This window comes from Paenibacillus lentus (assembly GCF_042714055.1).
Classification (GTDB): Bacteria; Bacillota; Bacilli; order Paenibacillales; family Paenibacillaceae; genus Fontibacillus; species Fontibacillus lentus_A.
Window position 1 is genome coordinate 115,343 of sequence record NZ_JBHGVC010000011.1, and the last position, 50,971, is coordinate 166,313.

Annotated in this window: 40 protein-coding genes and 3 pseudogenes (1 of these 43 only partly in view); 10 read left to right on the forward strand and 33 right to left on the reverse strand. The window is 47.2% G+C overall.

The window, feature by feature from the left end; all coding sequences use genetic code 11:
* From ACE3MQ_RS21395 to ACE3MQ_RS21440, 10 genes are all read right to left on the reverse strand, one after another.
* A protein-coding gene (locus tag ACE3MQ_RS21395) for a helix-turn-helix transcriptional regulator (RefSeq protein ID WP_379396485.1) crosses the window boundary here: on the reverse strand, nucleotides 1-156 show its start. It extends 2,091 nt beyond the left edge of the window; only the first 156 of its 2,247 coding nucleotides appear in the window; it begins with the start codon at nucleotides 154-156; the stop codon falls past the left edge of the window.
* Between the two features lie 58 nt (nucleotides 157-214).
* Nucleotides 215-1,078, reverse strand: a complete 864-nt coding sequence (locus tag ACE3MQ_RS21400; RefSeq protein ID WP_379396487.1) for a carbohydrate ABC transporter permease — start codon at nucleotides 1,076-1,078, stop codon at nucleotides 215-217.
* Entirely contained in the window at nucleotides 1,072-1,974 is a 903-nt protein-coding gene (locus ACE3MQ_RS21405; protein ID WP_379396582.1) for an ABC transporter permease, read from the reverse strand. Before ACE3MQ_RS21405 ends, ACE3MQ_RS21400 begins: the two co-directional genes overlap by 7 nt.
* A gap of 160 nt (nucleotides 1,975-2,134) precedes the next feature.
* Complete coding sequence (locus tag ACE3MQ_RS21410; protein WP_379396489.1) at nucleotides 2,135-3,751, reverse strand: extracellular solute-binding protein; 1,617 nt, start codon at nucleotides 3,749-3,751, stop codon at nucleotides 2,135-2,137.
* A 310-nt stretch (nucleotides 3,752-4,061) separates the two neighbouring features.
* Nucleotides 4,062-4,964 carry a Gfo/Idh/MocA family protein gene (locus tag ACE3MQ_RS21415; protein ID WP_379396491.1) on the reverse strand — a complete coding sequence of 301 codons (903 nt, stop codon included), beginning with the start codon at nucleotides 4,962-4,964 and terminating at the stop codon, nucleotides 4,062-4,064.
* Nucleotides 4,965-4,971: 7 nt separating this feature from the next.
* A complete protein-coding gene (gene sdaAA / locus ACE3MQ_RS21420) occupies nucleotides 4,972-5,856 on the reverse strand; it encodes an L-serine ammonia-lyase, iron-sulfur-dependent, subunit alpha (RefSeq protein ID WP_379396493.1) in 885 nt (294 codons plus the stop codon).
* Nucleotides 5,853-6,536, reverse strand: a complete 684-nt coding sequence (gene sdaAB, locus ACE3MQ_RS21425) for an L-serine ammonia-lyase, iron-sulfur-dependent subunit beta (protein ID WP_379396495.1) — start codon at nucleotides 6,534-6,536, stop codon at nucleotides 5,853-5,855. Before sdaAB ends, sdaAA begins: the two co-directional genes overlap by 4 nt.
* 20 nt (nucleotides 6,537-6,556) lie before the next feature.
* Nucleotides 6,557-7,624: a dihydrodipicolinate synthase family protein gene (locus tag ACE3MQ_RS21430; RefSeq protein ID WP_379396497.1), complete on the reverse strand. Its 1,068-nt coding sequence runs from the start codon at nucleotides 7,622-7,624 to the stop codon at nucleotides 6,557-6,559.
* Entirely contained in the window at nucleotides 7,625-8,641 is a 1,017-nt protein-coding gene (locus ACE3MQ_RS21435; RefSeq protein WP_379396499.1) for an NAD-dependent epimerase/dehydratase family protein, read from the reverse strand. It abuts the gene before it with no gap.
* A 96-nt stretch (nucleotides 8,642-8,737) separates the two neighbouring features.
* Nucleotides 8,738-10,057: a hypothetical protein gene (locus ACE3MQ_RS21440; RefSeq protein WP_379396507.1), complete on the reverse strand. Its 1,320-nt coding sequence runs from the start codon at nucleotides 10,055-10,057 to the stop codon at nucleotides 8,738-8,740.
* A 516-nt stretch (nucleotides 10,058-10,573) separates the two neighbouring features.
* On the opposite strand from ACE3MQ_RS21440, the gene ACE3MQ_RS21445 reads away from it, so the two are divergent.
* Nucleotides 10,574-11,158 (forward strand): DoxX family membrane protein, encoded by a 585-nt coding sequence (locus ACE3MQ_RS21445; protein WP_379396510.1) that lies wholly within the window; start codon nucleotides 10,574-10,576, stop codon nucleotides 11,156-11,158.
* A gap of 190 nt (nucleotides 11,159-11,348) precedes the next feature.
* Here the strand turns inward: ACE3MQ_RS21445 and ACE3MQ_RS21450 are convergent, their stop codons facing one another.
* Nucleotides 11,349-12,104, reverse strand: coding sequence for an exodeoxyribonuclease III (locus tag ACE3MQ_RS21450; RefSeq protein ID WP_379396512.1), 756 nt, complete (start codon nucleotides 12,102-12,104; stop codon nucleotides 11,349-11,351).
* A gap of 205 nt (nucleotides 12,105-12,309) precedes the next feature.
* Between ACE3MQ_RS21450 and ACE3MQ_RS21455 the strand changes: the two genes are divergently transcribed.
* The gene (locus tag ACE3MQ_RS21455) at nucleotides 12,310-13,047 is read left to right on the forward strand and encodes a LuxR C-terminal-related transcriptional regulator (protein WP_379396514.1); all 738 of its coding nucleotides are present in this window, start codon (nucleotides 12,310-12,312) and stop codon (nucleotides 13,045-13,047) included.
* Between the two features lie 274 nt (nucleotides 13,048-13,321).
* Here the strand turns inward: ACE3MQ_RS21455 and ACE3MQ_RS21460 are convergent, their stop codons facing one another.
* From ACE3MQ_RS21460 to pgmB, 8 genes are all read right to left on the reverse strand, one after another.
* Entirely contained in the window at nucleotides 13,322-14,695 is a 1,374-nt protein-coding gene (locus tag ACE3MQ_RS21460; protein ID WP_379396516.1) for an amino acid permease, read from the reverse strand.
* 96 nt (nucleotides 14,696-14,791) lie between these two features.
* A complete protein-coding gene (locus tag ACE3MQ_RS21465; protein WP_379396518.1) occupies nucleotides 14,792-16,033 on the reverse strand; it encodes a purple acid phosphatase family protein in 1,242 nt (413 codons plus the stop codon).
* A 172-nt stretch (nucleotides 16,034-16,205) separates the two neighbouring features.
* Complete coding sequence (locus ACE3MQ_RS21470) at nucleotides 16,206-17,654, reverse strand: ABC transporter substrate-binding protein (RefSeq protein ID WP_379396520.1); 1,449 nt, start codon at nucleotides 17,652-17,654, stop codon at nucleotides 16,206-16,208.
* Nucleotides 17,655-17,770: 116 nt separating this feature from the next.
* Nucleotides 17,771-18,637, reverse strand: coding sequence for a carbohydrate ABC transporter permease (locus ACE3MQ_RS21475; RefSeq protein WP_379396522.1), 867 nt, complete (start codon nucleotides 18,635-18,637; stop codon nucleotides 17,771-17,773).
* Between the two features lies 1 nt (nucleotide 18,638).
* Complete coding sequence (locus tag ACE3MQ_RS21480) at nucleotides 18,639-19,628, reverse strand: carbohydrate ABC transporter permease (protein ID WP_379396524.1); 990 nt, start codon at nucleotides 19,626-19,628, stop codon at nucleotides 18,639-18,641.
* A gap of 107 nt (nucleotides 19,629-19,735) precedes the next feature.
* Nucleotides 19,736-21,070 (reverse strand): response regulator, encoded by a 1,335-nt coding sequence (locus ACE3MQ_RS21485; protein WP_379396526.1) that lies wholly within the window; start codon nucleotides 21,068-21,070, stop codon nucleotides 19,736-19,738.
* A gap of 2 nt (nucleotides 21,071-21,072) precedes the next feature.
* Complete coding sequence (locus ACE3MQ_RS21490; protein WP_379396584.1) at nucleotides 21,073-22,851, reverse strand: sensor histidine kinase; 1,779 nt, start codon at nucleotides 22,849-22,851, stop codon at nucleotides 21,073-21,075.
* 408 nt (nucleotides 22,852-23,259) lie between these two features.
* Nucleotides 23,260-23,892 carry a beta-phosphoglucomutase gene (gene pgmB / locus ACE3MQ_RS21495; RefSeq protein ID WP_379396528.1) on the reverse strand — a complete coding sequence of 211 codons (633 nt, stop codon included), beginning with the start codon at nucleotides 23,890-23,892 and terminating at the stop codon, nucleotides 23,260-23,262.
* Between the two features lie 344 nt (nucleotides 23,893-24,236).
* Here pgmB and ACE3MQ_RS21500 point away from each other — a divergent pair, with 344 nt between their 5' ends.
* On the forward strand, nucleotides 24,237-24,506 hold the full coding sequence (locus ACE3MQ_RS21500) for a hypothetical protein (protein ID WP_379396530.1): 270 nt from the start codon (nucleotides 24,237-24,239) through the stop codon (nucleotides 24,504-24,506).
* Between the two features lie 11 nt (nucleotides 24,507-24,517).
* Here the strand turns inward: ACE3MQ_RS21500 and ACE3MQ_RS21505 are convergent, their stop codons facing one another.
* The 4 genes from ACE3MQ_RS21505 to ACE3MQ_RS21520 all read right to left on the reverse strand — a co-directional run bounded on the left by ACE3MQ_RS21505 (nucleotide 24,518) and on the right by ACE3MQ_RS21520 (nucleotide 30,874).
* Entirely contained in the window at nucleotides 24,518-26,941 is a 2,424-nt protein-coding gene (locus ACE3MQ_RS21505; RefSeq protein ID WP_379396532.1) for a glycoside hydrolase family 65 protein, read from the reverse strand.
* Between the two features lie 3 nt (nucleotides 26,942-26,944).
* Nucleotides 26,945-29,275, reverse strand: a complete 2,331-nt coding sequence (locus ACE3MQ_RS21510) for a glycoside hydrolase family 65 protein (RefSeq protein WP_379396535.1) — start codon at nucleotides 29,273-29,275, stop codon at nucleotides 26,945-26,947.
* Between the two features lie 141 nt (nucleotides 29,276-29,416).
* Nucleotides 29,417-30,043: a LysE family transporter gene (locus tag ACE3MQ_RS21515; RefSeq protein WP_379396537.1), complete on the reverse strand. Its 627-nt coding sequence runs from the start codon at nucleotides 30,041-30,043 to the stop codon at nucleotides 29,417-29,419.
* A gap of 84 nt (nucleotides 30,044-30,127) precedes the next feature.
* Entirely contained in the window at nucleotides 30,128-30,874 is a 747-nt protein-coding gene (locus ACE3MQ_RS21520) for a YqcI/YcgG family protein (protein ID WP_379396539.1), read from the reverse strand.
* A 159-nt stretch (nucleotides 30,875-31,033) separates the two neighbouring features.
* On the opposite strand from ACE3MQ_RS21520, the gene ACE3MQ_RS21525 reads away from it, so the two are divergent.
* The 6 genes from ACE3MQ_RS21525 to ACE3MQ_RS21550 all read left to right on the forward strand — a co-directional run bounded on the left by ACE3MQ_RS21525 (nucleotide 31,034) and on the right by ACE3MQ_RS21550 (nucleotide 36,795).
* Nucleotides 31,034-31,480 (forward strand): OsmC family protein, encoded by a 447-nt coding sequence (locus tag ACE3MQ_RS21525; RefSeq protein WP_379396542.1) that lies wholly within the window; start codon nucleotides 31,034-31,036, stop codon nucleotides 31,478-31,480.
* Between the two features lie 335 nt (nucleotides 31,481-31,815).
* On the forward strand, nucleotides 31,816-31,971 hold the full coding sequence (locus ACE3MQ_RS21530; RefSeq protein WP_379396544.1) for a DUF1540 domain-containing protein: 156 nt from the start codon (nucleotides 31,816-31,818) through the stop codon (nucleotides 31,969-31,971).
* A gap of 97 nt (nucleotides 31,972-32,068) precedes the next feature.
* Nucleotides 32,069-32,632 (forward strand): HXXEE domain-containing protein, encoded by a 564-nt coding sequence (locus ACE3MQ_RS21535; protein ID WP_379396546.1) that lies wholly within the window; start codon nucleotides 32,069-32,071, stop codon nucleotides 32,630-32,632.
* A 685-nt stretch (nucleotides 32,633-33,317) separates the two neighbouring features.
* Nucleotides 33,318-34,031 (forward strand): polyphosphate polymerase domain-containing protein, encoded by a 714-nt coding sequence (locus ACE3MQ_RS21540; protein WP_379396548.1) that lies wholly within the window; start codon nucleotides 33,318-33,320, stop codon nucleotides 34,029-34,031.
* Between the two features lie 5 nt (nucleotides 34,032-34,036).
* Nucleotides 34,037-34,738, forward strand: a complete 702-nt coding sequence (locus ACE3MQ_RS21545) for a DUF4956 domain-containing protein (protein WP_379396550.1) — start codon at nucleotides 34,037-34,039, stop codon at nucleotides 34,736-34,738.
* A complete protein-coding gene (locus ACE3MQ_RS21550; RefSeq protein ID WP_379396552.1) occupies nucleotides 34,735-36,795 on the forward strand; it encodes a CotH kinase family protein in 2,061 nt (686 codons plus the stop codon). The genes ACE3MQ_RS21545 and ACE3MQ_RS21550 overlap by 4 nt, the downstream gene beginning before the upstream one ends.
* A gap of 933 nt (nucleotides 36,796-37,728) precedes the next feature.
* Here ACE3MQ_RS21550 and ACE3MQ_RS27425 read toward each other — a convergent pair.
* Nucleotides 37,729-38,328, reverse strand: a pseudogene (locus tag ACE3MQ_RS27425) (carbohydrate binding domain-containing protein); the annotation flags it as partial.
* Between the two features lie 27 nt (nucleotides 38,329-38,355).
* Nucleotides 38,356-40,863, reverse strand: a pseudogene (locus ACE3MQ_RS21555) (alpha-amylase family glycosyl hydrolase); the annotation flags it as partial.
* A 530-nt stretch (nucleotides 40,864-41,393) separates the two neighbouring features.
* Between ACE3MQ_RS21555 and ACE3MQ_RS21560 the strand changes: the two are divergent.
* Nucleotides 41,394-41,648 (forward strand): GlsB/YeaQ/YmgE family stress response membrane protein, encoded by a 255-nt coding sequence (locus ACE3MQ_RS21560; protein ID WP_379396556.1) that lies wholly within the window; start codon nucleotides 41,394-41,396, stop codon nucleotides 41,646-41,648.
* A gap of 72 nt (nucleotides 41,649-41,720) precedes the next feature.
* Here ACE3MQ_RS21560 and ACE3MQ_RS21565 read toward each other — a convergent pair whose 3' ends face one another.
* From ACE3MQ_RS21565 to ACE3MQ_RS21600, 8 genes and pseudogenes are all read right to left on the reverse strand, one after another.
* Entirely contained in the window at nucleotides 41,721-43,310 is a 1,590-nt protein-coding gene (locus ACE3MQ_RS21565; RefSeq protein ID WP_379396558.1) for a response regulator transcription factor, read from the reverse strand.
* Nucleotides 43,267-44,688, reverse strand: a complete 1,422-nt coding sequence (locus tag ACE3MQ_RS21570) for an ABC transporter substrate-binding protein (protein ID WP_379396560.1) — start codon at nucleotides 44,686-44,688, stop codon at nucleotides 43,267-43,269. Before ACE3MQ_RS21570 ends, ACE3MQ_RS21565 begins: the two co-directional genes overlap by 44 nt.
* 31 nt (nucleotides 44,689-44,719) lie before the next feature.
* Nucleotides 44,720-46,441 carry a cache domain-containing sensor histidine kinase gene (locus tag ACE3MQ_RS21575; RefSeq protein ID WP_379396562.1) on the reverse strand — a complete coding sequence of 574 codons (1,722 nt, stop codon included), beginning with the start codon at nucleotides 46,439-46,441 and terminating at the stop codon, nucleotides 44,720-44,722.
* A gap of 112 nt (nucleotides 46,442-46,553) precedes the next feature.
* On the reverse strand, nucleotides 46,554-47,423 hold the full coding sequence (locus ACE3MQ_RS21580) for a carbohydrate ABC transporter permease (RefSeq protein ID WP_379396564.1): 870 nt from the start codon (nucleotides 47,421-47,423) through the stop codon (nucleotides 46,554-46,556).
* Nucleotides 47,420-48,376, reverse strand: coding sequence for a carbohydrate ABC transporter permease (locus ACE3MQ_RS21585; protein ID WP_379396566.1), 957 nt, complete (start codon nucleotides 48,374-48,376; stop codon nucleotides 47,420-47,422). The genes ACE3MQ_RS21580 and ACE3MQ_RS21585 overlap by 4 nt, the downstream gene beginning before the upstream one ends.
* Before the next feature lie 101 nt (nucleotides 48,377-48,477).
* Nucleotides 48,478-49,824, reverse strand: coding sequence for an extracellular solute-binding protein (locus ACE3MQ_RS21590; RefSeq protein WP_379396568.1), 1,347 nt, complete (start codon nucleotides 49,822-49,824; stop codon nucleotides 48,478-48,480).
* Nucleotides 49,825-50,024: 200 nt separating this feature from the next.
* Nucleotides 50,025-50,138 (reverse strand): annotated as a pseudogene (locus tag ACE3MQ_RS21595) (DNA-binding response regulator); the annotation flags it as partial.
* A 59-nt stretch (nucleotides 50,139-50,197) separates the two neighbouring features.
* Entirely contained in the window at nucleotides 50,198-50,395 is a 198-nt protein-coding gene (locus ACE3MQ_RS21600; protein WP_379396570.1) for a DUF4177 domain-containing protein, read from the reverse strand.
* Nucleotides 50,396-50,971: the final 576 nt, after the last annotated feature.

Consider the following 50,971-nt stretch of genomic DNA (forward strand, 5'->3'; position numbering starts at 1 on the left):
CTTTATTGCTAGAGTGTTGTTTTGTGCGACTTTATCATAAATATCAGAAATTGAATTTTTGTATACGAAATAATTGGATACGAACATTATGCCGACGACTAAGAGCAACGAACAAAAGATTTGAATGATGCCCAAATTTGTGATGTAACGCTTCAAGTAGTAGCCATCCCTTCCGTCATGTTTCTTTGTCCAATTAAGTATACACCAATAAATCTCAACCCTTCTCGGAACCTAGCATTACACCTTGTGCAAAGTATTTTTGAACAAATGGATAGATCATTAACACAGGGATCATCGACAGCACAATTGTGGCATTCTTCTTCGACTGAGGCGCTAAGGCTGCCGCATCGACAAGTCCTGTACCACTACCATCATTAAAAATAAGCATATCTCTTAATACGACCTGAAGCGGGTACAAACTTTGTTCATTCAAATAAATCAATGGGAGGAAGAAGCTGTTCCAGTGTCCCATGAAATAAAAGAGCCCAATCGATGCAAGCGCCGGTTTAGAGAGCGGAATCAAGATATTAAACAATATCCGATACTCGGAAGCACCATCAATAAGTGCCGCTTCACGGACTTGCGCAGACATATTCTCATAGAAGCTTTTCAGAATAATTAATTCCATTGTCCAAATCGCATTAGGGATAACCAATGCCCATACCGAATCTGTCAATCCAAGCGTATTAACGATGATGTAGTTTGGAATGATACCTGGATTCAAGAACATCGTTAGCACGATACCAAACATCCAATATTTACGCCAAATGAAGTCGGGGCGGGACAGTGGATAAGCTGCTATAGAAGTAACTAACAAGTTAATGAAGGTTCCGAGCCCCGTATAAAATATTGTGTTTAAATAGGCTCTCGGTATCCGCGTGTCTTTTAGAACCTCCATATAAGCATCTAAGTTAATACCTTTGGGAAATAAGGTGACATGGCCCTGAACAACGGAAGCTGTGTCGCTTAGAGAAATTGCAAGAATATAGAGAATGGGGTAGACCGTAGCAATTCCAATGCAGCATAGGATCAGCCCATTGATTAATCCAAATAGGGAAAATTTTGATTCTCCTACCATAGCCCTTTACCTCCAGCCTTTCTGCTTATGAAGTTTGCCGACAGTAGCATGATCATTGCGACCAATGCTTCAAACATGCCAACAGCTGCAGCATAGCTGTAATTCGCCTCAACTAAGCCTTTTCTGTATACATAAGTGGAAAATACGTCAGCCACTTCGTACGTAGTCGGAGTGTAGAGAAGCAATACCTTCTCATATCCAATTCGAATCATATTGCCCGTTTTCATAATGAAAAGAATAAGAATCGTTGGCATTAGGCTTGGTATCGTAATATGCCACATGCTTCTCAGCCTGCTGCTTCCATCGACCCTTGCCGCTTCATATAGCGTCGGACTAATACCGGCGATCGCAGCTAGGTAAATAATTGCTTCGTAACCCATAAGGGCCCAAATATCGGATGCAACATAAATGGTACGGAACCATTCCGGCATAATCAAAAAGTATATCTTTTCAAATCCAAGCGCTGCAATCAGCTTGTTAATCAAGCCGCTGCTTGGTGATAGAAAGTCTATAACCATACTACTTATAATTACAACAGACAAGAATGATGGTAGATAAGTAAATGTCTGAATTGATTTTTTTAACCATTTCACTCTGAGTTCATTTAGCGAAATTGCTAATAGAATCGGAATTGGAAAACCGAATATCAAAGCGAAAAAACCGAGTGCTAGTGTATTTTTGAATAACAGCAAAAAATCATTACTCGAGAAAAACCTTACGAAGTGCTTAAGACCGACCCATTTACTGCCCATAATTCCTTCGAATACACTGTAATCTTTGAATGCAATAATCAAGCCGTACAATGGTCCATATCGGAAAATAATATAAAATATAAGACAAGGCAGAAATAGGAGCAATAACTGTCTATCTCGTTTCATATGCTTCAGCGTCCGCATGAACGATGCGGTAATCCGTGATAATAAGGATGGCTTATTCAGTGTAAGTCCCTTATCCGTGCTAGGGTTTGGCACGTCTCTTCTCCTCCCGGGTGACGATAAATGGCACTCGGAACATAAATTTCCTCCGTGCCATTCATCGTCCTAATCTTTCTATATATTATTTATTTGCTTCAAAACGTTTTTGAGCTTGGTTGAATACTTCTGCGTATTTACTTGCTCCATTCTTCTCAGCTGTTACTAGCCAATCAGCCCATTCCTTATCTCCATAGTTCTTATTAAGGATATATTTTGAATTGAATTCATTCATCGATTTTTCAATCGATGTTTGCAATTCTGCAATAAGGGCAATCTCATCTTCTGTAAGATTCAATACAGGATCTAGAGGTTCAAATTTATTTGCTGATACCATTTTGTCTTGAGCCTCTTGCTCTTTCTCTGTGTAGTTGTAGTATACAGAGCGTCTATCTGGGTTAAGATACATGCCTTCAATCCACATGCCATAATGCTCTTCTAGTACTTTAATTTCTATGTTAGGCAAGTCGGCTAGCTCCGGGTATACTGGCTTCCCGTTCTCATCAAAGTTAAAGTTCACACCTTCTACACCAAGCGTGATAAGCTCGGAACCCGATGGGCTCGTCAGATAATCTAACAATTTCAATGCAGCTTCTTTATTCTCGTTATTAGCAACGGTGATTCCAAAGTCTGCATTGATTAAAGGCAATGTACGGATATTTCCCGTAGGCCCAATTGGGTTAGCATAACGCAGATCATACTCAGGGTATTGCGAGCTTACTTGGTTGTAGAATAGATCAAGACGTCCAATCCAGTCCCACGTTACGAACGACTTATCTGTAGTCATCTTAGCAGTCCAGGAATCCGTGGTATCTGTCAAGAATTCTTGATCAAGCAAGCCTTCGTTATACAGCTTTTTCAAGAAGTCAAGCATCTCTTTATGCTCTGGCTGAACTCCTGCAAATTTCCAAGTTTTATCGGATTCGGAATAGATAGCAGGGTAGCTCGCTCCTCCAATACCCCAGCCATAGGAAAGATCTTTAAAGATCGTCTCTTTTGTTTTGGATGCCATTGGATATGAATCTGGATAAATTTCTTTTAATTTTTTCAGTGCTTGATAGAACTCTTCCGTGTTTGTCCACTCAGGAATGTTGTGCTTATCGAAAATATCTTTTCTGTACATCATGCCATGGTTAACATCACGATTCATGTTGTAAACCGGCCATGTATAAATGTTGTTATTCTCGTCACCATAGGAATTAGCAACCCAAGGATTTTCATCGACATATAGTCTTTTGAAATTTGGAAGCATATCAACATAATCGTTGATTGCGACTACTGCTTTTTGTTGACCGATTCTCTTCAGCTCATCTCGTTTAAGCCCGTGAAAAATATCTGGAAGCTTACCTGATGCAACAATTAAACGAAGCTTATCCTGGAAAGTAGCCGGGGAGTAATGTTGGAAATCTACTGTAATTCCTGTACGTTTCTCGATTTCCTTAGCAACTAGCTTGTCGTTAAGCGGAGTTTCACTTACAACCATCCAAGTCAACTTTGTTGGTTTATCTACCAGTGGAAGCTTCAACCCGCCAGTATCACCATATTCATTAGTGATATCTTCAACCACCGTATTGGATGGGGCATTTGTTCCTCCACCATTTGAGTTTGTTTCTTTTCCCCCTGCATTTTTTGAACCGCATCCTGCCAAAAGTGTACCGACTAGCACTAGGATGAGTGTCATACTAAGAAGCCTTTTTGACATTGTTATACCTCCCCTTTGAAATAGAAAAAGCAAAGCATTTGTTGTGACCGAAGTGTTCCTTCGGGTAATTCACATTGTAGATCGGTTCAAATATTCCGTAAATAAAGCGTTTTCATTTGCTGTGTCTTTTCGACATCCATCATGGTGGAAAGTTAGAAAAAACCTTATATATCAACGTTTTTTTGATGTGGAATTTGCTAAACAGGTGGAAAATGCTATATAAAAAATTTTGTTTTTTTCTATTCTCGACATATCGCCACTTTTAGGATCCCAAACGACCGGTTTTAAATCAGCTGTATATGGTAGGTTCTTACAGCAATACTGACTGCCCTAACCTTTTACTTTCCTCGGCTGCCTCTATAAAGCGAATGATCTCTAAAGTCTCTTTCCAATCTAATGGAGATTTATGACTATCGAATAGAATCATAATTTGCTCAAGTAAGCTAGCGTAAAAAGGCTTTGCGCTAGAATCAACCTCGATCAACGAGGTTTGGCCTGCTCGGCTAATCGTTGCGACGAATGGACTTTCTGGCAAACGGTTGAGCTTAACTGTTCCCGTACGCCCACCTTTCCAATGAGCAGCTATTAAATCATGCTCTTCTGTAGACGTAACGCTAACTTCCAGGCAACCTGTACCCATAATTGCATAAAGAAGCTCTATCGAATGAATTCCATACCAATAATAGTAGGATTGGGTCGGCTCCACAGCCAAAGGGCCGCCAACAACGGCCCGAATCACGGTCGCCGGGTTCTCGCGTACCAAATCATCTGTTATTTGCTGTGCATATCTTAAAGCCGAGCAGCTCATAATCGGAAGCTGATATTGCTGCGCGATCCGAAATATCTCTTTAGCATTCATCGTGTCTAAAGCTAAAGGTTTGTCAATAAAGACCGGCTTGCCGTATGGAGCTATTCGCCTAAATTGGTCAAGATGTACCCGGCCATCCGCAGATGTAAGCAAAATTGCATCACAGCTCGCAGCAACCTCTTCAGGAGAACTCAATCTACGAACCCCGAATTCAAGCTCCAGCTTTGCCATAAAACCTTCTACTCGATCCGCACTAAGCGGAAAATCTTCAGAACCGCCTAAAAAAGCTGCAACAACCTTCCCTCCCGATACATGATTCGCATCGGATGAGTCGTTGAGCAGCCTAGTAAATGCAACAGAGTGGGAGGAATCCGTACCAATAAGACCTATTTTCAAATAATCCACTTGCCTATCAACTCTCCTCTTTTTCATAAAGCTCTTTCATAATTTTTCTGCCCGTAGGAGTTTGAGCAAGTCCGCCCATCGCCGTCTCCCGATGCTTCTCAGGCATTGCACTGCCAACCTCAAGCATAACGTCGATTACTTCATCCGATGGAATAACACTCTTGACACCGGCAAGAGCCATATCTGCAGCCGCCATTGCCGTAACGGCACCAAAACCATTACGAACGATGCAGGGAACTTCCACCAATCCCCCGACCGGATCGCATATAAGGCCAAGCGAGTTTTTCAACGCTAATCCTACCGAATGAACAGCCTGCTCCGGTGTACCACCGCGAAGTTCCACCAATGCTCCAGCTGCCATGCCAATCGCAGAGCCTATCTCTGCTTGACACCCGCCTTCGGCACCTGACACGAATGAGTTATTCGCGATAACATAGCCGATTGCTCCCGCACTAAAGAGGCCATGCACCATATGCTCATCGCTCCAGCCAAATCTCTCCTGCGAGCTAACGAACACACCTGGTATAATGCCGCAGGAGCCTGCCGTCGGAGTAGCGATAATTCGCCCCATTGATGCATTGATCTCAGAGACCGCTAAAGCATACGCCATCGCGCTGCAAGCCTCCGTCCCTAAAGAAACGACCCCGTTGTGCATATAAGTTCGAACTCGCTTGGCGTCTCCGCCCGTTAATCCACTACGGGGTTTCAATTCGCTGTCTATTCCTTTGTAAACCGCTTCTTTCATAATGTCATAATACGCGGCCATTTGCTCCAACACTAGCTCAGTGCTCTTCCCCGTCTCTACCGCCTGCTCCGTAATCATCAGCTTCCCTATCGTAACGGATTCTTTAACGCATAATTGTATCAATTGCTCTAAATTAGAGAACCTCATAATATATCCCCTTTGGAAGTGAGATTAATAACGCGAACCATGTAAACATCAGGTATTTCAGCGATCTGGTCGATAAACTCGGTACGCAATACCTCATCACTTTCAATAACGGTTATAGCATCCCCACTTCTGGACTTTCGATCAACCTCCATGTAGCCAATATTGGCATCAGCATGCTTGAAGATATCTGTCATTTCAGCTAAGATCCCCCGGCGATCCGCATGAAAGATTAATAGGGTTGGGTAGATTGTCGTAAACTTAACATCGAAATCATCAATACCTACGATTTCAATATTGCCGCCACCGATGGAACACCCTGTCACAATTACCTTCTGCTCCCCTCTGCGAAGAATAAACCTTGCCGTATTGGGGTGCATACCCGCCTTCTGAGCTGTTCGAAGCTGCACTTCCATCCCAGCATCCTTTGCCTTTTCAAAAGCATCTCTGATACGCATATCATCAGTATCGTAATTTAGCAGACCTGCGATAATAGCAAGATCCGTACCGTGGCCGCGATAGGTTGTAGCGAAAGATCCATAGAAAAGGATTTCGGCATGCTCCGGCAATCCTCCGAGCACATGTCTGGCCGTTCTTCCCAACCGAACTGCTCCGGCGGTATGAGAGCTGGAGGGCCCCACCATGCTCGGACCGATAATAGAAAATACATCCTTAAACCGCATGTTTGAGTCCTCCTGTTTTATTAGTTGTCAAGCCACTCTGCAAGATGTGCGGACACAAACTCATCATCGTGTAGTTGTGGATAATCCCGATATACACGATCAATCTCCTCCATTTGTCCCGGAGACAACGTTTCATTTGGATTCAAACACCATGTGCCTTGCAGCAAGCCTTGGCGACGCAGTACTTCATGTATACCTGGTATACAGCCTTTAAAATGATGTGCGGGGTCAAAAAATGCAGCATTCGCATCTGTTACTTGTACGTTTCTCATTAACCATTCTTTTGACAGCTCTCCATGCTTTCGGGCAATCTTAATTTCCTCCAACAAATCTACGGCCTTTTTCGTCCAAACCGCCCAATGACCTAGTAATCCTCCGACAACGGTCTTCTCGATCGTTTCACCAGCGACTTCAAAGCGATAAGTGGTCAATAAATCATTGATTATATTATCATCATTGCCCGTATATATTGCGATTTCATCTCGTCTGCTGGAATAACACACAGCACGTACAACATCAATCGTCTGGTAGCGATTGAAAGGAGCAACTTTGACAGCGATTACATTGGGGATTTCTGCAAATTTGCACCAAAAGTCAAAACTGAAGATCTGACCACCTACCGATGGCTGTAAGTAAAAACCGATAACGGGCATAATAGCCGCTACCTGCTTTGTTCTCTCCAGGATGTCTTCCTCACTCCAGTCCGTAAGCCCTCCCATACTCAAAAGTGCTGCATCATAACCTAGTGATTGTGCAAATCGTGTTTCATTAATTGCTTGTTCTGTAGGCCCACAAATCCCTGCCACCTTAATAAAGGGACGTTGTATATTCGCCTTCGCGATTTCTTCCGCGGCCATTCGCAGAACAGTCTCAAATAAATTGTAGGGTTCATCGCGAATTTCAAATTGTGTCGAATGGACACCGATGGCGATTCCACCTGCTCCTGAAGCAGCATAGTATCGAGTTAACGCACGTTGATGTCGTTCATCCAGCTGTCGATTCTCATCCAAAGCTAGAGGATGTGCTGGTATAACAAGCCCTTCATGTAGCGCTTTCAACAATTCGGCGGAAAGTGTGGCAGCAGTCATTTAATATTTCCCCTTTCTTTCTTGGAAATGGGTCGGTTTATTCCATGTTGCTCCGTCAGCTTGAATCCATTCAACCAGCCAATCAATCATTTGAAGTAATGACACAGATGGGTATCCAAAGCGCTGATGTGACTTCGATGCGTTATTCAACAGCGCAATCTCTGATTCTGTACCTTCAAACAGGGCCTCTTTACCCATACGCTTCGCAAATTCTTCAGCAGCCCAACGAATAGACATCGTTTCTGGCCCGGTAATATTCATAACAGTTGGTGGATTCGAACACTCTGTTAAGCAACGCAACGCCATCTCATTGGCATCTCCCTGCCAAATCACATTGGCGTGCCCCATAGTCAAGTCAATCACTCGTTGTTCATTCACAGCCTTTGCGATTTCCAATAGCACACCATAACGCATATCAATCGCATAATTCAAACGATAGAACAGCATTGGCGTTCCGTTTTTATGGGAATGATATTCAAAAATACGCTCGCGACCTAAAGTTGATTGTGCGTATTCTCCTAACGGCTCAGGCGATACCGACTCATTTGCCCCACCACTCCCAATAGGCATGAAGGGATAAATATTACCCGATGAAAATACAACAATTCGGGAATCCTTAAATTTCTCCGCTACTCTGCCTGGCAAATAAGTATTCATCCCCCATGTAAAATGCTCTCTGCCCGTTGTTCCAAATTTATTACCAGCCATATAAATGATATTGTCTGCATGAGGCAATTGATTAAGCTCATCATCATTCAATAAGTTACAGGAAATCGTCTCAACCCCTGCCGCCTCTAGCTCGCGTCTTGCTGCTTCGTCTGAAAAACGTGATACACCGATAACACGCTTGTTTAATCCGCCCTCACGGATCGCATTTTTAGCCAGCCTAGCCAAGCTTGGCCCCATCTTTCCGCCTACTCCAAGAATCATGATATCTCCGTCTACTGAAGAAAAATCCCTTACTAAGTCCTCAGAGGGCTCAGCTAATTTCGCTTCCAGTTCCTCAAGTGTTTTCATGCGATTTTCCCCTTTCTAGTATGAATCTAACCCCATCATACCTATAAAAGTGATATAAAGACAAATCTTTAAATCGTCTTTAAATCGATAAATAAATTAATTTATCGTTTTATCTTTCAAAAAAGAAAATCGGTAAATTTGCCGTGGCCTTCCTTTCGGAACCTTCTCCACACCCGAAATATCAACGAGTCCATTATCGATCCAGAGTAACAGCAACCGATGAGCACTACGTACCGTAATATCAAGCAAAGCAGCAAGCTCATGAACCATATATTCATATTTGCCGTACTTCGCTGTGTAAGATAGCAATTTGCTTAAATAAGCGCTTGTCATACCAGCTTCTTCTGCTCTTTTGATAAGTTCCGCATGCGTTGGCGACAATACGTTTTGGATGGGATCTGCCATTTCGAGAGGGCCGATCAGCGTCTGATCCTCACGAATAATAAAGCAGATATTTCCCCCAGCTTCAATCGATTTGCGAAGGGCGATCCTGGCATTTGTCCCCGCTTCATTAGCCGAGGTTCCAAACCCTACTCCCAAGCTTAATGTAATCCCTAATGAATGGTTGGCGTCTTTGGCTAATGGAATCGTTTTGTAGCCACCCGTTTCCCTCTCAAAAATCCCCCTAGTGGTAAAGAATAAATATTCATCTCCACCTAGCGGTGTCAAGTAGCCATCAAGCGATTCAACATAGTCCAAGACCATACGATGAATATCCAGCTTTAGCTTTTGAACCTCATGCTCATTATTCCGTTTCATCACCAACTTGCCGAAATCATCGACCTTAATCATCCCAACGACAATTTGCGATTCTTTATTGCGGCGAGATTCCGTTGATAGAAGCGCACGCTCCAACGTCACGCTCATGTCCTGATCCGAAGGAATTAGCCATTCGTTCGCAGCCTGAAGATCAGACAACTTCCGTGCTACGGATTCCACCCCTGTAATAGCGAATGAGCATGCACCTGTGCTCAACAGGTTATGATGAAATGCAAACAGCTTGTCCGGTGAGGCATGAGCAGGACCGCTATAAACAACCACCTTCGTCTGCTCGATCCCAAGGTCTTTGAGCGCACCCATAACCATGGATTTCGTAAGCGAATCTACAGATATGCCGCCGCTGAGGTGACCTGTCTGTAATGCACGAAATAATGTTTTGTACAGCCCTGCTCCCGTTAGTGGTACATAATGCACCGGAACCGTTACATTGATGTTTTCTTTAACTTTACGATGCGAGTGCGCACCGAATAATAGAAGCGCCTCTACTTCCAGCATCAACGTTTCAACGGCAGACGGGACTTGCTCCTCATCATTAACTATCCGTACAATCGGAGTAAATGTAGGAAATGCCTTTATAACCTTCAGTAGCTTATCTACGACATACTGCATGCCAACGATTCCAATCTTAATTTGCATATGCACGGGTCATTCCTTTCAATATTTCGCAAGCCTCTTTGTGACGACTTTTGCTTTAAACAAGATCTTGTTCCCGATAGTTAGTTCATGCTTGAAAACTCCAATTAAATTGGCCATATTATCCTTTTTCCTCATACTAGTACATACTTCATCTCGTGTAACACGCAGAACTATCTTATCATTTTTTGCAAGTAAATTCGTAACTTTAACGCTCACTCCCGAAATAATCTATCCTGAGATAGGTATTATCCTTATAACATTATCATTCGTATAATCATTCGTATATTCCGCGATAATCATTTGATTGAATTCGGAAGCACTCTGATTCGTTCCACCGATGAGACGATTATTACATAATCCAATGTAAGTGACTTAACCTACCATTCCAGACGAGCTTGTCAGTGCTTTGAGATTAATAAAAAACGAAATATCCAACTTTATCCTTTGCTATCTATATAAAATGTTATACGATTAAAAAATAATTTGCTAAAATTTGAATCAATAGGAGATGATGCAATGACGATTAAAGATGAGTTGCGAGGGAAAAACATCATTATTCCTGACAATCCGGTATCGAATTTTTTGTTTAATAACACGAGATCGGCCCTTTTGTGGTTAGTTATTCGACTGTATTTGGGTTATGCCTGGTTAACCGCGGGATGGCACAAGGTAACTAGCGATCAGTGGGTTGGGAGCAATGCAGGTGCAGGCCTGACGGGGTTTGTAAAAGGGGCGCTTGGCAAAGCCGCAGAAGGAAAGGACGTAACAGGCTGGTATGCTTCATTTCTGGAAAATATGGTTCTGCCCAATGCCACGCTGTTCTCCTATTTCGTTGCTTTCGGTGAACTGCTCGTGGGCCTCGGCCTGATCCTTGGCTTACTGACGGGGATCGCAGCCTTTTTCGGCGCCTTCATGAATGCAAGCTTCCTGTTCGCCGGAACCTTGAGCACGAATCCGCTGCTGTTTATACTCGCAACCTGGATTGTGCTGGCCTGGAAGGTGGCCGGCTGGTATGGATTGGACAGATGGGCGCTTCCGCTTCTAGGAACGCCATGGAGTAATCGCAAACGGAATAAGGGCGACCAATCGACTGCCACTTAAATCAGGAAGGGTCGAAGGCAAATCTGCCTTTATAGGGAATCTACAATCAAGTTTGCAGGCCGCAACAGGTTGCCGATCGGTGACCTATTGCGGCTATTTTTATACGACGAACTCTTGCTCATTCCTCCAGAACTTTTCTATTTCCGAGTATTAACTAGCCGCCGCCACAAGCTTGATGATTTAGCAAAAATTAATCCGCCATCTCCAGCGTGACAGGACAATGGTCGCTGCCCATTACATGGCAATCGATCTGCGCGTCTACCAGCTTCTCGCTTAGCCGAGCGGAAGTCAGGAAATAATCGATCCTCCAGCCGATGTTCCGCTCCCTTACTTTCGGCATATACGACCACCAGCTGTAGACATTATCCCGGTCAGGATAAAAATAACGGAACGTATCTACGAACCCGGCCTCGAGCAGCTGCGTCATTTTTTCCCGTTCCTCCAGCGTAAAGCCGGAATTGCCGACGTTCGATTTGGCATTTTTGATATCAATTTCCTGATGCGCGACATTCATATCCCCGGTTACGATAACGGGTTTATGGCGATCCAGCTCTACCAGGTAACGACGAAACCGCTCCTCCCACTCCAGCCTGTAAGCCAGCCTGGATAAGTCTCGCTTCGCATTCGGCGTATACACATTTACCAGATAGAACGCCTCGAACTCCAGCGTAAGAATCCGCCCTTCCGGCTCCGATTCCTCTTCTATGCCATATCGCACGGAAAGCGGCTTGATTCTCGTAAACACAGCGGTTCCGGAATAGCCCTTCTTCTCCGCATAATTCCAATACTGCTCATACTCCTCACCCAGATCGAGGTCAATTTGTCCCGCCTGAAGCTTGGTTTCTTGAACGCAAAATATATCCGCATCCGCCGCTCGGAAATAATCATAAAATCCTTTATTGACACACGCTCTAAGTCCGTTGACATTCCATGACACCAGTTTCATATCTCTGTCTCCCTTGCCTATCACCATGGATAATAATCTAGTATAAATGATCTTTAGTCCTCTTTGCTGCAACCATAATTCCTCTTTATTTTGAAGCTTTAACTCCGATTTTACAATCTTTATTCAAAATTTACGTTGGCCGACCCGATAAATAGGAAGAGAACTGCTTTTTTCGAAATGAACGGTAGTAAGGGGGTCTCAATTCATGTCAGAAAAAATAGATGTATCACATCAGCCGTCCTCAACATCAACCGCCGCCTTTACATCCAAATCGGATTTTGAGCGTATCTTGCAAAACAATAAATCTCTTACGGCCATATTTCAGGACTGCATTGCCAACATTAAGGAGCATTTATCAGGCACTTACTTGTTTCTGCTAACCGATGCCGAAGGCGTACTGCTGGCTATGGACTATTGCCAAAACCTGCAGGAGATCGTACGCCAATCCGAAATTCGCGTTGGGATGTATTTTACGGAGGAGAGCTGTGGCGTAAATGCAATATCCGAGGCGATGGCCCGCCGCAGTCCAATTTATTTGCCGCCTGAAGAGCACGAAAGTCCCTTCTTCAAAAACTGGCACTGCTTCTCCACGCCGCTGACCCTTGGTTCGCGAACGATAGGCTACCTCGACGTCTCCACCATTAACGCAAATATGAAAAGCGAGCTGATCGCCATCGCCAAGCTGCTTCCGGGCAACATGCTGAGTCATCTGCAAAATTTCCCCGAGCCGCCGTTGGTGGAGGAACGGCCTATTCAACTGACGGAGCGCCAGCTGCATGTGCTGAGGTTGATCTCCCAAGGCCAGACGGTCAAGTCCATTGCCCTTAAATTAAATATTAAAGAATGCACCGTGAACCATCATAAAAAAATCATCTTCGAGAAGTTCGGTGTTCAATCCAGCACAGAAGCAGTATCGGTTGCCAGTCGGCTGTCCTACTTATAGACGTTAATCTTATCTATCCCTATACATTCTTATAGGTGAAGTATGCAATTACGTATGCTAAGATTTTCTTAGATACCTGAAGCAAAACAATACCCTAAATCTCGAAAAATCATAGTCCTGACCCATTATAGGGAAATGGTGTGAAATGGACGGCACAATGATCGGCTCAATCGGGTTCGCTGATCATTGTGCTGCCATAACGCATCTTGGGACGCATACCCAAAAGAGGAGGCAGCGATGGACGCTGCCTCCTCTTTTGTATACTCCCGGGGGACTATGTTAGCTCTCCCTCCTGCCTCGGGCGCCGTACCTTACTTCTATTCCTGCTTCTGTTCTTGCTCCAAATCCGTTTCATCAACAACGTTATTCCTCCGATCAATAAGACGAAACCCAAACTAATCCATAAGCCCGGGCGGCTCGTGTGATGGAACACGGTTCCGCTTACCGCCAAAGCAATGATCGCAGTGCTTATCCAACGCTTCGTCCGGCCCCAGCCGTTTAACTGCAGCAGCCTGCCTGACGTGAAGAGAATGAACATCCAATTGTACATCAGCATCAAACCGGCTGCAGTCGTCACATACTCATACATTTTCTCCGGCATGAAGAGAGCTAACAGAATGGAGCCGGTCAGAGCAAGGGCCGTAACTCCAATCGCGAAGTAAGGAGTTTCTCTCTTCCCGCGGCTCACCTTAGCGAACAGCGGAGGGGCATCTTTATTTTTGGCTAACGTTACAAGTATAGTAATGACAGCAAACAGTGAGGCAATCATCGTTGAGAACCCGGCAATAATGAAAGCCCCATTAAAAAGATGCGGCACAAAGCTCAAACCATAGCCTTTCAGCGAAGCGACAAACGGACTTTCTTTAGAACCCATGGTGTTCCAGGGAACCAGGCTCAGCGCCAGCACCAGGGAGGCCATATAAAGAATCGCCAAGGTTCCGATCATCCAGCGTCCCGCCTTGGGAGCCTCCTTGGGATCTTTTAGACGTATCGCCAGAAGTCCCATCACCTCGATGCCGCCAAAGGCGTAGAACGCATAAATGAGACTGGACCATCCGCCTAATGCCCCTGTCGGGAACACAGGCATCGGCCAATTGGGGGCGTGCTTGCCCCCGCCGAGCCAGCCCAGAATAGCAGCGCCGGCAATCGCCAGAAAGGCGATGATCGCAGCCAGCTTCATGACCGCAAACAAATGCTCTGCCCTTTCGAACCCTTTTGTCCCCAAAATGATGATGACCAGGCCGAGTACTGCATAAACCAAAGCGAACATCCACATCGGCAGTCCTGGGAACCATAGGCGGGTAAATAGGGAAAGAGCTGCCATTTGACTTCCCATAATTAAGATCTCCGAAGAAAAATACACCCAACCGCTGCTGAAGCCAGCCCAGCGCCCAAAGCCTTTTCGCGCATAAACGCAAAATGAACCTTCCTGAGGGTCTTGCGAGCTCATGCGGGCGAGTACGTCAAATACGACAAATGTTCCGATCGCAGCCAGTACAAACGCTGGAATAATCGCCGGCCCGCCGATCTGTATGCCGACGCCTGTCCCAAGAAAATAGCCCGTGCCGATAGTGCAGGCTACCCCCATTAACGACAACTGCCACCATTGCAGCGGTTTATCCTTTGCTCCTTTGCTTGTCTGGTTCAACGCATAGACTCCCTTATCGATGTATTTGCACCAATCATGGGTTATTGTGCTGACAAGGGGACGTAAATATTCCGAATATTCCGGGGATTATCATTGCTAATTATGCTGTGCCAATACGATTTCATCCAGCAGCTTCCCATCCACGTCATAAGCCTGATAGGTCAGTGTGTTTCCGTTAATCGTAACCCCAGCAAACATTTGCTTCCCATTTTGAAAATGTACGGCATGATAGAACCGCTCCCTCTTCTTCTCATTAAATTTCTGTCCAGCCGTATTTATAGTGACATACACTGTCCCTTCACCGGGCGCGACGACTTCCCCGCCACGAACCGGATAAGAACGCGAATATTCGTGATTATGTCCCTGCAGCACCAGATCGACGCCGAACTCATCGAACACCTCGGCCCATTCCTGCACTTTGCTATAGCTATTGCCGCCGTACACCGGACGATGGATCGCTGCGATTTTCCATGGCTTGTCCGTGCTTTGCAAATCCTGGCGAAGCCACTCGGTCTGACCGCCAATGTTGGATTCCGTATTTAAAATGATGAAATGCGCATCTCCATAATCAAACGAGTAAGAGGTGCCGGGAAGAGATCTTTTCGCCCCGTTATCCGGTAAATTGAAATGGCTGGTATATCGCTCAGCCTTTCCGTCTATTTCGTCATGATTGCCTGTAACCGGCATAAGCGGAATGCTAGGCAGCCACTTTGACGCCTTGCCGAAGAAATGATCCCACGCTGACTCATCCTCTGGATTTTCCGTCAAATCCCCGTTATGAATGATAAACCGGGCTCCCGAAAAAGCCTCAAAGGCCTTGTCCAGCGTTTTGCCCCACAGCTCGAAATCCGCTTCCGTCTCCCCTTGCGAGTCTGCAACATTTATAAATGTGAACGCATCCTCAGTCTCCCGCTCCGTCGTAAACACGGCCGGCTCGCTCCAGCCCTTTGTTTGCCCGTTTCCCACCCGGTAAATGTACGTAGTACCCGGTTCCAGGCCAGTGACCTCAACTTGATGAGCGGTATTCTTCTGCCCTGCGCCGATATCGACAATGGTGGATTCCGCCCGATAAGTCAACACATCGCTTTCCTCCAGCATTCGAGCATCGATACCCTGAGTTATCTGCAGCTTCCCTTCCGAGGAATCCGCCTCTCCGGTATACCATGTAAACGCCCTGGTAGTACGAGCATCTCCTTTGATCGTAGCAACCAATGATTTGGGTTTGCCGGGCAGATCAGCAGCTCTATCTCCGCCTTGCAGCCATTCCAGCCCGATCACCCCGACAAGTATGGCGGCACACAGACTAGCAAGCCATCCAATACCCTGAACCCCTTTCATCAAGCGCCTCCTCCTTCGGATCATGTTGTCTACGATTTTTCACCTTCCAGAGTCCATTGTCAACGAAATGGCGCGAACTTTCAGCCCACTTTCAGGTTGCATGCTCCTCCAGCACGACCTGAGAGGGCAAAAAGCGGCTCCGTCATGCGGAACCGCTTAATCAAACCATCTATTATTTTTGTTCGATTTTATCAAAATAATGCTCTTGCACAAATTGTGCAGCGATATCGAGCTGTTTCTGAGAATCCGTTCCTTTCTTCGAGAACGACTCTTGTACTACATTGGACATCGTCGCATAGTAGTCCTGTGTGCCGAACTGTGCTTCCGGCTTGCCTTCCAGCAGGCTGAAGAGCTCCGGATCATATTTGTATACGTTATCGTATTTTTCATATATCGCCTTCACTTTTGCCGCGTACTCGGAATCGTCACTGAAATATTCCAGCGGTGTCGGAACAAAGTATTTTCCTTCGGCTTTGCGAGCCTGAATCGTATCCTCAACAGACTTCAATGCCTCATCCGTAAAATAATCAAACGTGATGTAACGGAAAGCCATTTCCTGTTCATCCTTCGTTGCGTTTGGATTAATAACGAGATAATTTCCGCCTAGAATCCCATAATGCTTTCCGCCCTTTTCTGCGGCAGGCATCGGATAAGCCACGACGTCCTCCGGCTTCATGCCGCCTTCATTCAATGCCGCTTGGAGCACGTCAAACGCCCCGGCAATGACCATCGCCGTACGGCCCTGCTGGAAGGAACTGATTGCATCGCCCCAGCCCAGCGCCCAGTCCTGCGGAATGGCATTCGCTTCCCATCTCAGCTTCTTGTAGAAATCCAGCGCCTTCACGCCGGCTTCGGAGTTGAACACCGCCTTAACCTTGCCATCCTCCACCGTTTCGATATCTCCGCCGGCTTCAAACAGGAAGTTCGTCCAGTTCCAGCCCGCCTCATTCCCTTTGCCCATCGGGGCAATCCCGGAAATGCCCTTCTTCGGATCGGCAGCCCCCTTGGCTACGTTGTACATATCATCCCAAGTCCAGTCCAGGGCAGGAAGTGTAATTCCTTTCTCTGCCGCCAGCTTCTTGTTCACGATGGTTGACGTAATATAACCGTTCTGTGTAACGCCATATATTTTGCCATCTACGTTGAACTGGTTCTGCAAAACGTCGTTCATCTGATCCTTATACTCCCAGTTGTTCCACAGCTCCGTAATGTCGGCGACCCAGCCGCGTTCTACAAGGAAATTCGCTTCCGTGGCCCAGGTGTTATAAAATGTCGGAGCCTCGTTGGAGGCCATTTTCACGCCGATTTCATTCACATCATAGGCCCAATCGTCCTTAATGATTGTCACGTTCGGATATTTCGCCTGGAAACGGGCAATTTTATCGTCCTCCTGCTGTCTAAGCGTTGTTTCGTCCGGTAGTGGATAATGAACTTTAATCGTTATTTTCCTTGCGGTAATATCGTCGGTTGTCCCTTCAGGTTGCGCGGAATTGTTGCTGCTGCCCCCATTGCTTGCCGTGCCTCCATTATCTTTGACCTCCGCATTGTTTCCGCCGCCGCAGGCCGCAAGCAGCGATCCGGATAGCAGAAGGCACATCAGTACTGCTGTGAACTTGCGCATCGATACTCCCCTTTTCCATAATGTTGTTGGTTACATCTTTATCATAGAAGACGAATAGTCTGCATACGATGTGCATTCATATGGCGATCATGTGCAAGGCTACGGAATTGTCAACGCTATCCTTTTACCGCCGACAAGCTGACGCTGCGCATAATGAATTTTTGGAAGACTAGAAATACGAATATCGGTGGAATCATAACCATAAATAAAATATTGAATTTAATGCTGCTGTCCAGCGACCTGGCGTTGATCACGTATTTGTATATCGCCGTGGCCAAGGTGTATTTATCCTCCGTATGCATGACGAGCGAGGGCCAGAACCAGTCGTTCCAGGCTGTAGAGAAAATGAAGATCGCCAGCGTAGCGAAAATCGGAACCGAGAGCGGCAGCGCAATCCGCACGAAACTGGTCAACTCCGAGGCGCCGTCAATTCGTGCCGCTTCAAAAATTTCCGGGTGGATGCCGTCAAAGAAGTTTTTAATAAGCAGAAAATAGTACGCGCTCGCTCCCGCTGGAAGCCAGAACGCCCAATATGAATTCAACAACCCCAATTCCTTCAGATTCACGAAATTCGGAATCATATAGCTGGCCGCCGGGATGAACAGCGTCATCAGAATGAAGAAGTACACCGCCCGGCTGTAAGGAACGCGGATACGCGAAATGCTGAAAGCCGCCAGCCCAAGCACCAGCACGGTCATGAACAGATTACCGACAAAAATCAACAGCGTATTTTTTAAAAATATTGGAAGCTTGATATAGTTCCAGCCCTTCGTGAAGTTCTCCCAGTGCCATTCCGTCGGAAAAAAGCGGGGCGGAAACGTATTGATCTCCTGATTCGTTTTTAGTCCGTTAAACATCGTCATGACGATTGGATACAGCATGGTAAAGGCCATTGCCGCAATGCATAGCACCATAAAAGCGTACACCGCTTTATTGAGCGGCTTCCGCAAATCGGCTGCCGATAGAATCCCTCTCTCTTCCATTTCAATAATCCTCCTTGTTCAGCTTGTATTGAATGATTCCAAGAGTACTCAGCACCAGAAACATCAGAACCCCCAGTGCGGTACCTGCCCCGTAATCAAGCTGAGTGAAGGCATATTTCACCGTAAGAAGGGCGTAGGTGAGCGTAGCCTTGTTCGGACCGCCGTCCAGCATTGCAAGCTGCGACTGATAAGCCTGGGAGGTGCCGATAAGCTGCAAAATCAGCATCAATACAATCAAATTTCGCATCGATGGGAGAGTAATGTATTTAATCCGGCTCCAGACGCCGGCTCCATCGATTTCCGCCGCCTCATACCAATCCTTCGGAATACTCAGCACCCCGGCCAAGTAGATCAGCATCGCTGACCCGAATTGCTGCCAGGTCTCCATGACGACCAGCGAGACCATCGACCACCTGCCGTCCGAAATGAACGAGATCGGCTCGGCTCCGAACAAACCCAGCAGCGCGTTGATCGGCCCGACCGGATCATACATCCATCTCCACATCCCGTACAGCACGACGCCGGGAACGACAAACGGCAGATAAGCAGCAATCCGGGCGAACCCTTGAAAGAACTTTAGCTCGGATATGGCAATCGAAGCCGCAATCGGCACCCAGAAGCCAATGATCAACGTTAATAGCATGAAATACAGCGTATTTCTGACGGCCAGAAGCACATCTGGATTATTGAAAATTTTGATATAGTTATCGAAGCCGACAAACGTGTTCCCTTTCACAAAATCAATATTGTAGAAGCTGTACACGATTCCCTTCGTGATCGGCACCCACAAGAACACGATAAAAATAACAATCGCCGGAACAAGAAATAAATACCCCCACATATATTTCTTCCAGATGGACGCTTTCTTCGATTCCTTATAGACTTGCTTCTCTGGTTCGTTGTGCATTTGCTTCTTTCCTGATTCCTTGCCCGTTCGCTTCTCCGGCTCCTTGGTTATGGAGGTGCCGGGAGATATCAGCGTTTCATTCATGAGACTCCCTCATTCCCCTGTAATGTCTGAACTTGAAACCTTTCTTATATCTTAAAAAAACGAGGGAGCCCCGAACATGTGTAAAACTATGCGAACTATAGCCGTTCTTACTTCTTCAGCTCACTAGGACTGACGCCGAAATATTTTTTGAAAATTTTACTGAAATGCTCCGGGGATTCGTAGCCGACTCGCTCGGCGATTTCGTAGCGGCGAAGGTCGGTATTCAAGATGAGAGATTTGCTCTCCTCCATACGCAGCTTGATGACGTATTCCCACAAGTTATGGCCGGTGTTCTTTTTGAACAAATAGCTAAGATAATTAGGACTGACATGGTTCTTCTTGGCCACATCATGGATGGTCAGCCCTTTCTGATTGTAATTCTCCTCAATGTACAGCCTTGCGCTCTCAACGATTCGATTGCTCTGTGTCGTAAGCTCTTCAGAAGAGGGATCCTGGCTGTAGTTATGCCAATTGAAGTCGCCGTAATAGAACACATGGTAATCCCCATCCTCTCTGCCCCACAGCATCGCTTTATTGGCCTGTTGACCCAGCAAGGTCAGGAACTCCGTCCCCTTCAAAATTTGGCTGATTCCGATCAAGGAAACCAATCCCAAATATTTATGAACATAATGGTGCAGGCTTCGCCCGAACATCTCGAGCTGATTGATTTTGTTGATATCCAGTTCGGCATACTCCTCCTCATTCCATTGCAGTACTATACTGATTTCCCGCTCTTCAGAATAACAGGACAGCGCCTTCCATTCCTTGTAAAGCAGCTCCTTGGCTATATTCAGCGCAGCATACTGGAGCAATCGGCGATCTTTAGCGCTATAAGCACTCTCGCCTTCGCTCGGTAAATCCAGCTTCATTTTAATCACGGCAAAATAAGGCCCGCGAAGCCCCAGCTGGCAATGCAGCAGCGTTTCTTCTTCCGTTGCCATCCCGGCTGCTGCAAGGGCAGAGCCAGCCAGCAAGCGCTTTAGCCCTTCGCTTTTCTCCGGGCCGAGCTCCTCCATTTGAAAATGCTCCGCCTCCGGTGCCAAAAAGTCATCGATTGGTGGAACCGGCTTATCCATTTTGAGCAGGGCGTTACGCACTGAATCGAGAAATTGCTCGCTGTTCAGCGGTTTGATCAAATAATCCTTAGCCCCTAGCCTGAGTGCCATTTGCGCATATTGAAAGGTTTCATGAGCTGAAATTATAATCGTTTGTACCCACGGCTTGATCATTTTTGCCTGCTGCATAAGCTCAATACCGCTCATTTCTCCCATTTGAATGTCCGTGACAAGCAAATCAATATCTTCTATACGAATGTAGTCAAGCGCTTCTTGCCCGCTATAAGCGGTATGAATGGCGCCTAAGCCAAGCCCGGATCCATGGAGCAACCCCGCCAAGCCCTTGCAAATCAACGGTTCATCGTCAACGACCAAAATATTGTACATGTTTACTCCCCCTGGCCTTGAAAAGATTTGGGTAAATGAAGCATCACCTTGGTTCCGCCTTCCGAACGTCCGCTATAGCTCAACCCGTAAGCTGCTCCAAAATGCAGCTTGATTCGCTGATTAATATTGCGAATACCGTAACCAAACGCTGGATGCGGGTTCTCCTCGTTAAGCAGCCGATTAATCATTTCATAATCCACTGTCTTATAGCCGTTGTCCTCTATACAAATGTACATATTCTTTTCATCCCCCGAAGCGCTAATCCATATTTCGCCGTCTTCCCCCATATGCTTAACCCCATGAATAATCGCATTCTCAATGATTGGCTGCAGTGTGATTTTAGGAATGACGGCGGGAAGCAATTCCTCCGGGATATCGATGAAAATACGAAACTGATATTCGTACCTGTGCTGCTGCAGCTTGATATAGGCCGAAGCATGCTCCAGCTCCTCCTCAAGTGTAATTAATTCTCTGCCCCGGCTAAGACTGATTTTCATCAGCTTGGACAATTCCTTGATCATTTCGGCAGAAGCGGTATTGCCTTCCATCGCGCTTTTCCAATAGATGCTTTCCAGTGTGTTATACAGCAAATGAGGATTGATCTGCTGATACAAAATTTGCAACTGGCTCTCCTTCTGCTTCAGATCCATGGTGTACTTATAATGCACAAGCGCATTTAAGCGGCGAGCCATATCATGTATCGTGTAAATCAGCACGCTAATCTCGTCATTTCTCCCCCGCCTCGGTGTCTCCGGTACGACATTCCCCGGCTCATATCTTCTCACGAAATACACCAGCCGCTGCAGCGGCGTCATCAGCGAACGCCAGAAATATAGCAAAATAAACAGACCCACCGCAAAATAAACGATAGAAATAAGCTGAATCACCTGCTTGATCTCGTTTTGCTGCTGGAGCAGTGCCTGTAAAGGCACCTTATATACAAGCTTCTGTTGGAGAACGTAATTATAATTAATGACATAAATAAACTTGTCGGTAATTACATCCATTACTCCGATCATCGAATCACCGGAATTTGCTTCCGCAGGCAAGCTAAGCACAGCCTCGTGTTCAGGCGTACTGGCTGCAAGAACCCGATTCTCCCCATCCGTAAAAAAAAGCTCCCCCTCCGGAAGCGATACAGTTCCCAGTGATTCGCCAATTCGGGCATCCAAATTCGTCACAACCAATACGCCAATCGTGCCATTTTTGTAAATGCTGTTAATTGCCCGGATGTAGGCCAGCGTTTTTTGGCTGCTCTGTCCTTTCGTCGGCGGAGACAGATGCTCCACCAGTCTCAAATAACCCCGGCCCTTTTTCTCAATTGCCTCGTTGAACCATTCCGGCTTCTCCTCATCGGCAAAGAAATACACGCCGGATTTCCGAGGCCCTGGATAAAAAGGCGCGAAGCTGTATGTATTTAGAGGATCGTAAACGTACAGCGAATAATACAACGGCTCGCGTTCATCGCTAGCTTGGGAATAAGTCGCTAGAAATTTCTCAAGATTTTCGTAGTTTTTTACCCGTTCCAAGACCGTCTCCTCGGTTGAAACCGGATTTAACTGCTGCAGCAGCGAATTTTGGAACACGGTAGAGCTCACCTTGTTGATCGCTTCGATGTCACGGCTAATCAGCTTGAAATTTTGCTTGTTCAACTCGATATAGGCATTCGTCACATGGCGTTTCAAAATCTGCCCAGCCCTGTAGTTACCATAGGCATTTAAAACAAATAACGGAATGATCATGACTAAAAAAAGTAAAATAAGCTGCTGCTTCACATTCATCTTGTTCAACGGATTTTTTATTTTCAAATTCACTTGCCATGCACCCCCGGCACTTTAACTATATCAATTATGAAAACGGGCAAGTATGCGCGTTTCTACGCACATGATAAGCATTTCTCCGATTCGTTTCGTATTACGACATATCGGATGCCAACTCGAGCCGGTAACATCATGCTTTCACTGCTCCCTGTGCGGACGATGCGGGATCGGCGCATGCTTGAATGGCTGTCGACCATCCGCCTTCTCATTTCAATATTGAATCTGCTTAGGCAGGCTTCTTGTCTGTAATTCATGAAATTAGCCTTAGACTAGTGAAATTCCTGCAATGGCAAAAAAACCGACCCTGCTAGAGCAGGATCGGCTTGATAGTCTGCCTACACCATCCAACCGCTTATCATGGCCAAAACCTTAAATCAGTTCATCTAGTCCGGCGATCACGCGATCTGCCCCATGCAAAACATCAGGGCTGCCGATCCCCACAACCTTGCAGCCAGCCGCCTTTCCCGCCTGCACGCCAGCCGCGGCATCCTCAAACACGACGCACTCGGGCGGTTCCAGTCCAAGCGCAGCGCTAGCCGCAAGAAATACCTCGGGATCCGGCTTGGCTTTAGACACTTTCGTGCCGTCGATCACTGCGTCGAACAGCTTGGTGATGCCGAGCCGCGACAAAATAAAAGCCGCATTTTTACTAGCCGAACCTAGCGCAATTTTAATATCTGCTTCTCTTAATGTCTGTAAATATTCCTTGGCACCCGGCAAAATCTCGGAGGGATCCAGCTTGGAAATATAGTTCAGATACTCTCTGTTTTTTGCTTCTGTCATCTCCATGCGCTCCGTCTCCCCGGCCTCTATCCCTCCGATCTCAAGCAGAATGCGCAGAGACTCCGCTCGGCTAACCCCTTTAAGCCGCTCGTTATCGACTTCTGTAAATTCGAATCCAAGCCGCTCGGCCAGCGATCGCCAGGCTAAGTAGTGGTATTTGGCTGTATCTACAATCACGCCGTCCAGATCGAATATTGCGCCTTTCACCGTTTCCAGCATAGTGCTCTCTCCTTGCATGATCCAATTTTATGCTTTCAGTATCTTAAGTTATCTTATAAAAACGTCTATCATCGTAATTTTTAACTAATATAAGTTGAACGGTAAAAGCAGCCGTGTGAAATGTTCTTTCGAAATTATACGACTTTTCGTACAAAACTGCCGCGATCGACTGCTTCGAGAGCTCTTTGTACGATTTTTCGTACAAAGTTGTTGCGGTGGACGCGTTCGGGAGCGCCTTTGTACGACTTTTCGTACAAAACTGCCGCGTTCGGCTGCTTCGAGAGCTCTTTGTACGATTTTTCGTACAAAGTTCTTGCGGCGGACGCGTTCGGGAGCGCCTTTGTATGACTTTTCGTACAAACCGCCGCGGATCGGCCGCCTCGGGAGCGCCTTTGTACGACTTTTCGTACAAAGTTCTTCCTGCAGCCGAGAAGGTCGGAATCCGCCTGTTTTCTTTCTACACCGCACGCAGCTCCCAGCGCACGGTGTTTCGCTGCATGACGGCGGTCGGTCGACCACATGCGCCTCCGTATAACCATCAATTGAATAGCGTGGACAACGATGGCAATGGCCATAAGGCAAATACGAGCATAAGGTTAGTTCAACTTATATAGAAAAACTGCGCTTAGCGGATATTTTGACTAATCTTTTCTCCCGGCCGAACAAAAACGATATGATCGCCCAACTGAAACTCCAGGCTGCCGGCGTTCTCCGCAAGCGCCTCGACAGTAATCTCTTCTTGACCGACGCGAACTCGATAAGATTGATTCAGCAAATGGAGCGGAATCTCAACGCTGCGCCATTTTTCCGGCAAAGAAGGCTTGATGCGAACTGTCTTGCCGTCAAATCGCAATCCCGCAAAACCAAGCACCGCCGCCATCCAAGCCCCTCCGTTCGCCGCTGGATGGGTGCCGCCGATATACAAATCGCCGACATACTGCTTAGATTCCCCTGTCAAATCTATCGTTGCCGTACGCATGAAATAGGGATAACCCCAATCAGGAATGCCGATATCCGCCGCAACCAGGGCATAAATGCAGGAGCTTAAGCTCGAACCATGCTCTGTCCGCGGCTCGTAGTATTCCCAATTAGCGCGCTTCGTGTCCCGGTCGTATTGTTCTCCAAACAAGTGCAGCAGAAGTACTACATCAGCCTGCTTCAAAATTTGCGTCGTCGTTGCTAGACCATTCCCCCCGCCAAGATATTCATGGGGGTTCAGCATTCTTGATTTCAGCTCTGGAAGGGATACATCCTCCAGCTTATAATATCTGTCGAACTGCTCAATAAGCCTGCTGCTCGGATCCGGCTGCTGGACATACAGAAGATCATGCATTTCCTGAATTTGCTCAGGAGTGACGACGCTGCGGGATATCAAGGCATCATATCGCTTGGGGCGCTTCCCCTTTAAGTAATCAAGTGCTTCCAGCGTAATAGACAGGCATTTCTTGACCATCTCATTAGTAAAGGCGTTATTGTTCACCCGTTCATGGTATTCATCCGGGCCGGTTACATCGAGAATTTCGTAACGCAGCTTCCCCGGGTTAAAGTAGGCGTAGGAATAAAAAAATCTCGCGCATTCCCACACTACTTCCACTCCTCCGTCCAGCAGAATGCTATCATCCCCGGTAAACCTATAATACTGCCAAATGCCGTAAGCGACATCCGCGCTAATATGAATCTGTTTGTCGCGGAAGTAGGTTCGCATTGGACGACCGGTGAAGACGTCGTTGACGTTGAACAGAGTACACGCATCGTTGCCGGTCTCCTGGCTCTCCCAGGCATAAAACGCGCCTTCATAGCCATATTCGGCCGCTTTTCTCTTCGCACCGTCCAACGTATGTACCCGGTACATCAGTAGATTGCGCGCAACCTCGGGCTGTGTATACAGGAAGAACGGAAGCATGAACATCTCCGTATCCCAGAACACCGCCCCTTTGTAGACCTGACCGGATAAGCCGCGTGCCGGGATCGACAGCTTCTCAGAATGCCCCGGTGAAATGATATGCAGCTGATACAGACTGTAACGGAGTGCAAGCTGGGCCTCCTCATCGCCCTCAATGACTACGTCTGAGCGACTCCATTTCTGCTCCCAGCTCTCGGCATGCTCCCGCAGTAATGCATCGTAACCGCACTCGGCCGCCTCCCGGCTGCACTTCAGAGCGGCTTGACTTACCGCCCCTCCATCTAATCCTGTAGATACCGACACGTATTTATAAAACGTATACGTCTCTCCCGCTAAACAGTGCAGCCTAATTTCCCGATAAGCAAAACCTGCCCCAACCTCTGTCGTGCTTTCGCTCCCCACGTTGACCTTTCCTTCGACCTCTCCTCTGACACCTGCTCGGGCTCTAGCCTCAGCCTCCGAACCAACTGCTGCTTTGTCACCCGGTCTTTTCTCTACTGGAGCCGGCATCTTCCCCTGTGCCAGGGCATCCGCTGCCGCCTCGCCGGGCACGCAAACCAGACCTTCCGCTACGGCTACCGGCACGTGCAGCTCTTGCGTTCTCCCGGCAAGTAGCAGGCTGCCTTCCGCTTCTGAACCTGTCAGCCCTTCCAAATGAGGGCCGTTAATATCCCATACATCTCCGTCAATGCCTGTACGGATCAGCAATTCCTGATCCTCACTGCACTGCACAGAGATTTTGCTCACAATGAGATGCAGCCGTTCTGCGCTGCAAAACCGCTCTGCGCTCAACGTAATCCGTCCACTGGCCGATCCGGGAGTGCGGAACACCGTCCGGCGGCGATGCACCGCATGCCGAATATCCAGCTCCTGGACATGCTCCAGTGGCCCCGAAGACAGCACACTGAGCAACTCTCCATCACAGAAAACCTGAGTGAACAGCCCATTTGGAGCATTCACCGGCTCCCGCCAATTATCTCCAACCTGGTCATAAAGGCCGGCAAGTGTCGTGGCCGTCAGCTCAAACCTGCCGTACTCCTCCAACGTTCCACGATAGCCCATATAGCCGTTGCCTATCATGAATTTGTTCCCGTTTGTCGTCACTCGCTGCTTGTCATAACCCTTTTCCCGTATGATCCAGTTCATCGGCTACCCCACCTTTGCCTGCTCGAGGCCGATCTTAACGCCTGAGGCATCCACGCGATAGCTGCGTTCATAAATATCAATGTCTACAGCAGGGCCGTTGACGACACGCAGAACCACCTGCTCCTTGTCGACTTCCGCCACCAAGCGGGTTCCCCGAAATGAAATCGGGAAGCTGTACCGTTCCCAGCGATCTGGAATGCTCGGATGGAACACCAGCTTATCCCCATCCGAGCGCATGCCGCCAAAGCCGTATACGATGTTCATCCAGGCTGCGGCAATCGAGGTCGTGTGCAGTCCCTCCCGCGTGTTACGGTTGTAGTTGTCTAGGTCAAGACGCGTAGCGAACTCGAAGAATTTGTAAGCCTCCTCCGGTCGGCCGATTTCGGCAGCGATTATCGAGTGAATGGACGGCGACAGCGAGGATTCGTGAATGCATCTCGGCTCATAGTAATCGTAATTGGCTCGCTTTTCCTGGAGGGAAAATTCACTGCTGTACAGGAACATGAACATTAGCACATCCGGCTGCTTGATCATGTCATAACGATACAGCCGATCATAAGACCAATGCGAATAAAGCGGGAATTCCGTCACCGGAATGGAGTGGATATCCAAATGCGGCATATCGAAGAATCCGTCATGCTCCTCGTAAATTCCCGTCTTTTTATCCTGAGGGATTTTCATGCGGTCGGCCTTAACCCTCCAATTCGCCTGCTCTTCCTCCGTCAATGCCAGACGCCTCGCCAGCTCGGCAAATGCGCCGGAATCTCGCATTCCGTCGATCACCTCCAGCGTGTACTCAAACAGCTTTTTGGCCATCCAGTTGATATAGCAATTGTTGTTGACCATCAGCTGGAACTCGTCGGGCCCCATTACGCCAAAGTAGCCAAATTCCCCCGTCTGTTGCCCAAATTGCCCACGGGTTGCGTAGAATCGGCTAATTTGAATCAGCATTTCCAAACCTTTTTCATATAAAAAAGAAATATCTCCCGTAATGTTCACATAATGCCGAATGCCATAGGCCACCGCCGTACCTACATGCAGCTGCAAATTCGAATGCTGCCATAAATCGCAGCTTTCCGTTCCATCAATCGTAGCGATTGGATAAAATGCGCCCTCACAATCCAGTTCTTTCGCTCTTTCTAAGGCATAAGGCAGCGACTTGTATCGGAACTCCAGCAGGCTGCGGGCCGCCTTCGGATTATTGAATATATAAAAAGGCAGGCAATACGACTCCGTATCCCAAAAAGCAAGCCCGCGATAAGCTTCGCCAGTCAAGCCTTTTGCCCCAATGTTAAAGCCCGGATTGTCACCATGGTACGTCTGGTACATTTGAAAAATACAAAAACGAATTCCCTGCTGATTCTCTGGATCTCCGTCAATAACAATGTCGGACGCCTCCCACACCTGCGCCCAATACTCCCGCTGCTGCGCAGCCGCTGTATCATAGTCGATGTCCGCATACCGCAGCGCCAACTCCAGCCCGTCGTGCCACACCTCCTCATGTGCGCGGTTTACATCTTTTTCCGCCATATTCACCGTCAGCTTGTCCATGGTCGTCCGTTTGCCCTGTTCCAGCCGCAATAGCAGCTCACGACCGATAAAGCTGTCGTTTCTATTCCCGCCATTACCATTCCCTTCAGCTTCCGTCACTAGCACGTTCTCAATTACATTAGAGGCCTCCAGCTGGAAACCGGAAAACAAACTGTTTTTGGTCTGCGCAGTCATACCGAGTATGCCGGTAATCCCATTCTCCTCCCGCCGTTGCAGTGCTTCCCAATATCTGCGCCCCTGATCCTCATGCAGCACGGAAAAATCCAGCCCCGCCAAAACCCGGACGGTACCGGAGAAGTTAAGCGGCTCGAAGCTGATTCGCTGACAGCCTAAATGCGATATACGCATACTTACAAAACGCTCGAACGTCAGCTTAAGGCGATTTCCGTTAGCCAGATGCCAGACCAGCTCCCGTTTATATACGCCGCTCTTAAAATCCAGCTCGCGCCGATAATCCGAGAACGTGCTTGTCGCCATATCAAGGATTTCGCCGTCCACGGCAATCCGTGTATACAACCAATCAACCGCATTGACCATAAAGCGCAGCGATTTGATAATTCCTTTGTAATGCGCGTCTACCTTGCTTTCCTCAAACAGCCCGTTAAAGTAACTCCCCAGCAGCGTATCACCGCCATATCCTTCTTCCGGATAACCCCTGACTCCCATATATTCGTTGCCCAATGAAAAAATCGACTCCGACACCCGGTTGCGCACCGGGTCAAAGCCCTCCTCCATCACTTTCCACGGATCTACCGCCAAATATTTGTCCGCGATCTTTGGCATGCTTTCGTTCCACTCCTTTGTGCTGATACTGTGCGTCCTGACGCCTGACGCTAGCCCTTTCCAGCTTTATCTCCAGATTAGCCAAAGAAGCGCGGATGCCAAATGTCCAACTCTAAGGAGCTTATGTGCGTTTTTACGATATTACCCGATCAACTCGAGATAGGCCTGCCAGCCGAAATAAAGGCCGAAGGCGATCAGCGACCACCCCGAGAGAACAGAAATTCCCGTTAAGAGGCGCGGCGTCAAGAATCGGCGAAATCCGCTGGACATGACGGCCATGGACAAATCCCAAATCATGAGCCCTAGTATAACGGCGGAGGTATACAGCACCAACTCCTTCATTCCGTAGGTTTGAGCCGCCTTTGCCAAGATCGAGCCGTAAATGCCTAGCCAGAACATAATCGACAGCGGATTCGAGATAGATAAAATGAATCCTGTGCCAAATGATTTATACAAGGATTCCTGCCTAGCATTCCGGTACTCTGCCACTTCCTTCGCTCCCTTAAGCCCGTCCCATCCGCTGTAAATGAGCACAAAACAGCCAAACAACCATAAGAAGGATTTAACAAAAGGAATCTGCAAGAAATGAACCGTGCCAAAATATACGAGAGCAATAAAAATAAAATCAGCTAGCAGAGAGCCGAGTCCAAGTATCCAAGAATTCCAGAACCCGCCTCGAATTCCCCGATCCATCTGTGCGGCATTGATTGGACCGATCGGCGCAGCCAGCGACAGTCCCAGTAGGATATAACTCAAAAACAAGCTCATGCCCTCATCCTCCCATCCCATCGCTAAATCACCTGCAAACTTGTACCATTTTATTCAAGGTGGGAGGATTGTACGACAAATCAGTTAATTTTTATTTAGATAATAATCGGCAAAGGGACAACGAGAGGGCGATGGAGCCGAATCATCTCCGAGAAAGTATTGCTTCCATTCAAAGTTATCCTCGTTCCCGTAAGTGTTCAGGTCGGAATGAATACCGACGGCATCATACCGAAGTATGCGTTCCCTGATTTTGCTCTTCATATGGACAGCAGCTTCCCCGGAAGAATTAAACTCCACAAGCACCCAGCGAGGCGTAATCGCAAGCATAAAATAAGGAAAATACCGGCTCTGCCGCAAACGATGGGCAGGGGTAGCGCAATACATGAAATACTGCTCTTTGCCAAAACAGTACTCCCAGACCGGATCATGAGGATCGGCGGGGAGATGCTCGGGCCAGTCTTTTTTATCCAAGGCTCGGACTTTAAGCAGCAGCCTCCAGAATACCTCCCTGTATTTTTCGACGGTATAGCTGTCGGCCAACTTCTTAGGCGTCTCGCAGAATAGAACCAAGGAGGTGTACTTGCCGAAATTCCTGGCTTCTTCTCCAAAAATTTCTAACAGCCGGGCCAGCTCTGACGCAGCCTGATCACTGCGCGGCTCGCTTATAAACGCGTATCTGAAATGCCCCCGTTTAAATCCAATGGTGGCAGGTATACATGGAAATAAATACGTGGAATCGGACAGCTTCATAACAAACTGCCGGTAAGCATCATATTTCCAGCCATCTTGTTTTAACGACAATCCTTCTAGTCGGTCTTGATCGTACAGCATTTTCCCCAATCCTCCTTCTAGTACACATTATTGAAGGAGGCATAGATGTGTGAGTGTCCCTGATTTATGTCTTTTCGGATTGACAAGCACGTCAATCGGGCATATAATTCAATAAAACCTAGCGGATAAGTATGATTTACAAAAAGGAGAGATTTTTCAATGGCTGCTGTACAAACCTTCAAAGCAACTGCACATCTTCAAAACGGAGTTCAAGTCAAGACGACCTCTCGTCAGTTCGAACTGATCATCGACGAACCACAGAGCTTGGGCGGGACGGATACCGGCATGAATCCGGTTGAGGCGCTGCTGACCTCGCTCGGCGCATGTCAAGCTATCGTTGCCCGAGTGTACGCCCCGAAATTCGAGGTCAAGCTGGATGATTTCCGCGTGGAAGTAGAAGGCGACATCGATTTGGATGGCTTCTTCAATAGATCCACGGTTCGCCCGGGATACTCTGATATCCGGTACACGTTCTATGTCAAAACCAGCTCGCCCCAGGATAAAGTAGAGGAATTCGTGCAATTTCTGGAGAGCAAATGCCCGGTAGGCGACACGATCGCCAACCCGGTCAATTTGAAGCTTGATCGGATCGTAATTGAGAACTAAAGAACGATCGGACTCGGACTCATAAATATATCAATCTCTATAAATCAAAAGGGACACAGCTTGTCATTACGTGGACTAGCTGTGTCCCTTTTTTTATTTTTCGGCTTCATCGATAACTTGATGGCAAATCAAACCTTTCTTGCGAACCGGCGGAGCTAGGCATATCGCGATTTCCTGGGTATCCATTGCATAACCGTGGTGGATTTGATATTCTAGGGTTGGACAAAGCAAAAATACCCTCTTCTACCAAAAGAGGGTTGCACGCTCGAATAAGTCCTACCTTACTCGACGTAGCCCGTTTGCCCGCACCATGAATACAAGGAGGTGAATCCAAGATGGCACAAGACGTAATGTGTGAAGTTAATTCCTGTCTTCACTGGGCTGATAACAATAAATGCAGTGCGACCTCCATTTACATCATCAGCAACAGCCCGGATCATACACGTAAATCCGAAGAAACCGACTGCAAAACATTCGAATCTAAATCATAAGCATCTTGAAGGAGCCGATCATGGTTCCTTCTTCTTTTATTATTCTACCAATAATGATAATTATTATCAAGTGTTTATTCCCAGGAGAGTGAGAGCAATGTTTATGGAATGGTTGGCCCTATTGAATGCTAACGTGCATATGACTAGCCTGTTATGGCTATTCCCCATCATCTTCATGTTTCATGACTTCGAGGAAATTATTACAATCGAGCAATGGATTAAGGTGCATGGGACGCGTGTTCAAAGCTCTCTGCCTCCGTTCGCCCGCAAGCTGTATCAGCCTTCATTTCAAATGAATACCCTGCAATTCGCCAAGGATGTGCTGGGCGTCTTTATCGTTATAGTAACGGTCACGAGCCTTGCCGTATTTTTCTCCTTCTACATACCTTTCATAGCTGCCCTGCACTTATTCTTTCTGCATGTATTTACGCATACTTTTCAATCGATCTACTTCAGAATATACGCCCCAGGCGTCGTGACTTCACTTCTCCTTGTACTTCCATACTCGCTCTATGCTTACTATCGAATGCTCACCGATCACATCGTAGAACCGCGCGACCTGCTATGGGGGCTAATTCTCTTGTTTATCGTTTTGCCTCCTGCGCTTCTTCTGCTGCTGCAGGGCAGAAAACGATATGTTAGTACGCAATCCAAGCTATAATATCTATATCAAAAATATTTTCTAAATTAGAAAAGGGGAGCTCAGGTACGCTAATTACCTTAGAACTCCCCTATTTATCATTGCTTCTCTTTAATCTCCATGTTCATCTGGATAACAGTTATGAAGCCTTAATCGCTCTGCTCCGCTTTGACAAGCTCCCCGCCGAATTTCTCTCCTTTGGCTCCATATGCCGCATTGGAATCTGCCGCAGCATGGGAGGCATTTTTCTCCATCCGTGGCCAAAGCAGCCTGACCGTTTTGATGCATCACTGCTTTTACCGTAACAGGCGAACACCATGGTGGCGATCATAGACCAAACGAGCATCATATTCACACCGTCATTTTTTTTGGAAAATAACGTCAATTACTCTAGCCTCCTATGTAGAACCACTCCTCCCTCTTTACCTGTTCCTTTGCTTGCAATTGTATCCACTTCTGATTCAATTGCATCTTCGTTTAACTTTCCTTTCACTAATCATTTAAGCGCCCTATGTATAATATCCAAATTATTTATTGACCCACTTCAATATATTGAAACACATTTTAACTTTCAGTTTACATTCAGTTTACGTTAAGTGAGAAATCAGAAAAGGTTGCTAACATGTACCTTGTAACTCACGAAGCAAATATTGACTGGCTATAAAAATAACATGACAACACAGGAATTGAGGTGTACAAGCATCCAATGGGTACAAAGCTTAAATATCGGCATGAGCTCAAATTTCTAATCAACCGGCAGCAATATTTCATTATCCGGCAAAGATTAATCAACTTAATGGATCGTGACCAGCATGTGGGGTCAAACGGCGAGTATCATATCCGCAGTCTTTATTTTGACGACATCGATAATTCGGCGCTGCACGAGAAGCTTGGAGGAATCCGCCAGCGCTGCAAATACCGCATTCGCATCTACAATGTGCAGGAGCACGTCATTCATTTTGAGAAAAAAATCAAGCTGAACGACTACATCGCCAAGGTAAAGGAGCCGATCACCCTGGACATGTACCGCTCCATTCTTGCCGGTGACTTCCAGGCTCTTTACGTACCGGAGAAGCCGCTTCTGATGGAGCTGTACCAGCAAATGAACCATCGCCTGCTTAGACCTAAAGTCATCGTGGATTATGTACGGGAGCCATTGATTTATCCGAACGGCAATGTTCGCATTACCTTTGACAAGAATTTAAGAACTGGGCTGCATGCGGTGGATATTTTCGATAAAAACCTGAGGCCGGTAGCCGCGATCGACGATAATTTCATCATTCTGGAGGTGAAGTATGACGAATTCATTCCTGAAGCCATCCGTGCCGCCTTGCAGCTTGAAGGGCTTAACCGGCAATCTGCTTCGAAATACGTCATCTGCCGCAAATTTCTAAAAGAAAATTCATGGGAGGATTATTAATTATTATGGAAACGACCACAAACACTTCATCCACAACGTTTAGCGATATTATCAAAAATTCGGTGCTTAGTAATTTTACATCCGATATCAGCCTGTCCAAAATTCTCATTACGCTAGGTGCCGCCTTCATTATCGGCTTGTTTATTTTCATCCTTTATAAAAGGGTATTCAGCGGCGTACTGTACTCCAAAAGCTTCAACGTCTCCTTAATCGGCATGACTTTAGTAACGGCGATGGTCATCATTGCGATCAATTCCAACCTGATCCTGTCGCTCGGGATGGTCGGTGCCCTGTCCATTGTCCGTTTTAGAACACCCATCAAAGATCCAACCGATTTGATCTTCCTATTCTGGGCTGCAGCCGCAGGCATCGTTACCGGAGCCGGCTTCTATACTTTAGCCGCAATCGGCTCTGTCATTATCGGTTTGGTGCTGTTCCTGTTCATCAAAAACTCCACATTGGAGACGCCCTATTTGCTCGTGATCAACTGCAGCGGAGATGAGAGTGAGCAGGCCATTCACCAGGCGATGACCGGACTTGTAAAGCGTTATAATGTGAAGCAAAAAACAGTATCTCCCGGCAATATCGAGATGACCTTAGAGGTTCGTCTCCGCGATAGCGAAGGCGTATTTGTAAACCGTATCTCCGAGCTGGACGGAGTCAGAAATGCGGTGCTGATCAGCTATAACGGGGACTATGTATCATGAGAGCACGCTTGAAGGCTGTACTGCGAACTCTGTGCCTCACAGTAATGTCCGTAGGGCTTGCAGCGTGTTCCATCTCGAATGCTCCAGCATCCACCTCTTCTTCCGGCAGCACCAATAGCAGCAACACTGTCCACAGCAGTTTTAACAGCACTTCCGGTACGGCCGCAGAGCAATGGCTGGATGAGACTGTGTTCCCGAAGGACAAGGTCATCGACGTCAAAATTACACTAGATGAAGCTGACTTCCAGGATATGCTGGACAATGCCAGCGCCGAAGAGTACAAGCCGGCATCCGTGAACTATAACGGACAACAAATTGACAACATCGGCATCCGTACGAAAGGCAATTTATCTTTGCGCAGTGTAGTGCAAATGAGCGATTCGGATCGTTACAGCTTCAAGCTGTCTTTTAATGAATATCTAAACCAAACTTTAGGCGGACTAGAAAAAATCAACCTGAACAACAATTACAGCGATGCCTCTTATATGCGGGAATATCTCGCTTACGAGCTGGCGGAAACGATGGGGCTGCCGACGCCGAAATATTCATTCGTCAACGTCTATATCAATGACGAGCTATGGGGCTTCTACCTGGCCGTGGAGCAAATCGGCACCTCGTACCTGGAGCGTCATTTCGATAATGCCTATGGGGCTCTGTACAAGGGCGTCATGACAGGCAGCGGCAGCGATTTGCTCTGGCTGGGTGATGACCCGGATTCATATACCGGCTTGGAGCTGAAGTCCAATTCGCACAATGGCAATGTGTTAATCGATATGCTGGATGAGTTGAATCATGGCACCGATTTCGAAAGTGTGCTTTTTGTGGAGGAAGCCTTAAAGTATATTGCCTTGAACGTCGTTACCAACAATACGGACAGCTACATTGGCGGCAATAAACAAAACTATTATTTATATGAGGAAGACGGCGTGTTCTCCATCCTGCCGTGGGATTACAATATGGCCTTCGGCGGATTGGGCGGTGGCATGGGCATGGGGAAAGGAGTCCCTGGGCGCAACCAGTCGGCGGAGAATGCAACAGGCGATGCCAATATTGGGGCGAGGGATAATACAGAGGACAATGCGGCCAATCCTGGAGAGAATAATGCTCGTAATGACATAGGGGATAACTTGGAGCTGAATGCTGTTTCTCCGTCGCAGTCCCAGAACGATGCAGTTGCGCAAGCGCCAGCAAACAACGGGGATCAAGCGGCGAATACGGCGCCGGCATCCGGCACGGCTCTGTTAATCGACGAGCCTACCCAGGGGGCTTTAGCAGAACGCCCACTTGTCGCAAAGCTCCTAGCCGTGGATGCTTATAAGGAGAAGTATCACGACATCATTAAAGAGGCCATCGAAGGCTATCTGTCGGAGGAGAGCTTCTCCGCCCGCGTTGATCAATTGAATCAAATGATTTCTGCGTATGTAGAGCAGGATCCCACCGCTTTTTATTCGTATGAGGAATATCAGCAAGGCGTAACGCAATTGGTAGCAACCAATACGAAGCAGGTCGACAACATTGCCCAGCAGCTGGCAGGAACGATCCCATCCTCGGGAGACGGCTCAGGCAGTGGCGGTGGTATAGGCAGAGGCATGGGCGGCAGATTCGGGGCAGGGGCAGCTCCTGGCATCCCAAGCAGTGTCAACGCTCCGCCGGCCGCGGGCGGGCAAGAAGCACCGAATCCAACTCAGCAAGGCACTCCATCTGTGCTGACGGAGCAAGATGCGCCAAACCGGCAAGGCGCTAACCCTGCGCCATCGGAGCAAGATGCGCCGAATCAGCAAGATGCCAGCCCTATGCCGTCGGAGCAATGGGGAGCACCTGCCTCAAACAATCAGCAACTCGTTCCTGAGGGCCAAGTACCGCCGGAAGGCATCCAAGATGTAAGGCGGGTTCCCGATGGGATGGGCTTCGGTGGGCCAGGCGATTTCAGGGCTGGCGGCCAGCAAAGCAGCCAGCAGCAAGGGAACGCTACCGAAGCCATTACAGTCGGCATTTCATTGCTTGTTCTAATCGCCGCCAGCGCATTCGTTATGTATTTCCGGCGAAAACGACTATAGAATAACTCCAAGCGAGCTTCACCAAACAATACAATGCCCTGACATCGATGAGATGCCGGGGCATTTTTGTAATCAGGCAATTCATTTATGAAACAATTCATGCTGCCAACTGATACAACTTAGACGAATCAAACTATATAAGTCGAACTATAGATTTTACGGTAAAAACAGCCGTATGAAATGTTCTTTCGAAGCACCTTTGTACGGTTTTTCGTTCAAAACGGCCATGACCGACCAACTTGTGACCTCTTTGTACGATTTTTTTCGTACAAAGTTCTTGCTAGGGACGCTTTCGGAGCGCTTTTGTACGATTTTTCATTCAAAACGGCCACGATCGAGCAACTCGTTACCTATTTGTATGATTTTTCGTACTAAGTTCTTGCTGCGGACGCTTTTGGAACGCCTTTGTACCATCTTTCATTCAAAACGGCCGCAACCGAACAACTCGTTACCTATTTGTACGATTTTTCGTACAAAGTTCTTGCTACGGAAGCTTTCGGAGCGCCTTTGTACGATTTTTCGTTCAAATTTATGGCTGCAGTCCACAAGGTGGGATTCCGCTTGTTTTTGCCTCCGTATAACCTCCCTATAACCTCCGTATAATTATCAGCTTAATAGCGTGGAGAATGATGGCAATGCAAAGTCGATATGGGAATAAGATTAGTTCAACTCATATAGTTTTCCGATACTCTAATACTCTTGTAATCTAATACTTCTCTGACTGCTAATGCTGACCGCTAATGCTGACTGCTAATACAGATCTCATACTGCCCTTACTGCTCCTACTGCTCCTACTGCTCAGGCAGCTTCGGCCCCGGCATCCATCGCATCTTCAAGCGGCAGCTCCTCGTCTACCGCCTCTGGATTTTCCACTCCAGGCAAGAGTGGTAACACATTCGGCTCTGGAGCTGCCTGAATATCGATGTCTAGTACAGATCCCGGCGATACCGGAGGCCCCGATACAATTTGCCCGCTCCCGTTATAAGACCAAGTTCCAATACCAAAGAAATAATTTTTCATATTATTGCTGTCCCAATTTCCTTTGCCATCCGTGAAGCACGCCTCCAGTCGAGAAGCCGTTCCAATATCCACCGTATATTTGCTGTAGCCCGGCACTTCCGAAGCTTCCATTACCGCCCCTGGGACTGCCGTCCACGTCCCCCCTTCAGGACGATAATGAAGGTAAGGCACACTAAAGCCATGCTTGTAATAAATAGTCACTTTATTTGCTGCGTCGGGATCAGGAGCGCCTTCCTGAATTTTCCCATTCCCTAAATAAGTCCAGATTCCCGTGTGGAAAAAATAATTTTTTCCGTTGTTGCTGTCCCAATTTCCTTTGCCATCCGTGAAGCACGCCTCCAGTCGAGAGGCCGTCCCAATATCCACGGTATATTTACTGTAGCCCGGCACTTCCGATTCTTCCATCACAATCCCTGGAACTGCCGTCCACGTCCCGCCTTCAGGACGATAATGAAGGTAAGGGTCACTGAAGCCATGCTTGTAGTATACAGTTACCCTATTCCCGCCCGTTCCCGGCGCTTCGGTAGTTACTTCAAGGGGATCGCTGGCGGGCGAGACATTGCCCGCCGCATCGCGGGCTTTCACCGTATACGTATAGCTTGTTTGCGGAGCTAAGCCTTTGTCTGTATACGTTGTCGCTGCCGAGCTCCCTACTTTTTCGGTGCCGCGGTATACATCATAACTGGCAACGCCCACATTATCGACAGCCGCCTCCCAGGCAAGCGTCACGGTAGTATCCGTAACGGCAGTCGAACGAAGCTGTTCCGGCGCTGTTGGCGCCTCGGTGTCCTCTGGCCCGTCTGGATTGGATTCATGCCACTGCCGTCCGTCATACCAGCCGTCCGATGTGCGCACAAATCCCGGTTGGTTTTGGCCTGGATTTTGTTTGCCGGAGCCGTCTTTAAAAATAACCGTCGCCCCATCTGTGCCTTCGATTTTATAGGAATACCACTCTCCTGCAGCCTTCGTCATCGTCGGTGACGTTGTCCACGTCGGCTCCGTTACCTTAGGCAGCGTATCATAATAGTACAGTTGCGGTGTTCCCCAGTCTGCCGGCTTCTTAAAGTAAATCGTCAAGCCTGCATCGGGATCTTTTTTCGTATATTCATATTGCTGCATGGAAGAGCCTTCCTCATTCACAGCATATAATCGTAACGTCGCGGAATCATCAAACTCCATTTCATCGCCGATCGTAATTTCCGAACCGTCCGTGTACGGTATGCCTTCTGACGGATCGCTGCCATCCAGCGTATACTTTCCGGATTCCGCTTTTTTGACATGAAGCTTAATGGTTAGGGTATCCGTCTTAAAGTTTCCTCCCGCAGGAGATGCAGATACGGCAGGCAAGTTTGATTCAGCCGTCTGCTCAATCAGGATTAAACCGTTAGCATGGGCTGTAAACGTGGCGAATCCGCCAGTTACCATAGCTTCCTCACCCGTATACGCATCCCGTAGCGTACTGCCGTCGGCAAAAACCGAGGATACATTTACTTGCGTCGATCCTGACGCGCCCATAACGACAACGACTTTATCGTCGATGCCATGTTTAGAGTAGATTCGTTTGAACGTATAAGGAGCATCTCCGATTTTGGCGTGGCTCCCGGCGCCGACCGAAAGGTGGCGATTACGGAATTGCCCCACCTTCTGCCAATGAGACAACACATCTTGGTTCAGGCTGTTCCAATTCATGGAGGAACGAGTTCCCTGATGCGGGTCTGAACCTGTTTCGCCAAATGCCCTTGCCGCCTCATCTCCATAGAATGTTTGCACGCCGCCCGGCAGCAGGAGCAGGGCGCTGCCCGCTTGAATCAATCGGCTGCGGTCGTATAAGCGGGTATCATGCGAGGAAATATAGCTCAATACGTTAAAATTCGGATCGCTGTTGATTCGGGATGCATAATCTGCATATGTGCCTTCCAACGCATTCATGTTGCTGTCCTGGAAGCTGAAATTAATAATCGAATCAAAGCCGTAATTGAAATATTCACTTTTGCCGACGCCGTGTCCCCATACCTCCCCGGTCATCCAGAAATCGTCATTCCAATCGGCCCCCGGCTTGCCCGGATTGTTCTGCCTCCATTTCTGCAGCGCCGCACTGCTCTCATCTTTAAGCTGCTTCCAGCGGCTCAGCTCTACATGCTTGGCCGTATCTGCCCGGAAACCATCGATGCCGAATTCTTCAACCCAAGCAGCAAGCCATTTCACTACATAGTCTGCCGGAGCCACTCCGAGATCCTTGCGTAAATTCGAGGCCGCCGGCACGATCCAGGCATCATGTCCTGTTGTTTCTTTAGCCCATTTCGTCCGCAAAATAGGGGCCAGGCCGATATTGCTTGTCACGTTGGTTCTGAAATCAGGCAGGTTGCCTACGCACTGAGTCAAATCATTCCCGCCGCAGTTTTCATAGCCCGCAATTCCGGCACGAACCCAGTTCCCCCACCAGCTCGACCAGGCCGACGAGTTATTATAATCGATCATGTCATGATAGCTATGCCAGTTTTGGCCGCTTCCAGGCGTCCAGCTTGCTCCGATTCCATTTCTTGCTCCGAAGCCGTATTCCTCCATATCCTTTAGCGTCGAATACCCTGGATGATTCAAAATAACGTCTAATACGACACGAATACCTTGGGAATGCGCCAAATCTACGAACTCTCGCATATCATTGACCGTTCCCATATTGCGATCCATCATCGTGTAATCAAGGGCATAATATCCATGGTAGCCGTAATGCGCAAAATCCCCGCCGTCACCGCCTCCGACCCAACCATGCATTTGCTCATACGGAGCGGAAATCCAGATGACATTCGTGCCCAAGTCGGTAAAATAACCCTCCTGAAGCTTCTGCGTCAAGCCCTTCAAATCGCCGCCATGAAACGTGCCGATATTTTTCCCGGCTGCATCTCTTTGCGGACGTCCGTAAGAATTGTTATTGCTGGGATCACCGTCCTTGAAACGATCCGTCAAAACAAAGTAAACGTTTGCATTATCCCAGCTGAAAGTCACCGCCTGCTGATCAGCAGAGCTTGCCTGATCTGCAGCAGTATTCATATCGGCTGCCGCTTCCCATGGATGAATAAAGACCGAAGTACCGACAAAAAGGATACTTAACCATAAAGCTATAAATTGTTTAGCTTGCTTTAACACCACTTCTCCTCCTTTTAATCACGTCTTGCTTTCCATTACGAGCTCTTTCCTGATCAGTGCAAAGGTTTGCGCAAAAGGCAGCACTTCATGATCCGTTCAACAAGCTTGTTGCAATTTTTTAATGCAAACGTTTGAATTTTACGACAAAGAAACCTCCTCTCCTTCAACAATCAACTCCACAACAAAAGCAAGCTCTTTGTAAGTGCTTTCATAATGGTGAATGCTAGTTCTGTTTATTTTTGGTAGTTGTTGTGTTGGATTTTACCAGATCAGTCGATAATTGCACAACCCTTTTTTATAAAAATTTATTATTTTAAAAATATTGAATATATCCTGAGGTTAGTTACGTTCTGAAACGAGCTCGAAATGTTTAAAATTAATGGAGGTGGTTAATAGTAGACAGACAAGCTAATCCAAAGATTGAGGTGATAAGAATGGGTTTCTTATGGTCATTGATTATCGGTGGTGTGATCGGATGGCTGGCAGGACTAATTATGGGCCGGGATATTCCTGGCGGAGTAATCGGCAACATTATTGCTGGTTTTATCGGAGCTTGGCTCGGCAGCCTTATTCTTGGAAACTGGGGACCTGTCATCGGTGATTTCTATTTCGTCCCTGCACTAATCGGGGCAATCATCCTAGTTTTCATTGTCAGTCTGATCATGGGTTCGATGCAGCGTAATCGCTAATAGACAAATGTAGATGAATTAGTGCAAGGACGGCCGGAACCCCGGCCGTCCTTGTCTAAATAACCCTTCGCCCTATCCGGCCTCCTCCCGATATTCAGAGGGAGTTTTCCCCGTTAGTTTCTTAAATACTTGACTGAAATATCTAGGATCCTGATATCCGACAAGCGGAGCTACCTGATATACCTTTACATTCGTATTCTGCAAAATAAATTTCGCTTTCTCGATACGGCACTGGGTCAAATATTCCAGAAAGGTGTATCCTGTCTCTTGCTTGAATAGCAAGCAGAAATGGCTTATGCTCAGCTCGGCTAAATCACAGACCTCTTCAATGCTGAGATCCTTATGATAATTATGGGTAATGTAGGAGGTAGCCTTGGCAATAACAGCTTGAACATCTCCACGCGAATAGTTCTCCTTGCTCTGCAGCATCCACTGGCCGAAGCAATCCTTCAATACCGCGATCATTTCACTTAAGGTAGGCAAGGAGTTTATTTCCTGCAGCAAGCCTTCTAAAGACCACTCCAGCATCAAATTCATGCCTTCAAATTGCCGATATAAAACGATGGTCAGCTCAACGATGATTCGCTCTGCCTGTTCCTTCGTTAAGGCTTGATTCTCCAAATCGCCCTTCATCTCGTCAAATAAATCCAGCATCTGCTGGCGGTCTAATTTACGCACGCATTCCAGCAGCGATTCCTCGAGCTGCTTCGGATACTTCGCTTCTGAAGCAATCGCTGTCGCTGCGCTCTCCGAGAAGACATATACCCCTTCCTGGCCAGAGTAGAAACGCTGATACAAGGCTTGGGCCGCATTTTGGTAAGCTTCGTTTAATTGATCGATCCCAATCATGTTTTGACTGAAGCCCGTGGAGCAGGATAGCTTCGTATTTGCTTTTATTCGCCCGATCAAATCATTGCCCAGACTTATTTTTCTATCGCTTAGCTTATCGGGGAACAAGACCACCCATTCACCGCTGTGAAAAGGAAACGCCGTAAGTCCTCCCTGATTCAGCGACCACTCGCTGACGATATTGCGTATCGCAAACAGCCATAGACGCTTCTCATCTATGCTCCACTGCTCATTCAGCTTCACATAGTGATCCAACTGCACAACGGCCATGAAATACCCTTGCTCCAGCTCGCTATTCTCCAGCCAGCGCATATGCTGCAGCGGACTTTGATTCCCCTCGATGAACTCGGCAAACAGTCTCTCCCTGGCAAGCAAAGACAAAACTTGAACCGAATGAAGCAGTTTGTCATTCTCCTGCTGCTTGCTGAGATGCTTCTTGGCCCGCATGATCATCCCGATCAGCTCGTCATGGTCGATCGGCTTCAGCAAATAATCAAAGGCTCCCTCTCGCAGCGCCTCTCTTGCATACTCAAATTCACCATAACCGCTAATAAATATAAATAATCTCTGCGAATTCTCGGCCAATACTTCCTTCATCAAAGAGATCCCGTCTTTACCCGGCATGCGAATGTCGCTAATAATCATATGCGGCTCCGTATCGCGGACTAGCTGAAGAGCCTGTTCCCCATTCCTGGCTTCCCCGGCTATTTCCAAATGAAGGTCGTCCCAAGGAATAGCCGCCTTCAAGCTTCGCAGAATAATAGGCTCATCATCGACCAGAATAACCCTGTACTTCTCTTCCGTCGACCCCATACATGGCACCTCCCGAATTCTTAAAGGGTACAGAACTTCTTCGCTGATTCCAATAAAGCTTGGAGCTAAGCTGCAATTCCTCCAAGGCTTCCTCTGCATTTAGTTGGCCGCCAATCATTTCCTTTACGCCCTTCAAGAAGGATCTTTTGACCTCTGGCGACAAGATGTTGTCGTACGGGACGAAGCTCTGCGTGCTCTGCTCCATTAATGTAATCACCTGGGCAAAGACAGGTCCGGTTCTTTCCGGATCAAAGCTGAGCTTGATCGACGGCAATCGCAAGCCTTCATAAACGATGCGGCTCTGCACTTCCTTGGTATAGAAGCATTCCAGCAAATCCAGCGCGGCTTCCTTCTTGGCCTCATCTAAATTGGAGGAGAGCCCGATGCCGATCGTATAGCCGCCTGCAATCGATTTCGTCTCTCCAAGCCGGAATGACGGAAAAGGAATGACGCCTACTTCGTCCTGAAAGCTGGACGCTGAATTACGGCCCGAGTCGCTTCGATGAAACAGATTGATATCCCAGTTCCCATTCAAATACATGGCGGCTTTGCCTTCGGTAAACTGAGCGATCGCTTCTTCTGTAGAGGAGCTGTTAGCCGCAGAAGCAAAAGCTCCTGCCTCCACCCATTCGTTCAAGTGCTCGTAGGCCTTCAAATATTTTTCATTCCGAAAATCATAGCCATCCTCGCCTTGCGACAAGGCCTGAATCAATGCAGGTCCAGCATAGCGATCCATCAGATAATGAGCAAATATCGCTGCCGGCCAGCGATCTTCATTGCCCAATGCAAACGGAGTGTAGCCGTTGTCCCTCAGCACCTGGATGACACGATCCAATTCAGCTAACGTACCCGGTTCCTTCAGACCAAGCTCATTAAAAATCGTCTTATTATAATACAAAGGCTCCGCATTACCTTCAATCGGCAGCCCGTATATGCGATCATCAAAAGTCCATAATTGCAAATCACGATATTGATCCTTAAGTCCCCGTTCCTTCACAAACTGGCTTAAATCCATCAATCGGTTCGCACGCGCATAAGGCTCAATCTCGGCCCCTCCAAACAATACGAACATATCGGGAGGCGTTCCCGTGACCATCTCGCTCTTCAGCTTCTGTTCCCGATGCGTGGTCTGATCCATTCCCTCAAAACTCACCTTCACGTTCGGATGAGCTTTCTGGTAGTCCGATACTACGTCTTCAAAAATATTCAGCATCGGCTTATCATGCTCCTTCGTCCAGAAATGGCGGAATGTGAGCGTGATCTTATCGCTTTGATTCTCCTCAATAGGATCTCGGTTGCCGGCTGTAATCAGCAGAACAGATACGGCAATAACCGTTGAATACAGCAGTATCCAGCCCCAGTTCAATAACCACTTCATTCACTGTCCCTCCCTATCTACCATATTTATTTTATGAAACAATCTTAGGTATCCGAATTCGAATCGTAGACCCGAATCCGAGGGAAGAACAAATCATAATGCCGTATTGTCCGCCAAACCGGATACGCAGCCGTTCATGCACGTTTTTAAGGCCTACCCCATTTTCCCGGTACTTTTTCATCGTGCCCCAATCTTTATTCCACATATTGAGCAGTGTCACCGGATCAAAACCGGGGCCGTTATCCATTACATAAATAAAAATATCATTCCCATGCTCCTGCGCCCAAATCGTGATCATCCCGCTGTCCTCCATCGGCTCAATCGCATGGTATAACGCGTTTTCCACAATGGGCTGAACAATCAGCTTCTGCGTCTTGAAATATTTTAATGAATCCGATATTTGCATGTCATACGAAAACTTATCCTCAAAGCGGAATTTCTGAATATCCATGTAGTGCCGAACATGCTCCATCTCCATTTGCAGTGGAATAAGCTCCTGATTCTCGCTAATGCTGATACGCAGCAGCTTGCCTAGGGATACGACCATCTTACTAATGCTTTTGTTCCCCTGCAGCACGGCCATGGAGTTGATCGATTCCAAGGAGTTATAAATGAAATGCGGATTGATCTGCGCAACAAGCGCCTGCAGCTCCGCCTCTTTTTTCCGATTCTGTTCCGTTTCGACCTGTGCAATAAGCTCGTCGATTTGCGTGCTCATTCGATTGAAGCCATCGACCAGCAGATCCCGCTCATCATCCGCCGGCAGCGGGGAGGTGATCGGCACAAATATTCCCTGCTGCACTCTCTTCATCCCGTTAACGACGCTAATAATGCTGCTGACCAGCCTGCGTATGAAGAATCGATCGAACAGGAAGGCCGACACTAGAGATACCAGGACGAGAATGACGGCGATATTGCGGATAGACAATGATTCCGAAGCGATCAATTTAAACGGTGTAATCGCTGCCAAAACCCAATCTTTATTATGAGACGGCAGGTAAGTAATCAGTGATTTTTCTCCAAGATATTTATCTACGTAATACCCTTTGCTGTTGGAATACCCATCAGAGAGGAATGGAAACGAAGTCTGCTCCCCGATATGCTCGCCAGACTTATCAAATACGATATTCCCCTGCGTATTCACCAGCAGTATATCCCCTTGCTTCAGTGTAGCGGCTTCCCAGAACACCTGATCCAGAATGTCTGGCTTGATATATATCACGAGGGCCCCAATATCCTCTAATGAATAATAGTCTTTGACCAAGCGTGCCTGAATGAGTACCGGGTTCCCCGTAGCAACCGAACCGTTCTCTCCGGGTCCGATCCACACCGGTCTTCCTTCGGCTAATTTCATTTTCCCGTACCAGCTCTGCTGATCCAATTCATGGAATGCCGTGGATTCATTGGAGCTGTAGAGCAATTGATCCTTAGAGTACAGTCCGAACGATGTAATCATCGGATGATTGATCAAATTGCTTATCTCTTGCTTGCTCTCGTAGCTTACTCCCGCTCCGGGCAGCTTCAGCGTCTGTTGAATGACAGGCTGAGTGATCGCCGAGTTTGAAATGGTTGTTATTTCATTCAGCGCAAATTTCAGCTTCCGGTCGCTTTCCAGCAATGAGATCCAATAAAAGTGGCTCGACTTCTTCTCCATCGCATTCGAGAAGCTGTAGTACGAAATGCCGCCCATCAGAATAACAGGAATGAACACGAGAAGTATAATTGCCAGCAAAATTTTTCGACGGAGCTTCATAAATGCTTGCTGCCTCCCCCACCATCTTCTAACTGTAATATTCTTCATCGTGTTCTATATTCCTTGCTAACATCACATATTAGACCCCAGATCAAACTGTAGCTTAACCCTATCAGCTTTTAATGGCTCCGGAAGTAAGACCGGCGATGACCCAGCGGCTGAACAGCAGGAACACAATGAGAAGCGGCAAGGTGGCCGTGAAGGTAGCTGACATGATCATACCGAAATCGAGACCATCCCGGTTTGTAAACAACTGCTGGAGCGCAAGCTGAATCGTATAATTCTCTTTATTCTTCAGTACGACGAGCGGCCAGAAAAAGTCATTCCATACGTTCATGAAATTAAGGATGGCAAGCGTGGCCATCGCCGGCGTAACGACAGGGATCGCGATATTCCAGAAAATCCGAAAATGTCCGCCTCCATCGATGCGACCCGCTTCGATCAATTCAGAGTGAACGGCGGAGGAAATATACTGCCGCATCCAGAAGATCCCGAAGGCGTTGACCATGGCCGGAACGATCAGCGCCTTATAGCTGTCGATCCACTGCAGCTTCGCCATGATGACATATTGCGGAAGAACCCCTAACTGGGCCGGAACCAGCATTGTAGCGATAACAAAGACGAACAGGACTTTTTTCAATGGAAACTCATATTTTGCAAAAGCATAGCCCGCGAGCGTACACAGGAATACAACGGAAACCGTAACCGCTGAAGCTACGACGACAGAATTGATCAATGCTCTAAAAAATTCCGTCCGCTCCAAAACGCGCCCAAAGTTATCAAAGAACTCCGTTCCGGGTACAAGCAGCGGCGGAATATGGAATGCAGCAGACTTGTCGTTGGTCGCTATTACGAACATCCAGTAGAACGGGAATATCGAAGCAAGTGCGCCTACCACCATAAAGATATAAAATAATATTTTGGTAACAACTCCGGCATCGTCCGGTTTTTTTCTCTTTATTTTCACGGCTGTTGAGCTCATGCTTTTTTCCCTCCTGTATCTCCACCCATTCGGCTGGATATCATCATATTAAGGACGGAGAAAATAATGGTAAAGATGAACAGCATGACTGCCGTAGCCGCCGCTGTGCCGAAGAAGCCATTACGGAATGCCTCACTGTACAAGTAAGTTACCATCGTAACCCCTTCCTGACGAGTAGAGCCCGATCCCGACTGCCCTAGGAAGACATAAGGCTCGGTAAATAATTGAAGCGCACCGATCGTGGAGATCAAGGTGACGAAAATAATAAACGGCCGCAGCAATGGCAGCGTAATATACAGCATTTGCTGTCCTCGACTTGCTCCGTCAATTTTCGCAGCCTCATAAATATCTGTAGGAATGCTCTGCAGCCCGGATAGGAAAATGATCGCGTTATAACCCATCCAGCGCCACATGACCATCGTGGAAATGGCAATTTTCACACCCCACCATCCGGAGTTAAAGGCCACGTTCTCCAATCCCATGGTGTTTAACAACCAGTTGACCATCCCGTTGTTGCCAAACATCGTACTGAAAACGAGCGTCACGGCTACAATGGATGTAATATTCGGCATGAAGAACAGAATTCGGAATGTATTTTTATACTTATTCAACGCCGAATTAAGCATAATTGCGACAAATAACGCTAAAATCAACTGCGGAACGGTTCCCATTAACGCCATGATCAGCGTATTGCTGAAAGAAATCCAAAACGTCGGATCGCTGGTGATCAACTGATAATTCTTAAATCCGACAAACTTCATCGGCCCAAGGGCATCCCACTTAAAGAACGACAAATAAATCGTGAAAAAGATCGGGTATAACCCAAAAATGCTAAAAAGAATAAAGAAAGGGGAAATGAACGTATAAGCCGTCAGGCGGCTTCGCCTTGTCTCCGTCCAGAATGGCTTTTTACCGGGATTCTGAAGCGGTTTGGCAGTAGCTAAGTCAGCCATTTATGCACCTCCAGGGTTGTTTTGATAAATCCAAATTCGCAAGAAGATACCATCTTCTTGCGAATTCGGGTGACAAGCTATGAAAAGAAGAACTATGTTTCCTAGCTGCGTTCTGCCAATGTCTTAGCTTGTTTAATTGCGTTTTCCCACTCTTTAGCCGGATCAGCCTTTTTCTCAAGCACGTTCTTGAGCGCATCCTTGAACATCGTATCCACTTGGTCATGCAGCGGACCGTAATATACCGGTTTTACGCGTTCCGCCGATTTGGCATAGGCTTCGGAAATGACTTGACCGCTAAAGAAATCATCTTTATCTTCCGTGAATGCCGGTTCGCTATATACTGCCGGAATTGAAGGGAATAAGCCGCTGGCTTTGAAGGATTTCAATTGGTTCTCCTTGTTTACCAGCCAAGAAATAAACTCGTAGGTTTCCTTCGGATGCTTGCCTTCTTTAGGCAGTGTCAAGAACGAGCCGCCCCAGTTGCCCGCGCCTTCAGGAAGCTGGGCGATAGCCCATTTACCCGCGGAATCCTGGGCATTTCTGATTGTACCTGCCATCCAAGCTGGGCCTAACATTACGCCGAAATCGCCATCATTGATCGCTTTGTTCCATTCAGGAGACCAGAGAAGCGTGTTGCCGATCCAGCCTTCTTGAATACCTTTAACCGTGAAGTCGTAGGCTTTCTTCACTTGCGGATTCGTATCTCCAATAAAGGATCCGTCAGCCTTGCTGAAATAAATTTCATCTGCCGCTTGGTCGCGCACGCCGTTATAGACCAAATCAGTCAAGTCGGCAAATGGCTTGCCTGTCTTCTCTTTAAATTGCTTCGCTACTGTCCCGAATTTATCCCATGTATCGATTGCTGCACTGAATCCATCTGGATCTGTTGGCAATCCGGCCTGCTCGACCAAATCCGTACGGTAGTAAACTACAGTAGGACCGATGTCGGTTGGAAGCCCCAATTGGAAGGAGCCGTCCAGCGAAGTGGCTTGCTTCCATTTCCAATCCAAGTAATCACCTTCAATGTCTTTGGCGCCCAGATCATATAAATTGTGGAACTTGTCTTGAGCACTGATGAAGCGCTCCATAAATGCAATTTCCAGCATGAAAATATCCGGTGCCCCAGAGTTGGCCGACAATGCCGTAGTCAGGTTATTATGGTGAGCGGTTTGGTCAGACGTATTTTGAAATTTTACGGTAACATTCGGATGTTCTTTTGTGTATTCCTTGGCAAGATCTTCGTAGTTTGTCGTTCCAAGGGACCAGAACGTAAGTTCAATCTTTTCGCCCGTATCCGTCTTCTCTTCGCCTGCACCATTGTTCGTAGCGGCAGGTGTGTTACCGCCATTATTTGTTGTAGTTTTGTTGCCTCCGCCGCCACATGCCGCTAATGAAGCGACCAGCAGGACAGCAACCAAAACGACAGCCATGCGTTTCATTCTATTCATTTCAAGACCCCTTTCAGAAATGTAAATGTTTACATCGTTAGTCTATCGAATCTTGCGCGTAATTTTGAGGAGGCAATATTGCGATTTAGGGTTGATATTTTTCTGATTCCATTTGAATTTTATGGAAAAACATAAAAAGCGAGTAAGGTTGGGCTATCCCCCCTTATTCGCCTAAACGTCTGCCACTTGCATCCTATTTTCTACAAAAATTCATTAGAGTGGATCAAACCAAGCCGTCTAGCCTCCACAATCGCTTCAGATCTGGAGCGAACCCCCAATTTCTCAAAAATCCGCGTCAAGTTATATTCTACCGCTAGCTTGCGCTCGATTGGGAAGCTTGTAGATAAAATAAGTTCGCCTGAAAGAATACTCTTTAATCAGACTGAACCATCCGCTCGAAGATTAAATCAAAATGATTCGCTGTCCCGAAGCCCTGCGTGCTGGGTGCAAAGATTTGAAATAGCCTCCATCCCTGCCGCGCATGCTCATGAATGATCTCCTGGTAATTTTCCACCGGTTTATTCTCAATAATTCCCTTCAGCTCAACTCTTACAAATTTGTATTCATACATTGCTATTCCTCCTCCTGAATAATTAGACTGGATAATACTGCATCATAGTAGCCGTCGAGACCTAGTAAGCTGTGAACCTTTTTACAACTAGCGTCAAGGTTCATGTTGAATCTTGCAGACATTGCATGTTTTGCTCAGTCATGCGTCCTCCTACAAGCAAGACGGTAGCCACGCTCCCCGAACAATTTCGTGGAACGCTTGATGTTCGCCGTAACAAACAACGCTCGCCTCCATCACGAAACTCCAGATTGGAATCAAATGCCTTTTCCCACCAATTACCTTCTACATATTCGTTCACAAGTTCGATAATTCCTTCTTCTGGGTTAAAGTAATACAGTTCATATTGTTTACTTAACCGGTTTTTGGACAAAAATATAAATCTGTAGTGTCCAGCTGCTGGGCTGTTCCGAGATCCATCAACTTTTTGTAAATTCTGCTTAGTTTTTACAAATTGGATTTAACGGTAATCGAAATGATCTCCAACATTGGGTATTAAACTAGCTTACGCATCCGCTATTCGTTGGAAATGCAAAGAAGCACTACTGATATTTAACATATCAGTAGTGCTTCTTCAGC

Coding starts and splice junctions, on each gene's coding strand:
- ACE3MQ_RS21400 (WP_379396487.1), bottom strand. CDS start 1,078: ATGGTAGGAGAATCAAAATTTTCCCTATTTGGATTAATCAATGGGCTG.
- ACE3MQ_RS21405 (WP_379396582.1), bottom strand. CDS start 1,974: ATGCGGACGCTGAAGCATATGAAACGAGATAGACAGTTATTGCTCCTA.
- ACE3MQ_RS21410 (WP_379396489.1), bottom strand. CDS start 3,751: ATGTCAAAAAGGCTTCTTAGTATGACACTCATCCTAGTGCTAGTCGGT.
- sdaAA (WP_379396493.1), bottom strand. CDS start 5,856: ATGAGGTTCTCTAATTTAGAGCAATTGATACAATTATGCGTTAAAGAA.
- sdaAB (WP_379396495.1), bottom strand. CDS start 6,536: ATGCGGTTTAAGGATGTATTTTCTATTATCGGTCCGAGCATGGTGGGG.
- ACE3MQ_RS21430 (WP_379396497.1), bottom strand. CDS start 7,624: ATGACTGCTGCCACACTTTCCGCCGAATTGTTGAAAGCGCTACATGAA.
- ACE3MQ_RS21435 (WP_379396499.1), bottom strand. CDS start 8,641: ATGAAAACACTTGAGGAACTGGAAGCGAAATTAGCTGAGCCCTCTGAG.
- ACE3MQ_RS21440 (WP_379396507.1), bottom strand. CDS start 10,057: ATGCAAATTAAGATTGGAATCGTTGGCATGCAGTATGTCGTAGATAAG.
- ACE3MQ_RS21445 (WP_379396510.1), top strand. CDS start 10,574: ATGACGATTAAAGATGAGTTGCGAGGGAAAAACATCATTATTCCTGAC.
- ACE3MQ_RS21450 (WP_379396512.1), bottom strand. CDS start 12,104: ATGAAACTGGTGTCATGGAATGTCAACGGACTTAGAGCGTGTGTCAAT.
- ACE3MQ_RS21455 (WP_379396514.1), top strand. CDS start 12,310: ATGTCAGAAAAAATAGATGTATCACATCAGCCGTCCTCAACATCAACC.
- ACE3MQ_RS21465 (WP_379396518.1), bottom strand. CDS start 16,033: ATGAAAGGGGTTCAGGGTATTGGATGGCTTGCTAGTCTGTGTGCCGCC.
- ACE3MQ_RS21470 (WP_379396520.1), bottom strand. CDS start 17,654: ATGCGCAAGTTCACAGCAGTACTGATGTGCCTTCTGCTATCCGGATCG.
- ACE3MQ_RS21475 (WP_379396522.1), bottom strand. CDS start 18,637: ATGGAAGAGAGAGGGATTCTATCGGCAGCCGATTTGCGGAAGCCGCTC.
- ACE3MQ_RS21480 (WP_379396524.1), bottom strand. CDS start 19,628: ATGAATGAAACGCTGATATCTCCCGGCACCTCCATAACCAAGGAGCCG.
- ACE3MQ_RS21485 (WP_379396526.1), bottom strand. CDS start 21,070: ATGTACAATATTTTGGTCGTTGACGATGAACCGTTGATTTGCAAGGGC.
- ACE3MQ_RS21490 (WP_379396584.1), bottom strand. CDS start 22,851: ATGAATGTGAAGCAGCAGCTTATTTTACTTTTTTTAGTCATGATCATT.
- pgmB (WP_379396528.1), bottom strand. CDS start 23,892: ATGCTGGAAACGGTGAAAGGCGCAATATTCGATCTGGACGGCGTGATT.
- ACE3MQ_RS21500 (WP_379396530.1), top strand. CDS start 24,237: ATGACTTTTCGTACAAACCGCCGCGGATCGGCCGCCTCGGGAGCGCCT.
- ACE3MQ_RS21505 (WP_379396532.1), bottom strand. CDS start 26,941: ATGAACTGGATCATACGGGAAAAGGGTTATGACAAGCAGCGAGTGACG.
- ACE3MQ_RS21510 (WP_379396535.1), bottom strand. CDS start 29,275: ATGCCAAAGATCGCGGACAAATATTTGGCGGTAGATCCGTGGAAAGTG.
- ACE3MQ_RS21515 (WP_379396537.1), bottom strand. CDS start 30,043: ATGAGCTTGTTTTTGAGTTATATCCTACTGGGACTGTCGCTGGCTGCG.
- ACE3MQ_RS21520 (WP_379396539.1), bottom strand. CDS start 30,874: ATGCTGTACGATCAAGACCGACTAGAAGGATTGTCGTTAAAACAAGAT.
- ACE3MQ_RS21525 (WP_379396542.1), top strand. CDS start 31,034: ATGGCTGCTGTACAAACCTTCAAAGCAACTGCACATCTTCAAAACGGA.
- ACE3MQ_RS21530 (WP_379396544.1), top strand. CDS start 31,816: ATGGCACAAGACGTAATGTGTGAAGTTAATTCCTGTCTTCACTGGGCT.
- ACE3MQ_RS21535 (WP_379396546.1), top strand. CDS start 32,069: ATGTTTATGGAATGGTTGGCCCTATTGAATGCTAACGTGCATATGACT.
- ACE3MQ_RS21540 (WP_379396548.1), top strand. CDS start 33,318: ATGGGTACAAAGCTTAAATATCGGCATGAGCTCAAATTTCTAATCAAC.
- ACE3MQ_RS21545 (WP_379396550.1), top strand. CDS start 34,037: ATGGAAACGACCACAAACACTTCATCCACAACGTTTAGCGATATTATC.
- ACE3MQ_RS21550 (WP_379396552.1), top strand. CDS start 34,735: ATGAGAGCACGCTTGAAGGCTGTACTGCGAACTCTGTGCCTCACAGTA.
- ACE3MQ_RS21560 (WP_379396556.1), top strand. CDS start 41,394: ATGGGTTTCTTATGGTCATTGATTATCGGTGGTGTGATCGGATGGCTG.
- ACE3MQ_RS21565 (WP_379396558.1), bottom strand. CDS start 43,310: ATGGGGTCGACGGAAGAGAAGTACAGGGTTATTCTGGTCGATGATGAG.
- ACE3MQ_RS21570 (WP_379396560.1), bottom strand. CDS start 44,688: ATGAAGTGGTTATTGAACTGGGGCTGGATACTGCTGTATTCAACGGTT.
- ACE3MQ_RS21575 (WP_379396562.1), bottom strand. CDS start 46,441: ATGAAGCTCCGTCGAAAAATTTTGCTGGCAATTATACTTCTCGTGTTC.
- ACE3MQ_RS21580 (WP_379396564.1), bottom strand. CDS start 47,423: ATGAGCTCAACAGCCGTGAAAATAAAGAGAAAAAAACCGGACGATGCC.
- ACE3MQ_RS21585 (WP_379396566.1), bottom strand. CDS start 48,376: ATGGCTGACTTAGCTACTGCCAAACCGCTTCAGAATCCCGGTAAAAAG.
- ACE3MQ_RS21590 (WP_379396568.1), bottom strand. CDS start 49,824: ATGAATAGAATGAAACGCATGGCTGTCGTTTTGGTTGCTGTCCTGCTG.
- ACE3MQ_RS21600 (WP_379396570.1), bottom strand. CDS start 50,395: ATGTATGAATACAAATTTGTAAGAGTTGAGCTGAAGGGAATTATTGAG.